The organism is Streptomyces sp. NPDC058051, from assembly GCF_042885475.1.
Lineage (GTDB): Bacteria > Actinomycetota > Actinomycetes > Streptomycetales > Streptomycetaceae > Streptomyces.
This window is the reverse complement of sequence record NZ_JBHVRW010000041.1, coordinates 1-48063: the sequence shown is the minus strand read 5'-3', so window position 1 is coordinate 48063 and position 48063 is coordinate 1. Positions and strand designations below refer to the sequence as shown.

Here is a 48063-nt window from a genome sequence, read left to right as displayed (position 1 = left end):
CGTTGAGGGATGTGGTGTTCGGTGGGGAGGGGTTGGATGAGACGGGGTGGACGCAGCCGGGGCTGTTCGCGGTCGAGGTGGCGATGTTCCGTTTGTTGGAGTCGTGGGGGGTGGTGCCGGACTTTGTGACGGGGCATTCGGTGGGTGAGCTGGCTGCGGCTCATGTGGCGGGGGTGTTGTCGTTGGGGGATGCGTGTCGGGTGGTGGCGGCGCGGGGGCGGTTGATGCAGGCGCTTCCGGCGGGTGGGGCGATGGTGGCGGTGCAGGCGGCTGAGGATGAGGTGGTGGAGTTGTTGCGGGGGCGGGAGGAGTGGGTGGGGATTGCGGCGGTCAATGGTCCGTCGTCGGTGGTGGTGTCGGGGGTTGAGGATGTGGTGGTTGCGGTTGCTGGGGAGTTGCGGGAGCGGGGGCGTAAGACGAATCGGCTGGCGGTGAGTCATGCGTTTCATTCGCCGTTGATGGATCCGGTTCTTGGGGAGTTCGGTGCGGTGGTGGGGTCGGTGGAGTTGGCCGAGCCTGTCATTGCGATGGCGGCGGGTGCGGGTGAGGTGTGTTCGGTCGGGTACTGGACGGATCACATTCGTCAGCCGGTGCGGTTCGCGGATCATGTGAGCAGGTTGCGGGAGCTGGGGGTGACCCGGTTCCTGGAGATCGGGCCCGATGGTGTGCTCACGGCGATGGGTGCGCAGAGTGTGGATGATGCGTCGTTCGTGGCGTTGCAGCGTCGTGATCAGCCTCAGGTCCGTACGGCGGTCACCGCGTTGGCGCATCTTCATGTCCTGGGGCACACCGTCGACTGGACGAAGTTGTTCACCGGGACCACGGCGTCCCTCGTCGACCTGCCCACCTACCCCTTCCAACACCAGCACTATTGGCTGGAGGAGTCGTCGTCGGGCGGCGTCGTCTCGGCAGGGCAGACGGCCGCGAGCCACCCGATGCTGGACGCGGTGGTGCGCGTCGCCGGCGCCGACGAGGTGGTGTTCACCGGCCGGCTCTCGGCACGGACGCACGCCTGGATCACCGAGCACGAGCTGGGCGGCGTGGCCCTGGTACCGGGCACCGCGCTGCTCGACATGGCGATCTGGGCCGGTGACGAGGCCGGCTGCGGCGGCGTCGCCGAGATGGTCGTCACCGCCCCGCTGACCGTCCCCGAAACGGGCGGAGTGCGGGTCCAGGTCGTGGTGAAGGAGCCGCAGGACACCGGGCACCGGCCGTTCGCGATCCACTCCTGCCAGGAGACCGGCGAGGAGTGGACCTGCCACGCCACCGGCGTGCTCGCACCCACGGCCCCGGAGCCGCGTTTCGACCTGATCGAATGGCCGCCGGCCGGCGCCCAGCCCATGGCGACGGACGGGTTCTACGACCGGCTCGCGGACCACGGCTACGTCTACGGCCCGATGTTCCGCGGACTGCGGACGCTCTGGCGCCGTGACGGGGCCGACGGCGCCGAGTTCTTCGCCGAGGTGGCGCTGCCGGAGCACACGGACACCGCGCGGTTCGGCATCCATCCCGCCCTGTTCGACGCGGCCATCCACCCGCGGGTCGTCGCCGCGATCGCCGACGCGGGCGACGACTTCACGCTGCTGCTGCCGTTCGTGTGGAACGGGATCAGCCTCTACGCCACCGGCGCGACCTCGCTGCGGGTCCGGGTGGTCCTCGGCAGGGAGACCGAGGGAGCGACCTCCTGCCAGGTCCAGCTCGCCGACGAGACGGGACAACCGGTCGCCGAGGTGCAGTCGGTGGAGGCGCGCCCGGTGGCGGCCGGGCGGCCGGCCGTACGGGACGAGACGGCCGGATCGCTGTTCGGCGTGGACTGGATCCCGGTCGAGACGACCCCCACCGAGCCGACCGGGCAGTGGGCCCTGCTCGGCACCCCCGACCCGGCCGTCGGCGAGGCGCTGGCGGTCGAACGCCGCGAGACCCTGGCGGAGGCGGCCGGCGCCGACGTGCTGCTCGCCGTCTACACCGGACAGCCGGGCGACGAGGTCGTCGCACCGGTGCACGACACGGTCAACGAGGCGCTGGACCTGGTGCGGGAGTGGCTGGCCGACGACCGGTTCCTGTCGAGCCGCCTCGTCGCCGTGACCCGCGGCGCGGTGGTGACCGACCAGGACAATGCCGCCCCGGACCTGGTGGGTGCCGCGGTGTGGGGTCTGCTGCGGTCCGCGCAGTCGGAGCACCCCGACCGGATCGTGCTGGCGGACGTCGACGACGACCCGGCCTCCCTCCTCGTCCTCCCCGCGGTGCTGGAGGCGGGCCACGACCAGGTCGCGGTACGCGCCGGCACGGTGACCGTGCCACGCGTGGTGTCGCGGCCCGCCGCGGACACGGCAGGTCCGGAACTGGCGCCTGACGGGACGGTCCTGGTGACCGGTGGTACGGGTGCGCTGGGCGCCCTGTTCGCCCGGCACCTGGTCACCGAGTACGGCGTCCGCAACCTGCTCCTGACCAGCCGGCGCGGCCCGGACGCCCCCGGAGCCGACGACCTGGCCGAAGAACTCACCGCACTCGGCGCCACCGTACGCACCGCCGCCTGCGACGTCGCCGACCGCACCGCACTCACCACCCTGCTCGACTCCATCCCGGCACACCACCCACTCACCGGCATCGTGCACACCGCCGGCGTCATCGACGACGGCATCGTCACCGCACTCACCCCCGACCGCGTCACCTCCGTCCTGCGCCCCAAGGCCGACGCCGCATGGCACCTGCACGAACTCACCCGCGATCAGCCACTCGCGATGTTCGTGCTGTTCTCCTCACTGGCCGGAACGATGGGCAACTCGGGTCAGGCGAACTACTCGGCGGCCAACCACTTCCTCGACGCACTCGCCCAGTACCGCCGCGCCCACGGCCTCCCCGCCGTCTCGCTGGGCTGGGGCCTGTGGTCCGCCGAGGGCGGCATGCAGACCGGCGTCACCGCCGGCGGGAACGACCACCTGCGGCACACGGGTATGCGGCCCCTCTCCGCGGAGGCCGGGGTGGCGCTGTTCGACCGGGCGCTGGCCTCGGACCGCCCGGTGGCCCTGCCGGCGTGGCTCGACCTGCGGGCGCTGAGGTCCGGGTCGGCTCCGGTCCCGCCGATGCTGCGCACCCTGGTCGGCCGTCCGGTCCGCCGCGTGGTCCGGCAGGGTGCGGGAGACCAGCGGGCCCTGGCCGACCGGCTGGCCGCGCTGCCCCCGAACGAGCGGCACGAGCAGATCACCGACCTGGTGCGGACCGAGGTGGCCGCCGTGCTCCGGTTCGGCGCGGGTGAACGGGTCAGCGAGAACGTGCCGTTGCGAGAGCTGGGCTTCGACTCACTGACCGCGGTCGAACTGCGGAACCAGCTGTCCGCCACCACCGGCCTCCGGTTGTCGCCCGGGGTGGTGTTCGACTATCCGACGGTCTCGGCGCTCGCGGAGCACCTGCTGGCCGAGCTGAGCGGCGACCTGCCCGCGCACGCCACGGCTGTCGCCGCGACGGTCCCCGGCCCCGGAGGTGAGAACGAGCCCATCGCGATCGTCGGGATGGCGTGCCGCTTCCCCGGCGGGGCCACCACGCCCGAGGAGCTGTGGCGACTGGTCGCCGACGGGGTGGACGCGATAGCGGACATGCCCGACGACCGCGGCTGGGACATCGAGCGGCTCTGGGATCCGGATCCGGACAAGCCGGGCACGTTCTATCCGCGGGAGGGTGGATTCTTCTACGACGCGGACCGGTTCGACGCCGGATTCTTCGGGATCTCGCCCCGTGAGGCCCTGGCGATGGACCCGCAGCAGCGGCTCCTGCTGGAGACCTCGTGGGAAGCACTGGAGAGCGGCGGAATCGACCCGCTGTCGCTGCGGGGCACCAGCACGGGCGTCTACACCGGGCTCACCGCGCAGGAGTACGGGGCCGGAGCCGACGCGGCCGAAGAGGGATATCTGCTGACCGGCTCCACGACGTCCTTCGGTTCCGGCCGGATCTCCTACGTCCTCGGGCTGGAGGGCCCGACGATGTCCATCGACACGGCGTGCTCGTCGGTGCTGGTGTCGGTGCACCTCGCCGCGAACGCGGTGCGCAGCGGCGAATGCTCCCTGGCACTCGCGGGCGGCGCGACGGTGATGGCGCAGCCCATCGGGTTCGTCGAGTTCTCCCGGCAGCGGACGCTCTCGCCCGACGGCAGGTCGAAGGCGTTCGACGAGTCCGCGGACGGCACCGGATGGTCGGAGGGCGTGGGCCTGTTCGTGCTGGAGCGGCTGTCCGACGCCCGTAGGAACGGGCACCCGGTGCACGCCGTGATCCGCGGCAGCGCGGTCAATTCCGACGGCGCGTCCAACGGCATGACCGCTCCGAACGGCCCGTCGCAGCAGCGCGTCATCCGGCAGGCGCTGGCGAACGCCGGCCTCGCACCGTCCGAAGTGGACCTCGTGGAGGCGCACGGGACCGGCACCCGGCTCGGCGACCCGATCGAGGCCGAGGCCCTGATGGCGACCTACGGCCGCGACCGGCCCGCGGACCAGCCGATCTGGCTGGGATCGGTGAAGTCCAACATCGGACACACCCAGCACGCCGCCGGAGCCGGCGGGCTGATCAAGGCGGTCATGGCCATGCGGCACGGCCTGATGCCGAAGACGCTGCACGTGACACAGCCGACGTCCGCCGTCGACTGGTCGTCGGGTGCCGTGGAACTGCTGACCGAGGCCCGCCCGTGGCCGGAGCTGGACCGGCCGCGCCGGTCCGCCGTGTCCGCGTTCGGGATGAGCGGCACCAACGCGCACGTCATCCTGGAGCAGGCCCCCGACGAGTCGGCCGGCACCCCGGCCGGGGCCGGGGTGTCCCTCCCGGCTCTGCCGTGGGTGCTGTCGGCCAAGTCGCCCCAGGCGCTGCGTGCGCAGGCCACCCGCCTGCTGTCCCTGGTGGACTCCGACACCGCGCCCGACCCGCTCGATGTCGGGTTCTCGCTGGCGGCCAGGTCGGTGTTCGACTACCGCGCGGTGCTCGTCACCGAAGGCGGCGAGGAGGCGCTGACCGGACTGCGCGCGATCGCCGGGGGTGACGCACCCGCCGCCCTGGACGGCCGGACCGCGTACCTGTTCACCCGCCGGTCCGCGGACGGCCCCGAACACGACCTGTACGAGGCGTCGCCGGTGTACGCCAAGGCGTTCGACGAGATCCTGGCCGAGTTCGGCGAGCAGGGCGAGGACGTGACCCTGTTCGCCGCCGAGGTGGCGCTGTTCCGCCTCGTCGAGTCCTGGGGCGTCGTGTTCGGCTGCGTCGCCGGGACCGGCGTCGGCGAGGTCGCCGCCGCGTACGTCGCGGGGGCGCTCTCGTCGGCCGACGCCGGCCGGCTGCTGACGGCCGCAGACCCGGCCGGGGTGGCGTTCACCGAACCGCGTTTCCCGGTGGTGTCGTTGCGCACCGGCCTGCCGCTCACCGCCGACGACCCGCTGGGGTCCGCGGGATCCGAGGGGATCGCCGCAGCCGAGCGGTGGATGGGCGAGCAGCGCGTGACCCGGTTCGCCGAGTCGGGTTCCCGGCGGGTGCTTGAGCGTTCGGTGCTCCTGCTCCAGGAGGACCGGCCGCCGATCCGCACCGTGCTCGAAGGCGTGGGGGACCTGTTCGTCGCCGGGGCGGCCGTCGACTGGGCGGCCGTGTTCACCGGAACCGGGGCCGGCCGCACGGACCTGCCCACGTACCCGTTCCAGCGCGACCGGTACTGGGCGGCCGAGTCCGGTGACACCGGGAGCCTCGGCCTCGACTCCGCGGAGCACGCCCTGCTCGGCGCGGCGGTCCCGGTGGCGGGCCGGGACGAGCTGGTCTTCACCAGCCGTCTGTCGCTCGCGACCCACCCCTGGCTGGCGGACCACGTCGTCGCCGACGTGCCGGTGCTCTCCGGGCCGGCCCTGGTGGAGCTGGCGATCCGGGCCGGCGACGTGACTGCCTGCCCGGTGCTGGCCGAACTCACCGTCACCGAGCCGCTCGTGGTGCCCGACCAGGGTGCCGTGCAGCTCCAGGTCGTGACCGGTGCCCCCGGCGAGAGCGGGCGGCGAACGGTGGGGATCTACACCCGGCCCGCCGACATCCCGGGCGCGGACGACGCACTGCGGGAGTGGACCTGCCACGCCACCGGCGTGCTGGCCCCCGCGGCCGGTCTGCCGGAGGTCGATCCGACCGCGTGGCCGACGGCCGGAGCCGGGGCGCTGGACTGGGCGTACGAGGACCTCGCCGACGCGGGCCACCGCTACGGCGCGGTGTTCCAGGGCCTGGAATCGGTGGTGCGCCGAGGTGACGAGCTGTTCGCCGAGGTCCGCCTGCCCGAACGGGCGGCGGCCGACACCGGCGGGTTCGGGATCCACCCGGCCCTGCTGGACGCCGCCGTGCAGCCGCTGCTGATCGGCGGCCCCCGGAGCACGTCGGACGGTACGACCCGGCTGCCCCTCGCCTGGGAGGGCGTCGCCCTGCACGCCACCGAGGCGACGGCTCTGCGCGTGCGCCTGGCCCCGGCCGGACCGGAGGCGTTCCGCCTGGAGGCGGTCGACGAGGCCGGGCTGCCGGTGCTGGTGGCCGACGCGGTGCGCCTGGCCCCGGTGACCCTGAAACCGAGGGACGGCGCGGCGTCCGCGCCCGCCGGTACGGCCTCGCTGTTCGCACTGCGATGGATCCCGGTCGAGCCGGTGGACGACGACGAGCCGGAGAGCCTGCTCGCCCTGCTCGGCGACGGCACCGGCGGCCTCGACGCGGTGGCGCCGCTGCGGTTCGGCGACATCGAGGAGGCGGCGGCGTCCTACACCCCGTGGGACGTCCTGCTGACCCGGCCGTCCCGGCCGGGCACGGCCGGTGACCAGGTGGCCGAGGTGCACCGCGCCGTGGAACGGGCGCTCGGCACGGCGCAGTCCTGGCTGGCCCAGGAGGACCTGCCCGACAACCGCCTGGTCGTGGTGACCAGGGGCGCGATGGCCGTCGAGCCGGAGGACGACGTCCGCGACCCGGCCGGCGCCGCGGTGTGGGGCCTGCTGCGGTCGGCCCAGGCGGAGAACCCCGACCGGATCGTGCTGGTCGACCTGGACGACGACCCGGCCTCGGCCGAGGCGCTGTTCCTGGCGGCCCAGGCGCGGGAGCCCCAACTGGCCATCCGGGCGGGCCGCATGCTCGCGCCGCGGCTCGTGCCGTCGACCGCGCCGGACGCGGTGCCGGCGGCACCGGCGGAAGGCGGCACCGTGCTCGTCACCGGTGCCCACGAACCGCTGGGCGCCCTGTTCGCCAGGCACCTGGTCACCGCGTACGGGGTGGAGCACCTGGTGCTCGCCCACCCGCAGGGCCAGGACGCGCCCGCCGCGCTGCTGCGGGGCGAGCTGACCGGTCTCGGCGCGACGGTCACGGTGGCCTCCTGCGACCTGGCCGACCGGTCGGCCGTGCGCGGAATGCTCGCGGACATCCCCGCCGGCCACCCGCTGACCGGGATCGTGCACACCGAGAACGTCCTGGACGACGGCGTGTTCACCGGGCTGACCGCGGAGCGCGTCGCGGACGTCCTGCGGCCCAAGGTGGACGGGGCATGGCACCTGCACGAGCTGACCGCGGACGCCCCGCCCGCACTGTTCGTGCTGTTCTCCTCGGTGGTCGGCATGCTCGGCAGCCCGGGGCAGGCCAACTTCGCCTCGGCGAACGCGTATCTGGACGCGCTGGCCACGCATCGCCGGGCCGGAGGACGCCCCGCGGTGTCGATGGCGTGGGGACGGATGGTCGAGAGCGGGCAGTCCGGCCTGCGGGTGATCGCCGAGGACGAGGCGCGCGAACTGTTCGACGCCGCGCTCGCCACCGGGCACGCCGTGGTCGCACCGGCCCCGCTCGACCTGACGGTGCTGCGCCGCGACGCCACGCAGGTCCCGGCGGTGCTGCGCGGACTGGTGCCCCGCGGTGAGCGCCGGAAGGCGAGCGCCGACCTGCCGGCCAACCGGTTCGCGGAGATGAGCAGGGCCGAGGCCGAGACGTACCTGCGTGACCTGGTACGTGCCGAGGCGGCCGGGGTACTCGGCCACGCGACGCCGGAGAACCTCCAGTGGGAGGTGTCCTTCCGGGACTCCGGATTCGACTCGCTGTCCGCCGTGCAGTTCCGCAACCGGCTGGGTGAGCAGACCGGCCTCACCCTGCCGACCACGCTGGTGTTCGACTACGCCTCACCCGGCGCGCTGGTGGACCACCTGCTCGAACGGCTCGACCTCACCGACGGGGTCAGCCACCGTTCCGCACTGGCCGAACTGGACAAGCTGGAGGCCGTCCTGATGGCCGTCCCGGTCGACCACGCGGACGACAAGGACTCCGGGCCGGAGATCACGGCCCGGCTCAACGCCATCCTCTCCCGCTGGAACAAGGCCTGGACCGACGCACGGCCCGACGCGGCCCCCGGCACCAGTGGGACGGACCTGGCCGACGCGACCGAGAACGAGGTCCTGGACTTCATCGACAGGGAACTGGGCCGCTCTTCCGTCAACCCGCACCGCTGAACACCAGGAGACATGGTGAACGCACCCATCCGATACGCCGAAGCCCTACTGACCGGAATGCTCGGCACCTTCGGCCTGGACGTCGAGTACGTCCGGGCTGAGAAGAACAGCCTGTACTACCTGGACGACACCGGTGCGGAGGTGCCGGTGCTCGACCTGGTCGGCGGCTGGGGCTCGCTGATGCTCGGACACAACCACCCGGAGATCGTGGCCTACGCGAAGGAACTGCTGGACGCCGGCTGGCCGGTGCACTCGCAGCATTCCTCGCATCCGGTCGCCGATCAGGTCGGCGCGGTGCTGAACGGGATACTCGGCCGTGAGTTCCCCGGGGCCGAGCCGTACTCGATCACCTTCGCCAACAGTGGCGCGGAGGCGGTCGAAGCGGCCGTCAAGCACTGCGAGTTCGACCGCGTGCTGCGGATGAAGTCCCTGTTCGAAGAGATCGAGTGGCACGTCGACGTGGCGCTGAACGCGGTGCGCGACGGGTCCGCGGCACTGCCGGACGACACGTCCCTGCTGCCCGGCGACGTTCCGGTGCCGACGAACACCGAGGAGTTCGCGGCGCTGATCGGCGCGCTGGCCGGGCACAACTTCGCGAAGGCGGGCACCAGCCCGGTGTTCTTCGCGCTGGAGCGGGCGTTCCACGGAAAGCTCGTCGGCAGCACCCAGTTCACCTACAACCAGACGTTCCGGGGGGCGTTCGCGTCGCTCGGGCCGACGGTGAAGTTCGTGTCGCCGAACGACGCGTCGGCGTTCGAGGACATCGTCTCCGAGGAAGGGGTCACCGTCCTCGACGTCCAGGTCGTGGACGGCAGGGTCACGCTCGTCGAGCGCCCCTTCCCGGTCGTCGCCGGCCTGATCGTCGAGCCGATCCAGGGCGAGGGCGGGATCCACGAGCTGACCGCCGAGTTCGCCGCCCGCATCCGGCAGATCTGCGACGAGATCGAGTGCCCGATCGTCGTCGACGAGATCCAGACCGGGATGGGGCGGACCGGGAAGTTCTTCGCGAGCTCCCACATCGGGCTGCTCGGCGACTACTACGTGCTGGGCAAGTCGCTCGGCGGCGGTATCGGCAAGACCTCCGCCATGCTCGTCCGGCAGTCGCGCTACCGCCCGGAGTTCGAGCTGGTGCACAGCTCGACCTTCGCCAAGGACGGCTTCTCCACGGCCATCGCCCTGCGGACACTCAATCTCCTCGAAGACGGGGACGGGGCCGCCTACGACCGTGCCGCGGAACGCGGCGAGCGCATCATCGGCATGCTGCGCGAACTGGCCGCCGAGTACCCGGACGTCGTGGCCGACGTCCGCGGCAAGGGGCTGCTCATCGGAATCGACTTCGCCGACCAGAGCAACGCCTCCTCCCCGATCATCCGGGAGAAGGCGCTCGCCGGCCTGCTCGTCTTCCAACTGGGCAGCTATCTGCAGCTGGCCCACCACATCCGCACCGGCCCGACGGCGAGCGTGCCGACCATGCTGCGGATCGAGCCGTCGATCTACATCAGCGACGAGGAGATCGACCAGCTGCGGGCCGGCCTCACCCAGGTCTGCCGGATCCTGCGCCACCAGGACGCGTTGCCGCTCGTCCACCCGTTGACCGGTGCCGCACAGGAGCAGTTGCCGCGCACGGAGACCAAGGACTTCCGACCGGCCGCGGACGACGCGGACGAGCCGGCCGGCGCGGGCGAGCCGGCCACCCGGAAGGTCGGGCTGGTCAGCTACCCCCTGACCCCCGACATGCTGCGGGAGTTCGACCCGTCGCTCGCCGACCTGGACGACGACCGCCTGTTCGCCTACGCCCGGCGGTCCGAACTGCTCAAGGACCTGTCGGCGTTCGCGCCGGTCCGTTTCGATTCGCCGCAGGGCACGTCGGTGGACCTCACCGTCTACCCGCTGCTGGTGACCCAGCAGCAGCTGAGGGAGTACCAGGTCTCCGGGCAGACCTTCCTGATCGGCCTGGACCTCGACCGCCGGGTGCGCGCGGCGAAGGCGGACGGCTGCGACACCGTCGGCCTCGGTTTCGGCCTCGGTGCGGTGAGCGGTCACGGCCGGGCACTTCGGGTTCCCGGCGTCAGGGTGACCACGGGCAGCGCGCTGGCGGCCGGCTCGGCCCTGGCCGCCGTCGAGGCCGCCGCGACCGAACGCTTCGGTGGGCTCGACGGGTTGACGGTGGCGGTCGTCGGCGGTGGCGGGCACATCGGGTCGGCCATCGGCGCGTTGAGCGCCGGACAGGCCGCCAAGATCGTTCTGGTGGGGAGCGGCCGGGAAGGTTCGGCCGAGCGGCTCCGGGCCACGGAGCACCGGATCTACCAGGAGGCGTGGACGCGGATCGCGGCCGGCGGTGAACTGACCGGCATCGCGGCGGCGCTGTCCACCGAACCGCTCGTCACCGGGTGGCTGGCCGACGGGCGCTCGGGCGACGAGCCGAGTGGCGAGGCCGTCGCCGCATATCTCGACGAGGCATATGACATCAACCCGTTCGTCGTCGTGACCGACGATCTTTTGTCGGTGGCGAATGCACAGGTGGTGTTCACGGCACATTCGAGCGCCGTTCCGGTGCTTGACGAAAAACATCTCGCCGACGGCGCTGTCATCGGTGACTTGTCCTTCTTCGGTACGGGCGCCGAGTCGGCAGCAGTCACTTCTCGCGATGATCTCCGCTACGTGCGGTGCGGTGTACTTTCCATAAGTAATCACGGTATTCTGCCACGTGGCGTCAGCGCCTCACTGAGTGCGGGTGAATTGTTGGCAGGGGTGGCGGAAGTAATCACTCTCGCGTTGTCCGGAGGCGGCGGATCGATCGGCGACGACACTCTCACCCGTGAGCGGGTGGACGTGATGGTCGAACTCGCCAAGCAGCACGGATTCGAGACAATTTCCACCTGACGCCTGCCGGACACAGTTTGCCGGACCATCGCCCGATGGTCCGGTCTGATCAACAGAGGGTAAGGGAATGCCAGAGTCAGCAGATTCCGAGTCGAAGGTGGCGGCGGAGGGCGCGCCCGACCTCCACTACGTCAACCGCTGGCGGATCCTAGCGGTCATCGGCGTCGCGCAGTTAACAATCTTCCTCGACACGACGGTGGTCAATATCGCGCTGCCGTCGGCGCAGGCGGACCTCGGGTTCGGCGACGGGGACCGGCAGTGGATCGTCACCGCCTACGCCCTTGCCTTCGGTAGCCTGCTGCTGCTCGGCGGCAGAATCGTCGACCTCATCGGCGCCAAGCGGTCGTTGATGATCTCGATCGTCGGTTTCGGTGCCATGTCGGTGCTGGGTGGCGCGGCCAACGGCTTCGCCCTGCTGGTGACGGCACGCGCGCTCCAGGGTGCGTTCGCCGCACTCGTCGCGCCCGCAGCGCTGTCGTTCCTGCTGACCGCGTTCAAGGACCCGAAGGAACGGGTCAAGGCGTTCGGGGTCTACGGCGCGCTGGGCAGTGGTGGACTCGCGCTCGGCCTCGTTCTCGGTGGCGCGTTGACCGACTGGCTGGACTGGCGCTGGTGCCTGTACGTCAACGTGATCTTCACGGCGGCCGTCTTCGTCGGCGCGTTCCTGACGATGCAGAACCGGCAGTCCGCAAACCGTGCGGAGAAGCTCGACCTGCCCGGTACGGTGACGGCCTCCGTCGGCCTGTTCTGCCTCGCCTACGGTCTGTCCAACGCCGACGACGGCGACTGGGGCGGCGTCGACGTGTGGGGCTTCCTCCTCGGGAGTGCGGTCCTGCTGGTCGCGTTCGTGCTGTTCGAGCTGCGCTCGCAGAACCCGCTGCTGCCCATCCGGATCGTCCTGCACCGCAACAGGGGCAGCGCGTATCTGGGGATGTTCCTGCTGGGCATCGGGCTGTTCGTACAGTTCCTGTTCCTGACCTACTACCTCCAGTTGGTCCTTGAGTTCTCGGCGATCGAGAGCGGCCTGGCCTTCCTGCCGATGATCGTCGGCATCGGGATCGGCGCGACCACCATCCCGCCGGCGCTGGAACCGAAGCTCGGGACGCGCGTCCTGATCCCGGCCGGCCTCGTGCTGGCCGCGGTGGGGTCGTTCTGGCTCAGCCGGCTCACCACCGACAGCTCGTACGCCGCCGGCATCCTGGCCCCGTCGTTCATCGCCGGCATCGGCTTCGGGCTGGTCATCTCGCTGGGCGCCGCCGTCGCCACGATCGGGGTCGAGCCCCAGGACGCCGGTGCCGCGTCGGCGCTGGTCAACACCGTGCAGCAGGTGGGCGGTTCGATCGGCACCGCGCTGCTCAGCACCCTGGCGATCACCGCGGCGGACTCGTTCGTCAAGGGCAAGACGCCCACCCCGCAACTGGCCGCCGAGGCCGCCGTGGAGAGCTACACGACGGCGTTCTTCTGGGGCGCCATGGTCTTCCTGGCCGGGGCGGTCGTCTGCGGTGTGCTGTTCGACCGCTACGTGACGGCGCAGGCCGACCCGGAGGTCGGTGAAGCGGCCACCGTGCCCAGCGTCTGATCCGTCGCTCCGCGGCGGTGCGGGTCGGCCGGGTGGTCGGTGAGGAGTTCACCGTGCCCGGCGGCTGCGCCGTGCCCCGCAGCGGCAGCGTCCGACCGGAAACCGGTCGTCGGCCGGTACTCGGAGTTGGTTCCGAGTACCAGCGCGGCGGCCGGTTTTTGGGTGCTCGACGCTGGGCCGGATCGGCCGGAGCCGATTGACTCCACCGTGAGACGTGGTGCGGTCAGCCCTCCCCGATCGGGGTCGGCCTACGCCCCACAACTGAAGGAGGATTCAGTGACAGCAGTGACCAGTGAGCGGGCGGAAGAGGCGGCCGGACCGGCGGTCGACCCGGCGGAGCTCGTGAAGCGTGCCCGCGAGCTTGCTCCACTGATCCGCGAGAACGCGGTGAAGACCGAGCAGGACCGCAGGCTCGCGGAGGAGGTCGTGGTCGCGCTGCGGGAGGCAGGGCTGTTCCGGCTCACGACGCCGACCCGGTTCGGCGGTTACGACCTGGGGATGTCGGATCTGCTCTCGATCATCGTCGAGGTCGGCAAGGCGTGCGGCTCGGCCGGCTGGAACCTGTCCATCGACACCGCGTCGACGCGGTTCGCCCTGGACGGCATGCCGGAGAGCGCGCTGTCGGACGTGTTCGGGGACAACCCCGACGCGTACGTCATCTCCACGGCCCACCTCAGCACCACCAAGGCGGCGCGCGCCGAGGGCGGGTTCCGGGTGACCGGCACGTTCCCGTGGAGCTCGGGCTGCGAGATAGCGGACTGGGCCTACGTCCCCGTCGTGCAGATCCACGAGGACGGCAAGGAGACCACGGACCTCGTGGGCTTCGTCGCGCCCATGAGCGACCTGAAGATCGAGCGGACCTGGCACTCGGCCGGTCTGTCCGGTTCCGGCACCCACACGGTCGTGGTCGACGACCTGTTCGTCCCGGAGCACCGGGCGGTCGCGTTCAGCTTCGCGGACCTGGTGGGTGAGGACCAGCGTGACTCCATGCTGATCCAGGGCAGCGCGCAGTCGCTCGCCGCGATCGTGGGAGCGGCGCTGGGCGCGGTGGAGGTCACCAGGCAGACGCTGGACAAGAAGCGGCCCATCACGTACGTCAACTACGAGGCGGCCTCCGACGCGCCGTCGGTGCAGATGTGGTTCGCCGAGGCCACGCACCTCATCGAGACCGCCCACTTGCACCTGGTGGAGGTCGGCAAGAGCCTCGACGGCAAGTCGGAGACCGACACGATGCCGTGGGCGGAGCGTGCGCGGATCCGTATGCACGAGAGGTCCGCTCAGGAGAAGTCGCGGGCGGGTGTGGAGAAGCTGCTCGACGTTGTCGGGGGCAGTGCGTTCGCCCTGTCGAACCCGCTGCAGCGCCTCTGGCGTGATATCGCGGTGATGAGCCGGCACAACGCTCTGAACGCGCCGATCATTCTTGAGGACTACAGCCGTGCGCTGCTGGATGTTCACCCGGCAGTGACCCTCCTTTACTGAGACTCCGGGCCATTCCCATTCGGTGTGGCCATTCGTCTCCGTACCCCATGCGTCGGTATTGCTCGGCAGCCGGGATAATTCGGTGGCTGCCAAGCAATACCGATGCGCCTTTTTGTTTGCGAATCATTATTCGGCCGGTCCTCGTTGTCATCGGCCACCAGATTTCCTTCCGCATTTTGGGCCCGTGAAACAAGCCTTCTCATCAGTGCACCTTGTTGACTGTGAACATGAGACGGATTGCCGTGGTCGGGTTGGCTTGTCGGTTACCTGGGGCCGGCGACGGCCACGAATTCTGGAGGTTGCTGAGGAACGGGACCGACGCCGTACGGGAGGCCCCGGAGGACCGCTGGCGCGGCGCCGAACTCCCGCACCGCCGCGGCGGATTCATCGAAGGGATCGACCGATTCGACGCGGGGTTCTTCGGGATCTCACCGCGCGAGGCGGCCTCGATGGACCCGCAGCAGCGCTTGATGCTGGAGCTGTCCTGGGAGGCGCTTGAGGACGCCCGGATCGTCCCCGCCGACCTCGGCGGCGGCGACACCGGGGTGTTCGCCGGCGTCATGTGGGACGACTACGCGGCGCTGCAGGACCGCCTCGGCGCGGCCGGGGTCGGCCGGCACACGATGACCGGCACCCGCCGCGGGATCATCGCCAACCGCATCTCCCACCTCCTCGGCCTGCGCGGACCGAGCATGACCGTGGACACCGCGCAGTCCTCCTCGCTCGTGGCGGTCCAACTGGCGTGCGAGAGCCTGCGCCGCGGTGAGTGCGGGGTGGCCGTCGCCGGGGGCGTGAACCTGAACATCCTGGCCGAGACGACGCTCGGCGCGGTGCGGTTCGGCGGCCTGTCGCCGGACGGCCGGTGCTTCACCTTCGACGCGCGGGCCAACGGATTCGTGCGGGGCGAGGGCGGTGGCGCCGTCGTACTCAAACCGCTGGCCGCCGCGGTCGCCGACGGCGACGACATCTACTGCGTCCTGGACGGCGGCGCCGTGAACAACGACGGCGCGGGCGAGGGCGAGCTGACCGGCCTCACCGTGCCCAGCAGCTCCGCGCAGGAGGAGGTCGTCCGGCAGGCGTACCGCCGGGCGGGCGTCGCGCTGCGGGGCGTGCAGTACGTGGAGCTGCACGGCAGCGGCACGAAGGTCGGCGACCCGATCGAGGCCGCGGCGCTCGGTGCGGCGTTGGGGCGCGCCCGGCAGCCGGGTTCGCCGCTGCCGGTGGGTTCGGTCAAGACCAACATCGGGCACCTGGAGGGCGCGGGCGGCATCGCCGGGCTGCTCAAGGTGGCGCTGAGCATCCGGCACCGGATGCTGCCGCCGAGCCTGAACTTCGCCACGCCCCACCCGGACATCCCCCTCGACGACCTCGGGCTGCGCGTGCAGACCGAGTTGACGCCGTGGCCGGAACCGGACCGGCCGCTGGTGGCCGGGGTGAGTTCGTTCGGCATGGGCGGCACGAACTGCCACCTGGTGGTCAGCGAACCCCCGGCGAACGCCGCGGTGGGTGGCGGGGGTTCGGCGAGCGGCGGGTCCTCGACGGCCGGTGGGACCGTGGAGGTCGGCGGATCTGTGGAGGCTGCCGGGTCCTCAGGACCCGATGGGTCTGTGAAGGCTGCCGTGTCCCCGACGGCCGGTGGGTCCGTGGAGGCTGCCAGGTCCTCCGAGAACGGCGGGTCCTCGGCAGCCGGCGTGCCGTCCGAGGCGGGCGCGCTGGCGTGGCCGATCGCCGGCCGTTCGGGCGAGGCACTCCGCGCCCAGGCCGCCCGGTTGCTCTCCTTCGTGGACGAACGGGCGGATTCCGCCGCGGACATCGGGCTGTCCCTCGCCACCACCAGGACCGCCTTCCGGCACCGCGCGGTCGTGGTCGGCGACGACCGGGCGCAACTGCGCCACCGCCTCGCCGAGTTCGCGGGCGGCGCGGCCGTCGCAGGCGTCGTCGAGGGACAGGCGACGGCGGCCGGGAAGGTGGTGTTCGTCTTCCCCGGACAAGGGGCGCAGTGGGCCGGAATGGCGGTCGAACTGCTCGACTCCGTACCGGAGTTCGCCGAGTCGATACGGGCCTGCGAGGAGGCGTTCGCGCCCCACGTGGACTGGTCGCTGACCGACGTGCTGCGTGACGCGACCGCGCTGGAGCGGGTGGACGTGGTGCAGCCCGCGCTGTTCGCGGTGATGGTGTCGCTGGCCGCCCTGTGGCGCTCCTGCGGGGTCGAGCCGGCGGCGGTGGTCGGCCACAGCCAGGGTGAGATCGCCGCCGCGTGCGTGGCGGGCGCGCTGTCGCTCGAAGACGCCGCGCGGGTCGTGACGTTGCGCAGCCAGGCCCTCCTGGCGCTGTCCGGTGGCGGCGGCATGGTGTCGGTGCTGCTGTCGGCCGGTGAGGTGCGCGAGAGGATCGCCGAGTGGAACGGCGCGGTGTCGATCGCGGCGGCGAACGGCCCGTCGTCCGTGGTGCTCTCCGGCGACCCCGACGCGCTGGACGAGCTGGTCGCGCGGTGGACCGAGGAGGGCGTCGAGACCCGCCGGATAGCGGTCGACTACGCGTCCCACTCGCCCCAGGTGGAACAGATCCGGGAGCGGTTGCACACCGTGCTGGACGGCATCCGGCCGAGGTCCGCGCCGGTGCCGTTCTACTCCACGGTGACCGGCGGTCCGATGGACACCGCCGGGGTGGACGGCGCGTACTGGTACCGGAACCTGCGGCAGACCGTGGAGCTGGAGCAGGCGACCTCCGCGCTGGTGCGGGACGGGCACACGGTCTTCGTCGAGTGCAGCCCGCACCCGGTGCTCCTGCCGGCGCTGCGGGACACGGTGGAGCGGGCCGGGCTGGAGACCGGTGTGGTCACCGGCTCGCTGCGCCGCCGCGACGGCGGCCCGGCGCGGTTCCTCACGTCGCTCGCCGAACTGCACGTACGCGGGGTCGCGGTGGACTGGTCCCGCGTGTTCGGCCTGCGCGGCGCCCGCACGGTGGGTCTGCCCACGTACGCCTTCCAGCGTGAGCGCCACTGGCTCACCGAGACCGACGTCCGGGCCGCTGTCCCCGACACGGGGCCCTCGGAGTCCGCGGCGACCTCGGCCGTACCGTCCGCCGGTACGCCCGACGTGTCCCCGGCCGCTGCCCTCGCCGGGCCCGAGATGCTGGGGCTGGTGCGGTCGACCCTCGCGGTCGTGCTCGGCCACGCGGGCGGCGAAGCGGTGGATCCCGGCACGACGTTCAAGGAACTCGGGGTCGACTCCCTGTCCTCCGTGGAGATCCGCGACCGGCTGAGCGCGGCGATCGGGCTCGCGCTTCCGGCGGGGGTGCTGTTCGGCCACCCGACCCCGGCCGGACTCGCCGACCACCTGCGGACTCTGACGTCGGGCGGCGAGGAGTCCGCCGGCCCCGCCGCCGACACCCCGACCGACGAGCCGATCGCGATCGTCGGGATGGCCTGCCGCCTCCCCGGCGGCGTCGCCTCGCCGGAGGATCTGTGGCGGCTGGTCCTGGACGGGACCGACGCGATCTCGGAATTCCCCGACAACCGGGGCTGGGACACCGACCGGCTCTACGACCCCGACCCGGACCGGGCCGGCACGTCCTACACCCGGCACGGTGGCTTCCTGCACGACGCCGACCGGTTCGACCCCGAGTTCTTCGGCATCTCGCCGAGGGAGGCGCTGGCGATGGACCCGCAGCAGCGGCTGCTGCTGGAGACGTCCTGGGAGGCGCTGGAGCGGGCCGGGATCGATCCCGCCGACCGGCGCGGCGCATCCGTGGGGGTCTTCGTCGGGGCCATGGCGCAGGACTACGGCCCCCGGCTGCACGCCGCGCACGCCGAGTCCGACGGCTACCGGCTGACCGGCAGCACGATCAGCGTCGCGTCCGGCCGCATCGCCTACACGCTCGGGCTCCAGGGCCCCGCGGTCACCGTGGACACCGCGTGCTCGTCGTCGCTGGTGGCACTGCATCTCGCGGCGCAGGCCCTGCGCGCCGGGGAGTGCTCGCTCGCACTGGCGGGCGGTGTCGCGGTGATGTCCGCACCCGGCATGTTCGTGGAGTTCAGCCGGCAGCGCGGGCTGTCCGAGGACGGCCGGTGCAAGGCGTTCTCCGCCGCCGCGGACGGCACCGGTTGGGCCGAGGGCGCGGGGATCGTGGCGCTCGAACGGCTGTCGGACGCGCGGCGCAACGGGCACCGGGTGCTCGCCGTGGTGCGCGGCAGCGCGATCAACCAGGACGGTGCGTCGAACGGGCTCACCGCGCCGAACGGCGTCGCCCAGGAACGGGTGATCCGCCAGGCACTCGCCGGCGCCGGGCTGTCCACCGGGGACGTCGACGTGGTCGAGGCCCACGGCACCGGGACGACGCTCGGCGACCCGATCGAGGCCGACGCGCTCGCGGCCACGTACGGGCGCGACCGGGAGCCGGGCCGTCCGCTGCTGCTGGGGTCGCTGAAGTCCAACATCGGCCACACCCAGGCCGCCGCCGGGGTGGCCGGTGTGATCAAGATGGTGCAGGCGCTGCGGCACGAGGTGGTGCCGAGGACGCTGCACGTCGACGAGCCGACCCCGCACGTCGACTGGACCGCGGGGGCGCTGGAGCTGGTGACCGAGGCGCGGGAGTGGCCGGACACCGGCCGGGCGCGCCGGGCCGGGGTGTCCTCGTTCGGGATCAGCGGCACGAACGCACACGTGATCATCGAGCAGGCTCCGACGGAGCCGCAGCAGGACCTGGAGCCGCAGCCGGAGTTGCAGCAGGCGCAGGAGCCACAGCAGGAGCAGACGCCGGAGCCGGCGCGCGGGTCGGAGTCGGAGCCGGTGCCGGAGCCCGGTGCGCCCGCCGGTCCGGTGCTGCCGTGGACGTTCTCCGCGAGCAGCGAGGACGCGGTGGCGGCCCAGGCCGCCGACCTGCTGTCCTTCCTGGACGCGCATCCCGGGCTGAACCGGGCGGACACCGGGTTCTCGCTGGCCGCCGCCCGGTCCGGCCTGCCGCACCGGGCCGCCGTCGTCGGCGCGGACCTGCCCGCGCTGCGCCGGGGCCTGACCGCGCTCGCCGACGGCGGCGAGACACCCGGCGTGGTGCGCGGCACCGCGCAGGAGGCGGGCGGGGTGGTGTTCGTCTTCCCCGGCCAGGGTTCGCAGTGGACCGGGATGGCGGTGGACCTGCTGGACTCGTCGCCGGTGTTCGCCGAGACGATGCTGGCGTGCTCCCGGGCCCTCGCCCCGCACGTCGACTGGGACCTGTTCGAGGTGCTGCGCGACGCCGCCGCGCTGGAGCGGGTGGACGTGGTGCAGCCCGCACTCTTCGCGGTGATGGTGTCGCTGGCCGCCCTGTGGCGCTCCTACGGAGTGGAACCCGCCGCGGTGGTGGGCCATTCGCAGGGGGAGATCGCGGCCGCCTGCGTCTCCGGGGCCCTCGGCCTCGCGGACGCGGCGAAGGTCGTCGCCCTGCGCAGCAAGGCCATCCTGGCTCTGTCCGGCACCGGCGGGATGGTCTCCGTCGCACTGTCCGAGGACGCGGCCGCCGAACGCCTCGGCCGGTGGGCCGGCCGGCTCTCGGTGGCGGTGGTGAACGGTCCGGGATCCGTCGTGGTCGCCGGCGAACTCGACGCGCTGGACGAACTGGTCGCCGACTGCGAGGCCACCGGGGTGCGGGTCAAGCGGCTCCCGGTGGACTACGCGTCGCATGCGGCGCCGGTGGAGCGGATCGCGGACGAACTGGCCGCGGTCCTGGCCGGGCTGGCTCCCCGCCCGTCGGCGATCCCGTTCTACTCGACGGTGACCGCCGGTGTGCTGGACACCACCGGCCTGGACGGCGACTACTGGTACCGCAACCTGCGCCAACAGGTGCGCTTCGCCGAGACGGTCGGTCTGCTGGCCGAGCGGGGACACTCGGTGTTCGTCGAGCTCAGCCCGCATCCGGTGCTGACGGCGGCCGTGGAGGACGTGGCGGAGCACGCGGTCGCCATCGGCTCCCTGCGCCGCGAAGAGGGCGGCATCGAGCGGTTCCTGACCTCACTGGCCGAGGCGTACGTGCGCGGGGTGACCCCCGACTGGCGGGCCGTCTTCCCGGGCGCACGGCGCGTCGACGTGCCGACCACCGTGTTCCGGCGGCAGCGCTACTGGCTGGAGCCGGCCGCGGCCGGCGAGGCGGCGGACGTCGAGGCGGCGGGACTGGCCGCGGCGGACCACCCGCTGCTCGGCGCGGTGGTGGAACTGCCGGACTCCGGCGGTCTCCTGCTCACCGGTCAGCTGTCCGTGCAGGCCCAGCCGTGGCTGGCCGACCACGGGCTCGGCGACACGGTGCTGCTGCCCGGCACGGCGTTCGTCGAACTGGCGATCCGTGCGGGTGACGAGGTCGGCTGCGACGAGGTGGCGGAGCTGACGTGCGAGGTGCCGCTGGTCCTGCCGCCGCACGGCGGGGTCGCCGTACGGGTCACGGTCGGCGAGGAGGACGCGTCGGGCCGTCGTGAACTGGCCGTCCACGCCCGCCCGGCGGACGGTTCCGGCGGATGGACCCGGCACGCGAGCGGGGTGCTCGCCTCCGGCCGGGGCGAGGAGTTCGACCTGGCCTCCTGGCCGCCACCGGGTGCGACCCCGGTGGAGTGGGACGGCGGGTACGACCGCTGGACCGAACTCGGCTACCACTACGGCCCGTCGTTCCAGGGGCTGCGCTCCTGGTGGCGGCGGGGTACGGAGACCTTCGCCGAGGTCGCGCTGCCACCGGAGACCGAGGCGGACGCCGGCCGGTTCGGGCTGCACCCGGCCCTGCTGGACGCCGCGCTGCACGCCGCGGTCGCGGACGGTCAGGACTGCCGCCTGCCGTTCTCCTGGCAGGGCGTGTCGTTGCGGGCCACCGGCGCGAGGGCGCTGCGGGTGCGGATCACGCCGGACGGTCCGGACACGGTCTCGCTGCGGCTCGCCGACGGTACCGGCGCGCCGGTGGCATCGGTGGAGTCCCTGGCGCTGCGGCCGGTCCCGGCCGGTGGGCCGGCCGCCGGACCGCCGGACGCGTTGTTCCGGGTGGACTGGGTCGAGGCCCGCGTGCCGGAGACCACCGAGGACCCCCGGCCGTGGGCGGTCGTCGGTGCCGACGAACTCGGGGTCGGAGTACCGTCCCACGCCGACCTCGGCACGCTGGCCGACGCGGGACCGGTGCCCGAGGTGGTGTTCGCCGCGCTCACCGGGGAGGCCAGCGCGAGCGGCGCCCACGACGTGGCCGGCCGGGCGCTGCTGCTGATCCAGCAGTGGCTGGCGGACGAGCGGTTCGCCGGGTCGAGGCTCGTGCTGCTCACCAAGAACGCGGTGGCCGTGGAGCAGGTCGTGGAGCCGGTCGAGACGGATGTCCTCGGCGTGGCGGGTGCCGGGGCGTGGGGCATGGTCCGGTCGGCACAGCGGGAGCACCCGGACCGGTTCGTCGTCGTCGACCTGGACGGTCACGAGGCGTCGGTCGCGGCGCTGCCCGCCGTACTGGCCACCGGGGAGCCGCAGCTCGCGGTCCGGAAGGGACAGCCGGTCGTCCCCAGGCTGGCCAGGGTCGCCGGCCTGCCGGCGACGCGGCCCGACCTCGCTGCGGGCACGGTGCTGATCACCGGCGCCGGCGGCACCCTCGGCGGCCTGTTCGCCCGGCACCTGGTGTCCCGGTACGGGGTGACCCACCTGATGCTGACCAGCAGGCGCGGGCCGGACGCCCCCGGTGCGGCCGAACTCGCCGCGGAGCTGACCGAGTCGGGGGTCACGGTCACCGTGGCCGCCTGCGACGTCGCCGACCGGGACGCGCTGGCCGCACTGCTGGCGTCGATCCCCGCCGCGCACCCGCTGACCGGTGTCGTGCACGCCGCCGGGCTGCTCGACGACAGCGTGATCGAGGCGATGCGGCCGGACCAGCTCGCACGCGTCCTGCGGCCGAAGGTCGACGCCGCGCTGAACCTCCACGAGCTGACCCGGGGGCTCGACCTGTCGATGTTCGTGCTGTTCTCGTCGGTCGCCGGGGTACTCGGGCTGCCGGGCCAGGCGAACTACGCCGCCGCCAACGCGTTCCTGGACATCCTGGCCCAGTACCGCGCGGCGCGGGGCCTGCCGGCCGTGTCGCTCGCCTGGGGCCTGTGGGCGCAGGCCAGCGGAATGACCGGCCACCTCGCGGACACCGACCTGAGCCGGATGCGTCGCGCCGGCCTCGCGCCGCTGTCCTCGGCGGACGGACTGGCCCTGTTCGACGCCGCGGTCTCCTCCGGCGAGGCCCTGCTCGTCCCGGCCCGGCTCGAACCGTCCGCGGTACGGGCCCAGGGCGCGGTACCGGCGCTGCTGCGCGGTGTCGTCCGCGAGCGGATCAGGCGGGCGGAGGCCGCCGCGGGCAGGCCGGGCGGCGCGGCGTCCCTCGGCGACAGCCTGGCCCGGATGTCCGAGGCGGACCGCGAGGAGGCCCTGCTCGGCCTGGTGCGCGAGCACACCGCCACCGTGCTGGCACACGGCGCACCGGGCGCGGTGGATCCCGTCCGGACCTTCAAGGAGCTGGGGTTCGACTCGCTGACGGCGGTCGAGCTGCGCAACCGGCTCGGCACGGCGACCGGGCTGCGCCTGCGGGCCACGCTGGTGTTCGACTACCCGACGCCGTCAGCACTCGCCACCCACCTCGGGGCGGCGCTCGGCCCGGCACCCGGCCCGGCCGAACCGGTCGCGAAGCCCGCGCGCCCGGACCGTGAGCTGGACGGGCTGGAGCTCGACGAGCTCTTCGACCTCATCGATGGCGAACTTGGCATGTCCTGACGGAGGGTTTGTGAGTAACGAAGAGAAGCTGGTCGAGTACCTCAAGCGGGTCACGGCCGAGTTGCAGCAGACCAAGCAACGGCTGCGGGACGCCGAAGAGGGGAGTCAGGAACCGGTCGCCATCATCGGCATGGCGTGCCGGTACCCCGGCGACGTCGGCTCGCCGGAGGAACTGTGGCGGCTGCTGGACACCGGCGGCGACGCGATCACCGAGTTCCCCACCGACCGGGGCTGGGACATGGAGTCGCTGTACGACCCCGACCCCGACACGCCCGGCCGCACCTACACCCGGCGCGGCGGATTCCTGCGCGGGGCCACGGAGTTCGACCCCGAGTTCTTCGGGATCTCACCGCGCGAGGCGGTGGCGATGGACCCGCAGCAGCGGCTGCTGATGGAAACCTCGTGGGAGGCGCTGGAACGGGCCGGGGTCGGCTCCGCCTCGCTGCGCGGCGCCAGGGTCGGGGTGTTCGCCGGGGCGATGGCACCGGACTACGGCCCCCGGCTGCACCAGGCCACCGGCGGTGCGGAGGCGCACCTGCTCACCGGCACCACGAACAGCGCCGCCTCCGGGCGGATCGCGTACACCTTCGGCTTCGAGGGGCCCGCCGTCACCGTCGACACGGCGTGCTCCTCGTCCCTGGTCGCGCTCCACCTGGCGGTCCAGTCGCTGCGCCGCGGCGAGTGCACGCTGGCGCTGGCCGGCGGCGCCACGGTGATGTCCACCCCGGGCATGCTCGTCGCGTTCAGCCGCCAGCGCGGACTGGCCCCGGACGGGCGCTGCAAGTCCTTCGCCGACACGGCCGACGGCACCGGCTGGGCCGAGGGCGTCGGCATGCTCCTGGTGGAACGCCTCTCGGACGCCGTGCGGCTCGGGCACCCGGTGCTGGCCGTCGTGCGCGGCAGCGCGGTCAACCAGGACGGTGCGTCGAACGGCTTCACCGCGCCGAACGGACCGTCCCAGCAGCGGGTGATCCGGCAGGCCCTCGACGACGCCGGCCTGTCCCCTGCCGATGTCGACGCGGTCGAGGCGCACGGCACCGGCACCAGCCTCGGCGACCCCATCGAGGCGCAGGCGGTCCTGGACACGTACGGCCTCGACCGCGAACGCCCCCTGTGGCTGGGCTCGTTGAAGTCCAACATCGGGCACACCCAGGCCGCGGCCGGGGTCGGTGGCGTGATCAAGATGGTGCTGGCGCTCCGGCACGGGGTGCTGCCGAAGACCCTGCACGTGGACACCCCGTCGTCGCACGTGGACTGGTCGACGGGGACGGTGAACCTGCTGACCGAGCGGCGCGAGTGGCCGGTGACGGGCGCGCCGAGGCGGGCCGCGGTGTCGTCGTTCGGGATCAGCGGCACGAACGCCCACCTGATCCTGGAACAGGCACCGGCGGCCGAGGCGGCCGAGCCGGACGCACGAACGCCGCTGCCGCTCGTGCCGTTCGTGCTGTCCGGCAGGACTCCCGAGGCGCTGGCCGACCAGGCCGGACGGCTTCTGGCGGCTGCGGACTCCCTCAAGCCGCTCGACGCCGGGTTCTCGCTGGCGACCGCCCGGACGGCGTTCGAGCAGCGGGCCGCCGTGGTGGCGGGGGACCGGGACCAGCTGCGCGACGGCCTGCGGGCCATCGCCCGCGGCGGTACGGGTTCCGGTGTGGTGCGGGGGGTCGCGCACCCCGGCCGCACCGCGTTCGTGTTCGCCGGGCAGGGCACCCAGCGGTTCGGCATGGGCCGGGAACTGTACGCGGCGTTCCCGGCGTTCGCGGCGGCGCTGGACGAGGTGTGCGCCGGGTTCGACGGCCTGCTGGACCGTCCGCTGCGCGAGGTGCTGCTCGCGGAGGAGGGCCCGGGCGCGGAGCTGCTGGACCGGACCGGGTGGGCGCAGCCCGCGCTGTTCGCGGTCGAGGTCGCGCTGACCCGGTTGCTCGGCGCGTGGGGTGTGCGGCCGGAGGTGCTGGCCGGGCACTCGATCGGTGAGCTGTCGGCGGCGTTCGTCGCGGGGCTGTGGACGCTGGAGGACGCCTGCCGGGTGGTGGCGGCGCGCGGGCGCCTGATGGAGCGACTGCCCGAGGGCGGCGCGATGGTGTCGATCCAGGCGACCGAGGACGAGGTCGCGTCGGTACCGGCGGGTGACGAGGCCGGCATCGCCGCCGTGAACGGTCCGGAGTCGGTGGTCGTGTCGGGCGAGGAGGGCGCGGTGCTGCGTGTCGCCGAGCACTTCGCGTCCCTCGGCCGGCGGACGAAGCGGCTGCGGGTGAGCCACGCGTTCCACTCGCCCCTGATGGATCCGATGCTGGAGCCCTACCGTGAGGTCCTTGCCGGCGTGGAGTTCCACGAGCCGGTGCTGCCGATCGTGTCGACGGTCACCGGCGAGCCGCTGTCGGCGGAGTCGGTGTGCTCACCGGAGTACTGGGTGCGCCAGGTCCGCGAGCCGGTGGGGTTCGCCGCCGCGGTGCGCCGCCTGCGCGAGGACGGGGTCACCCGGTTCGTCGGCGTCGGGCCGGACGCCGCGGTGACCACGATGGCCGAGGGATGCTTCACGGAACAGGATCCGGCGGCGGTCGCGGTGCCGGTGCTGCGGGCCGACCGCCCGGAACCGGCCACCGTACTGACCGCGCTGGCCGCGGCGCACGTGCACGGCGTGGAGGTGGACTGGCGCCAGGTGTTCGCCGGGACGGGCGCGGCCCCCGCGGACGTGCCGACCTACGCGTTCCAGCGCGACCGGTACTGGATGGACGTCCCGGAGCGGGCGGGCGATCTGCGGGCCGCGGGCCTGGCCGCCGGGGAGCACCCGCTGCTCGGCGCGGTGCTGGCACTGCCGGAGTCCGGCGGGACGGCGCTGACGGGCCGGCTGTCGCTGGAGACCCAGCCGTGGCTGGCCGACCACGCGGTGTTCGGCCGGGTCGTCGTGCCGGGCGCGGCGTTCGTGGACATGGTGCTGCGCGCCGGCCGTGAGGTGGGCTGCGACCTGCTCGACGAGCTGATCCTGCACACACCGCTGGTGCTGGGGGAGCGGGGCGGGGCCCGGGTCCAGGTCGTGGTCGAGGACGCCGACGGGTCGGGGCACCGGGCGGTGTCGGTGCACGCCCAGCCGGACGACGGCGAGTGGGTCCGGCACGCCTCCGGTTCGCTGACCGACTCGGCCGGGCCGACGGAGTCCGAGGCCACCGTGTGGCCGCCGGAAGGGGCGGAAGAGGTCGCGATCGGCGACGTGTACGCCCGACTCGGTGCGCGTGGTTACGACTACGGCCCGGCGTTCCAGGGGCTGACGGCGTTGTGGCGGCGCGGCGACGAGGTGTTCGCCGAGGTCGCCCTGCCGCCGGAGCAGGCGGCCGACGCGGACCGGTTCGGCGTGCATCCGGCGCTGCTGGACGCGGCGCTGCACGCGGTCTGGTTCGGCTCCTTCGTCGACGGGATGGACGGTGCCGTCCTGCCGTTCGCCTGGTCGGGCGTGTCCCTGTCGGCGGTCGGGGCGTCCACGCTGCGGGTGCGGATGTCGCCCTCGGGGCCGGACGCGGTGTCGATCCGGCTCGACGACGCGGCCGGTGCGCCGGTGGCGTCGGTCGACACCCTGAGGTTCCGGCAGATGCCGGTGGCCGGGCCGGGCGAGCCCGCGGAGTCGATGTTCCGGGTGGAGTGGTCGGCCGCGCCCGCCGGGCCGTCGGCGGAACGCGTGCGGTGGACGCACGCGCACGGGCTGGCGGACGTTCCCGCCGACCCGGGGGTGGTGTTCCTGCGCTGCCCGGCCGGGCCGGACGCCCGGCAGGTCACCGGTGCGGTGCTCACCGTCGTACAGGAGTGGCTCGCCGACGAGCGGTTCGCCTCCGGGACGCTCGTGCTCGTGACCGAGGGAGCGGTCGGCGTCGAGCCGGGGGAGCCGGTCGACGGGCTCGCCCAGGCGGGTGTGTGGGGCCTCGTACGGTCGGCGCAGACCGAGAACCCGGGCCTGTTCGGGCTGGTGGACGTGGACTCCGGGCCGGTGTCGTGGGACGCGGTGGCGGCCCTGGTCGAGGAGGAGCCGCAGCTGGCGGTCCGGTCGGGCCGGGTACTGGTGCCCCGCCTGGTCCGGGCCGAGGTCGGCGACGGCGCCGCGCCGCCGGCGGCGTTCGGCACCGGCACGGTGCTCGTCACCGGCGGCACCGGCACGCTCGGTACGGTCGTGGCACGGCACCTGGTGGCCGCGCACGGGGTGCGGCGGTTGATGCTGGTCAGCCGCGCGGGCGGCGATTCCCCGAGGGGTGTGGAGCTGGCGGCCGAGCTGACCGCGATGGGGGCCGAGGTCGTGCTGGCCGCCTGTGACACCGCCGACCGCGCCGCGCTGTCCCGGTTGCTCGCCGGGATCCCGGCCGAGACCCCGCTGACCGGGGTCGTGCACGCGGCCGGTGTGGTCGACGACGGGGTGCTGACCGACCTGACCCCGCAGCGGCTCGACGCGGTGCTGAGCCCCAAGATGACCGCCGCGTGGAACCTGCACGAACTGACCCGCGATCTCGACCTGTCGGCGTTCGTACTGTTCTCCTCGATGTCCGGCCTGATCGGACCGGCGGGCCAGGCGAACTACGCGGCGGGCAACGCCTACCTGGACGCGCTCGCGCAGCAGCGGCGCGCCCAGGGGCTGCCCGGCGTGTCGCTGGCGTGGGGCATGTGGGCCGAGCGCAGCACGATGACCGAGCACCTGACCGACGTGGACCTGGTCAGGCTGGCCCGGTTCGGCGTGACCCTGTCCTCGTCGGAACAGGGCGTCGCCCTGATGGACGCCGCGCTCGGCCTCGACGAGCCGGTGCTGGTTCCGGTCGCGCTGGACCTGACCCTGGTGCGCGCCCAGGCGGACGTGCCCCCGATCCTGCGGCGGCTCGCGGGCCGGGAGGGCGTGCGGCGGTCACCGCGGCCGGTGGCGGCGTCCGCCGGCGCGGGCTCCGTGGTGGACCGGCTGGCCGGCCTGCCGGAGGACGACCGCTACGAGATCCTGCTCGACCTGGTGTGCACCCTGATGGCCGACGTGCTCCAGTACCCGAAGGGCCGGTCGGTCGAGCCCGAGCGCGCGTTCTCCGACCTCGGGGTCGACTCGGTGTCCGCCGTGGAGTTCCGGAACCGGCTCGGTGCCGAGACCGGCCTGAGGCTCGCGCAGACCCTGGTGTTCGACCACCCGACCGCCGCCGCCGTCGTCCGCGAGCTGGTCCGTACGCTGGCCGCCCGCGCCCCGGTACCGACGGGTTCGGTGCTGGCCGAGCTGGACCGGGTCGAGTCGGTGCTGACCCTGTCCTCGGCGACCGGCCCGGACGGGGACGAGATCGCCGACCGGATCGAGGGCCTGCTGGTGAAGCTGCGTGCGTTCCGGGACTCCGCCGACCCGTCCGCGGCGAGGCTCGACGTCACCGACGCGACGGACGAGGAGCTCTTCCAGTTCCTGGACGGCAGCTGAGCCCGGATCCTGCGGCGCCGCCCACCGCGCCCCCGATGGCTCGAAAGAGCCGCCGGGGGCGCTGAGCGTCCCCGGCGGCAATCGACAACCCCGTGGCCGCCCGGGGCCGGTCGCCAGGCCACGACGGCCCTCTTGGGCGGAGGTCACGACGGCCCTCTGGGGCAGAGGTCGCGACGGGCGGAGGTCAGTCGAACTCCTCCACGTACTCCTCCGGCGGGCCCAGTTCCGGCCGGTCCCGGAGTTCCAGGATCCCGCCGAGGCGTTCCAGTTCGAGGACGGTGACGGTGTTGGCGCCCGCGCGCAGCAGCGGTGCCGGGCAGTACAACGTGACCTGGGGACCGATCTCCCAGTGGCGGCCGAGCAGGAAGCCGTTGACCCAGACGAGGCCGTGGCAGGAGCCGGGCAGCGCGAGGAAGGTGTCCGCGGGGGTGTCGACGTGGACTTCCGCGACGGCGAACCCGGCGGACGTGGTCGCGGGAGCCGACTCCGCGGACACGGCCGCGGGGCCTGCGGCGAGCGCGTCGGACAGTTCGGCCTCGGACCACTCCTGGAGTGCGAGAGGGGTGTTCTGCCAGCCCTGCACCATGCGCCGGTCGACGAGGACCGGGCCGAGCAGGCCCTTGTGCCGGCCGACGCCCGGGCCGTAGTTGACCCGGCCCAGGTTCTCGACCAGGACATCGAGGCGTACGACCTCGCCGGTTCCGGGCACGGGCAGTTCCGGGGAGTCGGGATCCACGACGCCGAGGAGGGCGCCGTCGACGAAGACCAGGGCCCGGTCGCGTACGTCGGTGAACAGCAGCCGGTGCTCGCCGGCGGGGATGCGCGGGTGGGCGGTGTGCAGGACCATGCCCGCGTCGAGCCCGAGCTGTTCGAACGAGGCGGGGCGCGGGGAGGTCGTGGTCCTCGCCGGTACGGCGCGCAGGGCGGCGAGCAGATCGGCGCGGTGGACCAGCGGGACGCTGGTGGGCGGCAGGGTCGGCATCCGCTCGGGCGAGCGGAGGGGTTCCTGTCTGCCCAGTGCCTCGCGCATCGCGAAGAACTTGGGGGTGAACCGGCCGTCCTCGGCGATGGGCGCGTCCGAGTCGTAGCTCGTGACGATGGGCTCCAGCCGGCCCTCGGTCTCGTTGGCGCCCGCCCACAGACCGAAGTTGGTGCCGCCGTGCGCCATGTAGATGCTGACGCTGCCGTGGTCGGCGATGATGCCGCGCAGGGTGTGGACCGCGCTCTCGACCCCGCGCACGTGGTGCCGTTTGCCCCAGTGGTCGAACCAGCCGTTCCAGAACTCGGCGACCACGAACGGCTCGTCGGGCCGTCGGCCGGCGAGGAGCCGCCGGGCGGCCTCCGGCTTGGAGCCCAGGGTGGCGGCGGTCAGGGTGCCGGGCAGGGTGCCGCCGTCCAGCATGAGTTCGGTGGGTCCGTCGGCGGTGAACAGCAGCTCGTCGATGCCCCGTCGGGTCAGGGCCTCGCGGTTCCAGCGCACATAGGCGTGGTCGTCGCCGTAGCTGCCGAACTCGTTCTCCACCTGGACGGCGACGATCGGGCCGCCCCGGGACGCCTGGAGCGCGGCCAGGCGCGGGATCAGGTCGTCGAACCAGTGGGCGACGGCCGAGGTGAACGCCGGGTCCGAGCTGCGGATGGCGAGGTCCTTGCCGGTGAGCCAGCTGGGCAGGCCGCCGTTGGACCACTCCGCGCAGATGTACGGGCCGGGCCGGACCACGACGTCGAGCCCTTCCTCACCCACTGTGCGGATGAACCGCTCCAGGTCCCGCCAGCCGTCGAAGCGCGGCGCCCGGCCCTCGTGGGGCTGGTGGAAGTTCCAGGCCACGTAGGTGTCGACCGTGTTGAGCCCGAGGTCGGCGATCCGGCGTATCCGGTCCCGCCAGAGGTCGGGATGGACCCGGAAGTAATGCAGTGCCCCGGACAGGATGCGGTGGGGAACGCCGCCTCGGTACAGGCGGCCGTCGCGCCAGGAGAGCACGGCGCCGTCGGCGCCGGGCGCCGTGTCGGTCGTGCTCCGTGGCTCGGAAAGTTGCGTCGTGGGCGACTCAGTCACGGAAGGAGAGTATGTTATCGATGACATGACTAACAAGCTTGGTAAGGTCCACTGATCGCCGTCGGGGGAGGGAGCGTCATGAACGAGGAGATCGTTCGGCCGAGGCAGCCGAGCATGGCCGACGTGGCCCGCGTCGCCGGGGTGTCGGCCCAGACGGTCTCGCGCGCGCTGCGCGGATCGCCGAACGTCAACCCCGACACCAACCGGCGCGTACTGGCCGCCGTCGAGCAGGTCGGATACCGGTTCAACAGCGCCGCCAGGGCGCTGTCCTCGGGGCGCAGCCACACCATCGGGCTCGTGCTGCTGGCCTCCGGCGGCTACTACTCGCGCTCGGCGGTGACCGCCGGTGTCGAGTCGGCGGCCGGCGACGCCGGGTACGCGGTGAGCATCGCGACCATCTCCGCGCTGGACGTCGGCCTGATGGAGCGTTCCCTGGCCAAACTCGCAGATCAGGGTGTCGACGGTTTAGTGATTGCCGTGCCGCTCATCTCGGTGACGCAGAAGATGGAGGACATCACCCGCGACATCCCGACCGTCACCCTCGACGGTTCGCGGACCGCGGGCGCCCGGGTGCTCGGCATCGACCAGATGGAGGCCGGGCGGATCGCCACGCAGCACCTGCTCGACCTGGGGCACCGCCAGGTGTGGCACGTCTCCGGGCCGGACGAGTGGATCGAGGCGCGCCAGCGGCGGCAGGGCTGGCAGGAGTGCCTGGAGGCGGCCGGGATCGAGGCGCCGCCGCCCCTGGAGGGCGACTGGTCGCCCGACTCGGGGTACCGGCAGGGGCAGATCGTCGCGATGATCCCCGAGGTCACCGCGGTCTTCGTGGCCAGCGACGAGATGGCCTTCGGGGTGATCCGCGCCCTGCGCGAGCGCGGTCGTGCGGTGCCCGACGAGGTGTCCATCGTGAGCGTCGACGACATCGCGCTGGCCGCGTACTGCACGCCGCCACTGACGGCCGTCCGGCAGGACTTCTTCGGATACGGCGCGGCGGCGGTCAGGCTGCTGCTGCAGGGCGACGCCACCGTCGAGGAGTCCGTGGTCAGCGCCACGCTGTCGGTGCGTGCCTCCACGGCCCCGCCGCGCCCGCAGTGAGTCACGTCTCGGTCATTTACTGAATCAGCCTGTATCCGACCCCTTGCGCACTCATGTGATCGATGCCATCGTACGCATCATGTTATCGGTGCCACCGTAACAATCCTGGGTCGTCCGACAGGGGGAATCCGGGATGCGGTGGCGTGGTGTCACGGCGCCGCCGCCTTCAACGGGGGCCGCGCCGGGCCCGCTCTACCGCACACGTCAGGTGGGCAACTGCCCACGGGAAGGACCCCCAAATGAGGCGATCGCTCGCCCTTGCAGGCACCGCGGTCACAGCGCTCACGCTGCTCGTCGGCTGTTCGTCCGGCACAGACGGCGCGGACTCGGGCAAGACGACCCTCAAGGTCGCCGCCCTCGAAGGCGGCTACGGCCGGGACATGTACACGCAGGTCATCAAGGCCTACGAGGCATCACACCCGGACGTCGACGTCCAGCTGCAGATCTCGAAGAGCATCGAGGACGAGATCACCCCGAACATGAAGGCCGGCAAGTACCCGGACGTCGTGGTGCTCGGCCAGGGCCGCAAGGCCGCCCTCACCGAGACCCTGGTCAAGGACAAGGCCCTCGAAGACCTCACCCCGGTCCTTGGGACCAAGGTCCCCGGCGAGGACAAGACCGTGGGTGACAAGCTCACCGACGGCATCATCGGCAACCTCAACACCAACCCGTACGGTACGGACAAGACGTACCTGATGCCGATGTACTACGCGCCGACCGGGCTCTTCTACAACCAGGGCCTGTTCGAGAAGAACGGCTGGAAGGTCCCGTCCACCTGGGACGAGATGTTCGAGCTGGGCGACAAGGCCAAGAAGCAGGGCATCGCGCTGTTCACCTACCCGACCGCCGGGTACCTCGACTCGTACTTCTACGCCCTGCTCGCCGACGTCGGCGGGGAGCCGTTCTACAACGACGTCATGACGTACAAGAAGGACGTCTGGAAGACGGCGAACGCCAAGAAGGCGCTCGACCTCACCACCAAGCTGCTGAGCTACGCCTCCAAGTCCACCGTCGGCTACGCCAACGAGCAGGACTTCACCAAGAACCAGCAGTCGATCCTCGACAACAAGGCGCTGTTCATGCCGAACGGCACCTGGATCACCGGTGAGATGGCCGACGCCCCGCGCGCCGACGGCTTCACCTGGGGTCTGACCACGCTGCCGGCGGCCACCGACGGCGGCAAGCGCTACCTGACCACCTCGGTCGAGTCGGTCTGGGTGCCCAGCGCCGCCCAGCACAAGGACGCGGCGAAGGAGTTCATCGCCTACCTGTACTCGGACGAGGCCGCGAAGATCTTCGCCAAGTCGAACGCGATCCAGCCCGTCGAGGGCATCGCGAACAGCCTGACCGGTGAGAGCGCCGAGTTCTACAAGCTCTACGAGGACTCGTCGGTCTCCGCGCTCGTCGGCGGCTTCGCCTCCACCGCGCCCGTCGAGGGCGTCGACATCAAGTCCACCCTCTTCGACACCGCCAACAGCATCATCAGCGGCGACACCACCGAGTCCAAGTGGCAGTCCGCGCTGAACGAGGCCAGCGAGAAGCTGCGCCAGGCGGGCAACTGACCGGCCCGGCGGCGACCCGCCTCGTCCGGGTCGCCGCCGGTGCCCCCAAGACCCGGGAGATCCTCTCGGCTCACCCAGGACTGCTTCGTACGACCGAAGGATCGGCACGGTGACGACCCTCTCCACCCCACCCCAAGGCTCAGCGGATTCCGCATCGAAACCTGAGCCGTCCGCCGGGGGCTCCCGGCGCGGCGCCACATCCCCGGCCCGCCGACGCGGCAACACCCGCTTCGTGCTTGCCTGCCTGCTTCCCGCTCTGGTGCTCTTCGCGGTGTTCATGGTCTACCCGACCGTGAACGTGTTCCGGATGTCGCTCTTCACCTGGAGCGGATTCTCGCCGGACATGAAGTTCGTGGGGCTGGACAACTTCCGCCACCTGATCGACGACAAGCAGTTCGTGCGCGCCTTCCAGAACACGGTCGCACTGTTGGTCGTGGTCACCGTGGTGACCATGGGCATGGGCCTGTTCCTGGCCGCGATCATGACCAGGCAGAAGCTGCGCGGCCGCAACTTCCTCCGGTTCGTCCTCTACGTTCCGAACGTGCTCTCGGTGGTCGTGATCGCGGCGATCTTCTCCGCCGTCTACGACCAGAACAACGGCATGCTCAACGGCACGCTGCGGCTGCTGTCCCTCGACGGCTGGCAGCAGGTCTGGCTCGGCAACCAGAAGATCGTGCTCTACTCCGTCGGGATCGCGATGGTCTGGCAGTCGCTGGGCTACTACATGGTCCTCTACATGTCGAGCATGTCGAGCATCCCCGAGGAGCTGTACGAGGCCAGCTCGCTCGACGGCGCCTCCAGCGGCCGGCAGTTCTTCTCCATCACGATGCCGCTGATCTGGCAGAACCTGCGCACCTCGCTGACCTTCTTCATCATGAGCGCGGTCAACCTCAGCTTCGTCCTGGTCCGCGCGATGACCGGCGGCGGTCCCGACAGCTCCTCCGAGGTCCTGCTGAGCTACATGTACAAGCAGGCGTACACGAATTCGTCGTACGGCTACGGCATGGCCATCGGTGTCGTCATCTTCGTGTTCTCGTTCCTCGTGTCGCTCCTGGTGAGCCGGGCGACCCGGCGCGAGCCCCTCCAGTTCTGAGGACAGGCACCATGACCGTGATCAATTCCTCCCGCCCGCGCGCCCCCCGCTCGCGGATCGGCCGCGTGCTCACCTACGCGCTCGTCATCGTCCTCGCTCTCGCCATCGCGGTGCCGGTCGTCTGGGTGCTGCTGGCCTCGCTGAAGAAGAAGAGCGAGTTCTTCGGCAGTCCCTGGACGCTGCCCGAGGGGCTGCGCCTGGAGAACTACGTCGACGCGTTCACCGACGCGCACATGGGCCAGTACTTCCTGACCTCGGTGTTCGTGACGGTGCTCGGCCTGGTCTTCGTCCTCGCCGTGTCCGTGCCGGCGGCGTACGTCATCGCCCGGTACGAGTTCCGGGGCAAGGGCATCGTGGAGATCGCCCTGCTCGGCGGGCTCTTCGTCAACGTCAACTACATCGTCGTACCGATCTTCCTGATGCTGGTCGACTGGGACAAGGCGCTCATCGACCTCTTCCCCGGCGGGCTCTTCCTCGACAACCCCGCCATGCTGTCGCTCGTCTACGCGGCCACGTCGATCCCCTTCACCATCTACCTGCTCACCGCGTACTTCCGGTCCATCCCGGTCGAGTACGAGGAGGCCGCGTCACTGGACGGCGCGTCCCGCTTCCGGATCATGACCCGGATCATGCTGCCGATGGCCCGCCCGGCGGTCACCACGGTGATCCTGTTCAACTTCCTCGCCTACTGGAACGACTTCATCATCTCGCTGACCCTGCTGCCCGGCGAGGGCAAGACGGTCCAGGTCGGCCTGCTCAACCTGTTCACCGCACAGAAGGCGGCGGCGGACTACGGGCGCCTGTACGCAGGCATGGTCATCGTCATCGTGCCCGTCCTGATCGTCTACGCCTTCATCCAGAAGCGGCTCATCGAAGGCATGGCATCCGGCGGAGTCAAGGGCTGACGGCCCCTCGCGGCCCAGCGGAAGGAAGACCGACATGAAGGACTCGACGCGTACGGCGCTGCTCGTCACCGTCCGCACGCTGATCGCGGCGGCCTGCGTGGCCCTCGTCGTGGTGGAGCGGACGACGGTCGGGTGGGGACACCTCGCCGTCATGCTCGTCGCGCTGGCCGGGCTGCTCGCCCTGCTCGCCTCGTACAACCGGCGGTTCCGTTGAGCGCCGTGGCGTCCGGACGGACGCTGGCCCAGGTCCGGCCGAGCGCACGGCAACTCGCCTGGCAGGAGATGGAGTTCTACGGGTTCATCCACTTCGGCATGAACACGATGACCGACCGGGAGTGGGGCGAGGGACACGACGACCCGGCCCTCTTCGACCCGTCCGACCTGGACGCCGACCAGTGGGTGAGGGCCCTCAAGAGCGCGGGGATGACCGGCGTCATCCTCACCTGCAAGCACCACGACGGCTTCTGCATGTGGCCGAGCGACGCCACCGACTACTCGGTCGCCTCGTCGCCGTGGCGCGGCGGCAGGGGCGACGTGGTCGCCGAGGTGGCCGACGCCGCCCGCCGGCACGGCCTGAAGTTCGGCGTCTACCTGTCCCCGTGGGACCGCACCGAGGCGTCCTACGGCTCCGGGACCGGCTACGACGACTTCTACGTCGCCCAGCTCACCGAACTGCTCACCCGCTACGGCCCGGTGTTCTCGGTGTGGCTGGACGGCGCGAACGGCGAGGGCCCGAACGGCAAGCGTCAGGTCTACGACTGGGAGCGCTACTACGCGGTGGTCCGCGAACTGCAGCCGGACGCGGTGATCAACGTGTGCGGGCCCGACGTCCGCTGGTGCGGCAACGAGGCCGGGGACACCCGCCCCGACGAGTGGAGCGTGGTGCCGCGCGCCCTCCAGGACGCCGAACGGATCGCGGAGCGTTCGCAGCAGGCGGACGACGGCGCCTTCGCCCGGCTCGTCCGCAGCGACGACCGCGACCTGGGCAGCCGCGCCGCGCTGGCCGGGCACGAGTCCGACCTGGTCTGGTACCCGGCCGAGGTCAACACCTCGATCCGCCCCGGCTGGTTCCACCACACGGCCGAGGACACCGAGGTCCGCTCGGTGGACGAGCTGTTCACGATCTACCTGCGCTCGGTCGGGGGCAACTCCTGCTTCCTGCTCAATGTCCCTCCGGCGGCGGACGGTCGCCTGCGGGACGCCGACGTGGCGGCGCTGACGGGCCTCGGACAGCGCGTCGAGGACTTCCGCTCCCGCCGGATCGAGGCCACCGCGACGGTCACCTCCGGCACCCCGGGCGATGTCGCCACCGCCTGGCCCGGCCGGGCGGGCACGCCCTGGCGGCCCGACGACGCCGACCTCCGGCCCGCCGTGACCCTCGCGTTCCCGGAACCCCGCCCGGTCGAGGCGGTCGTCCTGGGCGAGGACATCACGCAGGGGCAGCGCGTCGAGCACGTCGTCGTCCGGGGCGGTCGCGGCGGTGCGTGGACGACACTCGCCGAGACCGACGCGGTGGGCTACCAGCGCGTCCTCACCTTCCCGCCGGCCGAGGTCGACACGGTCGTGTTCGAGGTGACGCGGTCCCGGGACACCCCTGTCCTCGCCCGGGTGGCCGCGATCGGGGCGGTTTCGTGAAGGGCGCGGCGCCGGGGGCGGGGGCGCCGCGCACACCGGGCGGTTCCGGAAACCAGAGCGCTCGTAAGCAGGGCGCCCGAAAGCAGAACGCTCGCGGGCAGGGCGCCCGAAAACAGAGCGCTCGCGGGCAGGGTGGCCCGGGAGAGCGGGGCGGGCAGGGGGGCCCGGGAGAGCGGGGCGGGCAGGGCACTCGCACACCGGGGGCCACGCGCACAACCGGCGGCGCCCGCAAGCCGGGCACCGCGCGCAGGACGGGCGGCTCCGGTCGGCCGGGCGGGTCGCGCAAGCCCGGTGCCCGCAGACCGGCCGCCGCACGCGGTGCCGCCTCCCGCCCGCAGGCCACCTCCCGCACACCGTCGCGGCGCACCCTCGCCGCCCTGATCGGCGGCTGCCTCGTCCTCGCCGCACTGGTCGTCACCGCGGTCACGACGATCGGCGGCCACGACCGCACCGACGAGGTCGCCTCGATGGACGGCCACCCCGTCACCCGCGACGAACTCCTCTTCCACATGCGGCGGCTCGCGCCCACCGTCCAGAACGAACTGCGCACCGAATACCACCTGCGAGCCACGTTCACCTGGAACGTGCAGACGGGGGACAGGACCGCGCTCCAGCGCCTGGAGACCCGCGCGCTCGACGAGATCCGGAAGGACAAGACCACCTTCGTCCTCGCGAAGGGGCAGAAACTCGTCGACTCCGTGGACTACGCCGACCTCGCCGCCGAACGCACGAAGGAGAACGAGTCCCGCGCCCGGGCCATCGCCGCCGGCCAAACCGTCTACGGGGTCTCGGAGTTCTCGCCCGAGGAGTACTACACCCACCGGCTCACCGAACTGACCACGAGCCTCAAGTCCGGCCTCAGCAAGAACTCCGGCGACCCGCTCCACGTCACCGACGCCGAGGTCCGCAAGGCGTTCGACGCCGACCCGGACGCCTGGAGCGCCAACGCGACCACGTACACGTACACACAACTCGTGGTGCAGGTGCCCGACGGCGCCGCCCAGGACTTCGCCACCGGTCTCCGGCGCCGGGTGAAGGCCGCCGGGCACCTCAAGGCCCTCACGGGCGAACCGGACGCCGAGCTGACCACCGCCACCTACGGCGGCAGCGGCTCCACCGGGCTGAACACCCACGACCAGGACCTCGTGTCCGTGCTCGGCAAGCTCAAGCCGGGCCAGATCTCCGAGCCCGTCAAGGGCACCGGCCAGATCACCTACTACGAACTCGACGGCAAGAAGACTGACGGGGACAAGGCGTTCACGGAGTACGCCCAGCGCATCCGCCAGTCGCTCGTCGCGAAGAAGTTCGACGCATACCTCCAACGCCGGGTCGACGACGCCTCGATGGACGTCGATGCCCCGGCGGTGGCCGCCATCAACGCGAAGGATGTGCAGCAATGAGACCTGTCGACGTCGGCCCACCCGCTGACGAGGCGGCGCCGAAGCGAGTGCGGATCACCGCGCGGACGCTTCGCGCGGGCCTGACCTCCCTGCTTGCCGCGCTGCTCGTGGGGTCGCTCGCCCCGGTCGCGCACGCGGCGGCCCAGCCCAAGCAGCCCACTGCCGCCCCGGCCTCTGCCGCCGGGCAGTCCTGGCCGGGCAACAAGCCGAACAAGACCGGCGGCAAGGACTACTACATCGACGCCACGCTCGGCCACGACAACGCGGCCGGCACCTCGGCGAAGGCCGCCTGGCGCACCCTGGCCAAGGCGAACGCGACGACGTTCAAGCCGGGCGACCGCATCCTGCTCAAGGCCGGTGAGCAGTGGCAGGACGAGCAGCTGTGGCCCAAGGGCTCCGGCAGCGAGGGCAAGCCGATCACCATCTCGGCGTACGGCGACAAGCGCGCCGGCCGGCCCTACATCGCGACGAACGGCAACGTGCCCAGCCCGTTCAAGGCGGACGGCACGAAGAACCCCCAGACCGTGGGGCTGACCGGCGCCATCGTCCTGCGCAACCAGCAGTACTACGAGATCAACAACGTCGAGCTGTCCAACGACGACGACTTCGCGACCGACATCACCACCGGGTCGTACGTCCGCGACGGAATCATGGTCTCGATCAACGCCGACCTGCTGAAGGCCGGCGAGGACAACATCATGGACCACTTCCGTATATCGGAGGTGTTCGTCCACAACCTCGACGGTCCGAGCAGCTGGCAGAAGATCCACTACGGTGCCGTCGACTTCCAGGTCTTCGGCAGCAAGAGCTACAAGGAATACGCGACCGGCGGCTATTACTTCAAGGACGTCCGGATCGAGGACAACACCTTCGAGAACGTCGAACTGCACGCCGTCCAGTTCGCGTTCAACTGGTTCGCCGCCGACACCGCGGACTCGGGCCAGTACGACGAGAGCGGCAAGTGGCACGAGGGCTGGGAGCAGCTGTGGGTGCGCTCCCGCGACCTGTACAGCCGTGACGTCTACATCGGCCACAACTACGCCAAGAGCATCGGCCAGGGTGCCTTCCAGCTCGCCGACACCCAGCGGATGACGGTCGAGTACAACGAGGTCAACGGCTTCCTGGAGCGCTACGACGCGGTGTCCTGCGGCCTGTACCTGTGGGCGGGCGCCGACTCGACCATGCAGTACAACGAGGTGTACGGCGGTCCGGCCAACGAGTACGACGGCACCCCCTGGGACCTGGAGTACACGAACTTCAACGTCACGTACCAGTACAACTACTCGCACGACAACGCGGCGGGCTGGATGGCCTACATGGGCAACAGCTCGAACTCGGTGGCCCGTTACAACCTGAGCGTCAACGACAACGGCGTCCTCGTGAAGAACATGCTGTCGACGAACTACTCGCCGACGTACTTCACGAACAACACCTTCGTCTACGACGGCGCCGACATGGACTACGTCCACGACGAGACGTTCCTGAGCCGCGTCTACTTCCTGAACAACATCTTCTACAACACCTCGAAGACGACCGAGACACCGTGGTACCGCCGCACCGGCGCCCTGCGACAGGCCGTGTTCTCCCACAACGACTACTACGAGGCGAGCGGCAAGCACTCCACCCAGGAACCGGCCGACCCGGACGGGCTGCGCGCCGACCCGAAGTTCGTCGGCGACCCCGCCGACTACGTCACCGGGGCGGGCGTGGACCACATCCGCAAGGCCGCCGCGCACTTCTCGCTGCGCAAGGACTCGCCGCTGATCGACGCGGGCCGCTACAACGCGCACCTGGGCACCGCGGACTTCCTCGGCACCCACCTCTACTACGGTGACGCCCCGGACATCGGCATCGCCGAGACGAAGGCCGGCAAGCGGGTCGCCCACCCGGTCGACGACGATCCGATCGAGGAGGAGGCCGACAACCGGGTCGACCTCGCGCTCGGCAAGCCGGTGACCGCCAGCTCCACCCACCCCGGCGCGAACGGCTCGCTCGGCGCGGAGAAGCTGACCGACGGCGACCTCGCCACCCGCTGGGCCGCCGCCGACGACGCGACCTATCCGATCACGCTCGACATCGACCTCGGCACGGACACCACCTTCGACCAGGTCTACCTGGACGAGTACACCGACTCGGGCACGAACCCGCGGGTGCAGTCGTTCGACCTCCAGCGCTGGGACGCGGCGACGGGCACCTGGGTGACCTTCGCGAGCCGTGACACGGGCATCGGGCACGACCTCACCGTGACCGGCTTCGGCAGCGTCACCACCACCAAGCTCCGGGTGGCCCTCACCGGCCAGATCGCCACGGAGCAGTACACCCCGAGCCTGACCGAGATCTCCCTCTACCGCACGGTCGGCTGACCGGAACGGAGCGGGCCACGGCCCCGTCCGCCGCTCCGACCAGGGGGTGACCCCCTTCCTGCTCGGCCCGGAGCCGTACGGCCGGACAGCATGACCAAAGCCCCGCCACACCCCGATTCGGGGGTGCGGCGGGGCTTTCGTCATCCCGGAATCAGTCCGGGTCGAACCATCTCCCGCGCACGCTCGTACAGGGCTTGGGCGTCGTGATTCCTGGTATGGGGGCGAATGAGGTTGAACATATCCGTCATGCGCTTGTCGATGCGCCCCGAATTGACCAAGGGGTAGTCATCCAACGCGAGTGCCCATGTCTTGCACGCCGCTTCGAGATGCCCCACGGCCAGCTGCCGTTCCGCGAGGATGGCGCGTTCCTTTACGCGCGTACGGCGATAGACGCTGTACCGAAGCCGGTCCGATTCCTGCATGGCGGCAACAGCACCGTGCACGTCGCCCATTTCGAATCGCACCTGGCTGGTGTGGTAGTTGAGCGAAGCGGGGTCGTACGAGCCGAAAGCCTTACCGTGCGACTCTGCGCGCTCCATGGCGACTTCCGCCTCCTGCAAGTATGTGAGCGCCGAGCGGCGGGCACCGATCTGCGCGGCTGCGTGAGCCTGCTGACCAGCGAGGAAAGCCCGCATCCGTGGACCGGCCTGAGGGGATGACGCCGCCGCGGCATCCGCGAGACGCATAGCCATGGGGCCTTGATGCAGGTCTACCGCTTGCACGCTCATACCCCGAAGCGTGGTGCAATACGTCAAGTGGTCTTCCGATGCGCCAGCAAGCTCCAGAGCCTTCAGGTAGTAGCGCTGAGCAAGGCCGTGCAACCCCTCATCCACGGCCATGTATCCGGTGAGATAGCACAGATCGGAAGCCGCAGACATCATCGCTTTGCGCACATCCTCGGGGCCGTTCGTCCGGAGAAACGGGGCAACGGTGTTCACCAGGAAGGTAGCGGCGAGCGGGCGGGCAGTCCGGCCGCCGAACTGGTCGTCCATCGAAGAGAGTTGTTCTGTCATGGCGGAAACGGTGTGCACGTCGGACATGCCGATGCGTGTCCGGGTGCCTTGCTGAGCGGCTTCCATGCGCCCTACCACGTTCGGCCAATCGGGGACCGTCAGTGCCACGGAGAACAGCGCAACGCCGAGCACGCTACGGCGGGCAGGGTCCATGTCCAGCCTTCCGAGATCAATGATCCCGTCAACGGTGCTGGGCGGCGCTGCCTCTGGTCCACTCTCAGGGGCCGGGAAGCGGACTTCTGCGTACGTGACGGGTCGCCCGAGCCTCCGGGTGAACGCCTCCAGGATCAGCGACCGGGCATCCTCGCGCGGCACGCTCCCGCTCAGCCATTGGTGAACGGAAGGTGCACGGTACTGCTTCGGGGTGCCGCGCTCGGTTCCCACCCGGTTGATTGCTTGGGCGCATTGCCGCAGCGTCCATCCTGTTTCGCGGAATAGCCGCTCCAGTGCTGTGTTCGGCTCGCTGGTGCCCACGGTCGGTCAACTCCCCATGCACGAATGCTTCAAGCGCTTAACGCTCTTAATCCCTGTGCGTGTCCCAACCGTACCGCCGGGTGTGATCGCGCGGTTGCCTAGAGCGAACAGTCGGTTTCGCAGGGAAAGGGGACACGACAGGTGGATACAGAGCTGGTACCGACCCCCGGCGCGCTCATGGTGGACACCAGCCGTAAGGACCGCATCGGGGAGTTTCGGGGTGAAGCCGGCCCGTACTGGTCCCTGCGGCCGGTCGGTGGTGGTGCCGAGTGGGAAGCCAAACCCGAGTGGGTGCGCTCGCTCACCCCCGCCGAGAGACTGCGCGCCGAAATCTCCCGTGCCAACCGTCGCAGCCGTGGTGAGCTGTTGTGACGGGTCAGTTTCTCTCGGAGGCGTATGTGGGTGATGAACGGGCGACCGTCCATCTCGGCGGAATCCTCGTTGCAACTCCCCGCCTTGCCCTCCGCCAGGACCGGCGCCGGAAGCGCGGAACCGGCGGGGAAGTGGCTGCTTCCCCGCCGGGTCATGCACCGAGGACCCAATGGCGAGAAAGGATCACTCATGGCGGCATCAACGTTACTGAAGTTCGCGTGGCTCGAAGTGACGGGACTCTGCAATGAGTTCTGTGATCACTGCTACGCGGACAGCGGCCCCAGGGGCACCCGCGGGACGATGACCGTGCGGGACTGGTTGAACGTGATCGACCAGTTGGCGGACATGGGCACGATGGATGTCCAGTTCATCGGGGGCGAACCGACGCTTCACCCGAGCCTGCCCGCGCTGATCAAGCACGCCCACGGGCGGGGCCTCGGCATCGAGGTGTTCTCGAACATGACCCACATCCGTGAGGAATTATGGGGTGCGTTCACGGAGTACGGCGTCAAGCTCGCCACGTCGTACTACTCGGACACCGCCGAGGAGCACGACCAGGTGACCCGGCTCCGGGGCTCCCACGAGAAGACCCGCGCCAACGTACAGAGGGCGTTGGAACTCGGTATCCCGCTGCGGGGCGGAGTCGTCGCCGTGCGGGACGGGCAACGCGTACATGAGGCCGCGCAGGACCTTACGGAACTCGGAGTCGGAACGGTCGGTGGTGACCGGACCCGCGCATTCGGGCGGGCGAGCAAGGGAGCCGCGCCGACCATCGCGGACCTGTGCGGGCACTGCGCACACGAGAAGTGCGCCATCGGCCCGGACGGCTCGGTATGGCCGTGCGTGCTCGGCCGGTTCCTGACCACGGGCAATGTGCGGGAAAGGTCGATCTCCGATATCTGGGGCGGCGCGCAAATGGCTGATGTGACAGCCGAGATCAGAGCAGTGCATGGAGCGGGCGCCCAGGTATGTGCGCCCCCGCAGTTCCTTCCCATGTGCGGCCCGTGCGGGCCGTGTGTCCCCTCGGTGGGTCACTGCGACCCGAAGGCGGCAAGCGCGCCACCGGAGACGGCTACGATCACAGCGCCCGCGTAACCCAAAGACCCACAGGAGGGCACAAATGGACGACCACGGAGACGACTTCGTCCGGTGGTTCCAGGACGGACACGGGGGCGCTGAAAAGGATGAGGACCAGTGGCTCACCATCGCCCGGTACGTCCGGCACGCGGCGAACAAGCTTGGTCCGGAGCTTCCGCTGTGCCTTCCGGGTGAACCGCAGGAATGCGGCCGGAGCGCTCAACAGCACGTGTTGGCGTGGTCGGCGCACCTCAAGGCCGTTGCCCATCACCTGATCGAGGAAGCGGCCCCGTCCGCAGCACGGGCCGCGCACGTCGCCGGCCCCCTGTACCAAAGGCGACTGGGAGACCTGCGAGCCCGGACACCGTCGGCGCACCCCACCCACTGACAGAGCGGCCCCGTCCGACTGCCGCCCCTCACAAGGGAGTTGGACGGGGCGTCGCCTACGACGACCACGGGGCCGCGCCGGTCTCAACGACCGCCGTGGCCCCGTGCCTGCGCGCATGCCCGTCCGTACGCGGGCTCGTCGCTCGCCCGAAGGGCGCCCTACCCGCCTACCCGAGCTTCACCGGTGCCGGGAAGTAGCCGCTGCCGGCGAAGAACTCCGTGTACCTGCCGAACAGTTCGGCGTCGATCTCCGGGCAGGCGATGTCCGTGCCGGCCAGGGCGGCTTCCGTCGCGCTGACGTCCATCCGCATGTACAGGGCCTCACCCGCGGTCATGTAGCTCCGGAAGATGTCGATCACCGGGAAGAGCGCGTTGTCCCGGTCGGCGCGGACGGTGGCGACGAAGTCGTCCCAGGACACCTCGTCCAGGACGTAGCCGGAGTCGCGCAGCCGCCCCACCATGTCGGCGAAGCTGACTGCCACGGGGTTGAACAGATGGAACGTCTGGCCGTTCGTCGTGCGGGACAGCGCCAGGACGGCCGCGCTGACGTAGTCCACCGGCACCATCGGGAAGAACGCGTTCGCACCGGTCGGCATCGCCCGAGCCTGCAGGCTGCCCTTCAGGCTCAGCCAGACGAAGTCGCGCGTCTGGCAGGCGCCGTTGGTCTGCGCGCCGGAGATGACGTCGGCACGGTAGATCGACACGGGCAGGCCGCGTTCCTGGGCGAGTCCGATGACCTTCTCGGCGACGTACTTGCTCTGCCGGTACCCGTTGGTCAGCTCCTCCGGCGGGCCCGTGGGGTCCTGCGGGCTCAGGCCCGCGCCGTCGGGTGCCGGCCTGGCGAAGACACCGGTGCTCGACACGTAGTGCAGGGGGACCGTCCGGTGCAGCGCGGCGAGCCGGAGCGCCCACTCGGTGCCGGTCACGTTGCCCGCCTTCAGCGACGGGTACGGGTGCAGCCAGTTGACCGTCGCGCCCGCGTGGTACACCACGTCGATCTCGCGGGCGAGTCGGTCGAACCGCTCGGCGTCGAGGCCGAAGCGCGGCTCGGAGAGGTCGCCGGTGATGACCGACAGCCGGTCGCCGTCGATCTCGTCCCAGATGCCGTACCAGGTCAGGTTGGCGCGCAACCGGTCGAGCGCGGTCGCCTCGTCGGAGCCCCGGACCAGGCAGTGCACGGTGGCCCCGGTCGAGCGCATGAGGTCCCTGAGGAGGAAGGCGCCGACGAACCCGGTCGCCCCGGTGAGGAACACCTCCCCGGGGTCGGTGACCACGGTGATGACGTCCTCGGCCGGAACCACGTCCTCGGCGAGCCGCACCTCGGCCGCGAAGTCCACCGTGGACCGCGTGGGCGACTCGGTCCGGCGGGCGAGTTCCGCACGCAGGTACTCGATCAGCGCCGCAGGGGTGTCGTGGTCGAACAGCAGGGTCGGCGGCAGGCGGAGGCCCGTCTCGCCCTCCAGCCCGTTGCGCAGCTCGACCGCCGTCAGCGAGTCGAACCCGAGCGCGGTGAAGGCGGTGGTGGCTGCGACACCCTCGGTTCCGCTGTGGCCGAGCACCGTCGCCACAGCGGTGCGCACCAGGTCGAGCAGGAGTTCCCGCTGGCCGGCCTCGTCGAGCGGGGCCAGGCGTTCCGCGAGCAGCCCGGTGTTCTCGGCCGCCGCGCTCACCACGCGCCTGGCCGGTTTGCGGACCAGGCCGCGCAGTACGGAGAGGACCGGGCCGGGCTGCCGCTCGATCAGCGCGATGTCGAGGTGCATCGGCACCGTCGTCGGGTGCGCGGTGGTGATCGCCGCGTCGAACAGCTTCGGGCCCTCGGCCGGTGAGATCGGCCGCAGACCCGACTGCGTCGCCCGGTTCCAGTCCACTTCGGAGAGCCGGGACGCCATGCCGTGCTCCTGTGCCCACGCCGCCCAGGCGAGCGAGTCGGCCGGCAGCCCGTTCGCCCTGCGGTGCTGCGCGAGCGCGTCGAGGAACTGGTTGGCCGCCGAGTAGTTCGCCTGTCCCGGCGAGCCCACGACGCCGGCGACGGATGAGAACAGCACGAACATCGCGAGGTCGGCGTCGGCGGTGAGTTCGTGCAGGTGCCATGCGGCGTCGGCCTTGGCGCGGAGTACGGAGGTGATGCGGTCGGGGGTGAGTGCGGTGACGATGCCGTCGTCGATGACGCCGGCGGTGTGCACGATGCCGGTGAGTGGGTGGTGTGCCGGGATGGAGTCGAGCAGGGTGGTGAGTGCGGTGCGGTCGGCGACGTCGCAGGCGGCGGTGCGTACGGTGGCGCCGAGTGCGGTGAGTTCTTCGGCCAGGTCGTCGGCGCCGGGGGCGTCCGGGCCGCGTCGGCTGGTCAGGAGCAGGTTGCGGACGCCGTACTCGGTGACCAGGTGCCGGGCGAACAGGGCGCCCAGCGCACCCGTACCACCGGTCACCAGGACCGTCCCGTCAGGATCCGGCTCCGGCCTGGCCGTGACGGCCCCGCGCACCCTGGCCAGCCGGGGCGTGGTGGCCCGTCCCTCACGGATGGCCAGCTGGTCGTGGCCGGACGCGATCGCGGTACGGAGCTGCTCGGCGCTCGCCGGGCTGCCGTCGAGGTCGACCAGCGTGATGCGGCCGGGATTCTCGACCTGGGCCGACCTGACCAGACCCCACACCGGGGCGGAGCCGGGCTCGACATCCTCGCCGTCGTGGGTGGCGACGGCGTGGGCCGTCACCAGGACGAGCCGGGAGGTCCCGCACGCCAGCGCGTCCTGCACCAGCTCCAGTGCCCGTCCGGTGGTGCGGTGCGCCGTGTCCGCCGGGTTCGCGGCCACCTCGTCGATCACGGCGACGAGGATGTCCCCGGCGGCGTCCGCGACGTTCTCGACCCGGTGCGCGAGGTCGTCCAGCGGGGTGGTGCCGAGCACCGCCAGGGGGGTGTTTCCGAGCACCGCCAGCGGGGTGGGGGTGAGGTCCTCCGGGTCGGGGAGGACGACCGGCGACCAGACCACGTGGAACAGCGAGTCGCCTGTCGTGCGGTCGACCTGTTCGGCGGGGGCCTCCGGGCGCCGGCGCAGCGCGCGGACCTCGGCGACCGGTTCGCCGCTGTCGTCGGCCAGCCACAGCCGGTACGCGTCCGGGCCCTTGGGCCTGATCCAGACCCGGAGCGAGCGCGGGCCTGCGGCGTGCAGGCTGAACCCGTGCCAGGACAGGCCGGTGGTGTCGTGCCCGGCGGCGAGCAGCGGGTGCAGCGCGGAGTCGAGCAGCGCGGGGTGGATCCCGAACGTGTCCAGGTCCGTGTCATCGGGGAGCCGCACCTCGGCGAACAGCTCATCGCCCCGCTGCCACAACGCCCGCAGTCCCTGGAACGCCGGCCCGTGGGCGCAGCCCTCCTCGTCGAGCCGCTCGTAGAAGCCGTCGAGCCCGGTCGGGGTCGCGTCGGGCGGGGGCCAGGCGTCCAGCGAGAGCAGGGGGGCCGGTGTCGGTTCGGTGAGCAGCCCGGTGGCGTGGACGCCCCAGGGCGCGACCGGGTCGTCCCGGTCCGGCCGGGATCCGACGGTGATCCGCCGGGATCCGTCCTCGTCGGCCGCGCCCAGGGTGACCTGCACCTGGATTCCGCCGCTTTCCGGGACGGTCAGCGGGGTGTCGATCGTCAGGTCGGCGATGCCGGAGCAGCCGACCTCGTCACCGACACGGACCGCCAGCTCCGCCACGGCCGCCGGGGGCAGTGTCGCGGCACCGTCGACGCGGTGGTCGGCGAGCCAGGGGTGGGTGTGCAGCGAGAGCCGGCCGGTGAACACCGCACCGTCACCGCCGGCCAGCTCGACGGCCGTCGTCAGGAGCGGGTGTCCTGGTGCGGTCAGACCGAGCCCGGCGGCGTTGCGCGCACTCAGTGAGCTGATGTCCAGCCAGTAGTGCTGGTGTTGGAAGGGGTAGGTGGGCAGGTCGACGAGGGACGCCGTGGTCCCGGTGAACAACTTCGTCCAGTCGACGGTGTGCCCCTGGACATGAAGATGCGCCAACGCGGTGACCGCCGTACGGACCTGAGGCTGATCACGACGCTGCAACGCCACGAACGACGCATCATCCACACTCTGC

General features: G+C 71.6%; 20 protein-coding genes. 17 read left to right on the top strand and 3 right to left on the bottom strand.

Annotated features, from left to right (window positions below; genetic code table 11):
- The first annotated feature begins 11 nt into the window (after positions 1–11).
- The 6 genes from ACFVUT_RS35675 (at position 12) to ACFVUT_RS35650 (ending at position 28563) form a co-directional block, all read left to right on the top strand.
- A complete protein-coding gene (locus ACFVUT_RS35675) occupies positions 12–8468 on the top strand; it encodes an SDR family NAD(P)-dependent oxidoreductase (RefSeq protein ID WP_389671120.1) in 8457 nt (2818 codons plus the stop codon).
- Positions 8469–8480: 12 nt separating this feature from the next.
- On the top strand, positions 8481–11351 hold the full coding sequence (locus ACFVUT_RS35670) for an aminotransferase class III-fold pyridoxal phosphate-dependent enzyme (protein ID WP_389660018.1): 2871 nt from the start codon (positions 8481–8483) through the stop codon (positions 11349–11351).
- A 67-nt stretch (positions 11352–11418) separates the two neighbouring features.
- A complete protein-coding gene (locus ACFVUT_RS35665; RefSeq protein ID WP_389660015.1) occupies positions 11419–12930 on the top strand; it encodes an MFS transporter in 1512 nt (503 codons plus the stop codon).
- A 276-nt stretch (positions 12931–13206) separates the two neighbouring features.
- Positions 13207–14409 carry an acyl-CoA dehydrogenase family protein gene (locus ACFVUT_RS35660; protein ID WP_389660012.1) on the top strand — a complete coding sequence of 401 codons (1203 nt, stop codon included), beginning with the start codon at positions 13207–13209 and terminating at the stop codon, positions 14407–14409.
- A gap of 227 nt (positions 14410–14636) precedes the next feature.
- Entirely contained in the window at positions 14637–23147 is an 8511-nt protein-coding gene (locus tag ACFVUT_RS35655) for a type I polyketide synthase (RefSeq protein ID WP_389660009.1), read from the top strand.
- Positions 23148–23157: 10 nt separating this feature from the next.
- The gene (locus ACFVUT_RS35650; protein WP_389660006.1) at positions 23158–28563 is read left to right on the top strand and encodes an SDR family NAD(P)-dependent oxidoreductase; all 5406 of its coding nucleotides are present in this window, start codon (positions 23158–23160) and stop codon (positions 28561–28563) included.
- 184 nt (positions 28564–28747) lie between these two features.
- On the opposite strand, the gene ACFVUT_RS35645 is transcribed toward ACFVUT_RS35650, so the two are convergent.
- On the bottom strand, positions 28748–30643 hold the full coding sequence (locus ACFVUT_RS35645) for a beta-galactosidase (RefSeq protein WP_389660003.1): 1896 nt from the start codon (positions 30641–30643) through the stop codon (positions 28748–28750).
- 51 nt (positions 30644–30694) lie between these two features.
- Between ACFVUT_RS35645 and ACFVUT_RS35640 the strand changes: the two genes are divergently transcribed.
- The 8 genes from ACFVUT_RS35640 (at position 30695) to ACFVUT_RS35605 (ending at position 40669) form a co-directional block, all read left to right on the top strand.
- Entirely contained in the window at positions 30695–31711 is a 1017-nt protein-coding gene (locus tag ACFVUT_RS35640; RefSeq protein WP_389660000.1) for a LacI family DNA-binding transcriptional regulator, read from the top strand.
- 239 nt (positions 31712–31950) lie between these two features.
- The gene (locus ACFVUT_RS35635) at positions 31951–33273 is read left to right on the top strand and encodes a carbohydrate ABC transporter substrate-binding protein (protein WP_389659997.1); all 1323 of its coding nucleotides are present in this window, start codon (positions 31951–31953) and stop codon (positions 33271–33273) included.
- A 232-nt stretch (positions 33274–33505) separates the two neighbouring features.
- Positions 33506–34366: a carbohydrate ABC transporter permease gene (locus tag ACFVUT_RS35630; protein WP_389659995.1), complete on the top strand. Its 861-nt coding sequence runs from the start codon at positions 33506–33508 to the stop codon at positions 34364–34366.
- Between the two features lie 11 nt (positions 34367–34377).
- On the top strand, positions 34378–35271 hold the full coding sequence (locus ACFVUT_RS35625; RefSeq protein WP_389659992.1) for a carbohydrate ABC transporter permease: 894 nt from the start codon (positions 34378–34380) through the stop codon (positions 35269–35271).
- A gap of 34 nt (positions 35272–35305) precedes the next feature.
- On the top strand, positions 35306–35485 hold the full coding sequence (locus tag ACFVUT_RS35620; RefSeq protein WP_389659989.1) for a DUF6903 family protein: 180 nt from the start codon (positions 35306–35308) through the stop codon (positions 35483–35485).
- A 5-nt stretch (positions 35486–35490) separates the two neighbouring features.
- On the top strand, positions 35491–36906 hold the full coding sequence (locus ACFVUT_RS35615; protein WP_389659986.1) for an alpha-L-fucosidase: 1416 nt from the start codon (positions 35491–35493) through the stop codon (positions 36904–36906).
- On the top strand, positions 36903–38306 hold the full coding sequence (locus ACFVUT_RS35610) for a peptidylprolyl isomerase (protein ID WP_389659983.1): 1404 nt from the start codon (positions 36903–36905) through the stop codon (positions 38304–38306). Before ACFVUT_RS35615 ends, ACFVUT_RS35610 begins: the two co-directional genes overlap by 4 nt.
- Positions 38303–40669, top strand: a complete 2367-nt coding sequence (locus ACFVUT_RS35605; RefSeq protein WP_389659980.1) for a discoidin domain-containing protein — start codon at positions 38303–38305, stop codon at positions 40667–40669. The genes ACFVUT_RS35610 and ACFVUT_RS35605 overlap by 4 nt, the downstream gene beginning before the upstream one ends.
- 140 nt (positions 40670–40809) lie before the next feature.
- Here ACFVUT_RS35605 and ACFVUT_RS35600 read toward each other — a convergent pair whose 3' ends face one another.
- Entirely contained in the window at positions 40810–42156 is a 1347-nt protein-coding gene (locus ACFVUT_RS35600; protein WP_389659977.1) for a tetratricopeptide repeat protein, read from the bottom strand.
- 177 nt (positions 42157–42333) lie between these two features.
- Between ACFVUT_RS35600 and ACFVUT_RS35595 the strand changes: the two genes are divergently transcribed.
- From ACFVUT_RS35595 to ACFVUT_RS35585, 3 genes are all read left to right on the top strand, one after another.
- Positions 42334–42528, top strand: a complete 195-nt coding sequence (locus tag ACFVUT_RS35595; RefSeq protein ID WP_389660025.1) for a hypothetical protein — start codon at positions 42334–42336, stop codon at positions 42526–42528.
- A 189-nt stretch (positions 42529–42717) separates the two neighbouring features.
- The gene (locus ACFVUT_RS35590) at positions 42718–43623 is read left to right on the top strand and encodes a radical SAM protein (RefSeq protein WP_389659974.1); all 906 of its coding nucleotides are present in this window, start codon (positions 42718–42720) and stop codon (positions 43621–43623) included.
- A gap of 25 nt (positions 43624–43648) precedes the next feature.
- Complete coding sequence (locus tag ACFVUT_RS35585) at positions 43649–43993, top strand: hypothetical protein (protein WP_389659971.1); 345 nt, start codon at positions 43649–43651, stop codon at positions 43991–43993.
- A gap of 166 nt (positions 43994–44159) precedes the next feature.
- Here ACFVUT_RS35585 and ACFVUT_RS35580 read toward each other — a convergent pair whose 3' ends face one another.
- Positions 44160–48038: a thioester reductase domain-containing protein gene (locus tag ACFVUT_RS35580; RefSeq protein ID WP_389659968.1), complete on the bottom strand. Its 3879-nt coding sequence runs from the start codon at positions 48036–48038 to the stop codon at positions 44160–44162.
- Positions 48039–48063 lie beyond the last annotated feature (25 nt).

Bases quoted from the DNA above. Each gene is read 5' to 3' on its own strand.
- ACFVUT_RS35670 (WP_389660018.1), top strand. From the start codon at position 8,481: ATGGTGAACGCACCCATCCGATACGCCGAAGCCCTACTGACCGGAATG.
- ACFVUT_RS35665 (WP_389660015.1), top strand. From the start codon at position 11,419: ATGCCAGAGTCAGCAGATTCCGAGTCGAAGGTGGCGGCGGAGGGCGCG.
- ACFVUT_RS35655 (WP_389660009.1), top strand. From the start codon at position 14,637: ATGAGACGGATTGCCGTGGTCGGGTTGGCTTGTCGGTTACCTGGGGCC.
- ACFVUT_RS35645 (WP_389660003.1), bottom strand. From the start codon at position 30,643: ATGTCATCGATAACATACTCTCCTTCCGTGACTGAGTCGCCCACGACG.
- ACFVUT_RS35640 (WP_389660000.1), top strand. From the start codon at position 30,695: ATGAACGAGGAGATCGTTCGGCCGAGGCAGCCGAGCATGGCCGACGTG.
- ACFVUT_RS35635 (WP_389659997.1), top strand. From the start codon at position 31,951: ATGAGGCGATCGCTCGCCCTTGCAGGCACCGCGGTCACAGCGCTCACG.
- ACFVUT_RS35625 (WP_389659992.1), top strand. From the start codon at position 34,378: ATGACCGTGATCAATTCCTCCCGCCCGCGCGCCCCCCGCTCGCGGATC.
- ACFVUT_RS35620 (WP_389659989.1), top strand. From the start codon at position 35,306: ATGAAGGACTCGACGCGTACGGCGCTGCTCGTCACCGTCCGCACGCTG.
- ACFVUT_RS35605 (WP_389659980.1), top strand. From the start codon at position 38,303: ATGAGACCTGTCGACGTCGGCCCACCCGCTGACGAGGCGGCGCCGAAG.
- ACFVUT_RS35595 (WP_389660025.1), top strand. From the start codon at position 42,334: ATGGTGGACACCAGCCGTAAGGACCGCATCGGGGAGTTTCGGGGTGAA.
- ACFVUT_RS35590 (WP_389659974.1), top strand. From the start codon at position 42,718: ATGGCGGCATCAACGTTACTGAAGTTCGCGTGGCTCGAAGTGACGGGA.
- ACFVUT_RS35585 (WP_389659971.1), top strand. From the start codon at position 43,649: ATGGACGACCACGGAGACGACTTCGTCCGGTGGTTCCAGGACGGACAC.